The sequence below is a fragment of the Nitrosomonas sp. Is24 genome, assembly GCF_033063335.1.
Lineage (GTDB): Bacteria > Pseudomonadota > Gammaproteobacteria > Burkholderiales > Nitrosomonadaceae > Nitrosomonas.
On the sequence record NZ_JAWJZG010000001.1, the window covers coordinates 1,671,446 to 1,729,116 of the forward strand.

57 protein-coding genes and 1 other RNA gene (2 of these 58 running past the window's edge) are annotated in these 57,671 nt (G+C 49.7%); 25 read left to right on the forward strand and 33 right to left on the reverse strand.

The window, feature by feature from the left end; genetic code table 11:
• The 6 genes from R2103_RS07565 to R2103_RS07590 form a co-directional block, all read left to right on the forward strand.
• A protein-coding gene (locus tag R2103_RS07565; RefSeq protein WP_317530862.1) for a D-amino acid aminotransferase crosses the window boundary here: on the forward strand, positions 1 to 168 show its 3' portion. The gene continues 702 nt to the left of window position 1, outside the view; the window shows 168 of its 870 coding nt (coding positions 703–870); its start codon lies beyond the left edge, outside the window; it ends in the stop codon at positions 166 to 168.
• A gap of 20 nt (positions 169 to 188) precedes the next feature.
• Positions 189 to 455, forward strand: a complete 267-nt coding sequence (locus R2103_RS07570) for a DUF493 domain-containing protein (protein ID WP_317530863.1) — start codon at positions 189 to 191, stop codon at positions 453 to 455.
• Positions 456 to 464: 9 nt separating this feature from the next.
• Positions 465 to 1,133: a lipoyl(octanoyl) transferase LipB gene (lipB, locus tag R2103_RS07575; RefSeq protein ID WP_317530864.1), complete on the forward strand. Its 669-nt coding sequence runs from the start codon at positions 465 to 467 to the stop codon at positions 1,131 to 1,133.
• Positions 1,123 to 2,067: a lipoyl synthase gene (lipA, locus tag R2103_RS07580; RefSeq protein ID WP_317530865.1), complete on the forward strand. Its 945-nt coding sequence runs from the start codon at positions 1,123 to 1,125 to the stop codon at positions 2,065 to 2,067. The genes lipB and lipA overlap by 11 nt, the downstream gene beginning before the upstream one ends.
• A gap of 213 nt (positions 2,068 to 2,280) precedes the next feature.
• Entirely contained in the window at positions 2,281 to 2,454 is a 174-nt protein-coding gene (locus R2103_RS07585) for an HDOD domain-containing protein (protein ID WP_317530866.1), read from the forward strand.
• A gap of 23 nt (positions 2,455 to 2,477) precedes the next feature.
• Entirely contained in the window at positions 2,478 to 3,086 is a 609-nt protein-coding gene (locus R2103_RS07590; RefSeq protein ID WP_317530867.1) for an HDOD domain-containing protein, read from the forward strand.
• Between the two features lie 95 nt (positions 3,087 to 3,181).
• Here R2103_RS07590 and R2103_RS07595 read toward each other — a convergent pair whose 3' ends face one another.
• From R2103_RS07595 to ilvD, 3 genes are all read right to left on the reverse strand, one after another.
• A complete protein-coding gene (locus tag R2103_RS07595; protein WP_317530868.1) occupies positions 3,182 to 3,598 on the reverse strand; it encodes an OsmC family protein in 417 nt (138 codons plus the stop codon).
• Positions 3,599 to 3,693: 95 nt separating this feature from the next.
• Positions 3,694 to 4,005, reverse strand: coding sequence for a c-type cytochrome (locus R2103_RS07600; RefSeq protein ID WP_090315797.1), 312 nt, complete (start codon positions 4,003 to 4,005; stop codon positions 3,694 to 3,696).
• Positions 4,006 to 4,209: 204 nt separating this feature from the next.
• Positions 4,210 to 5,883 carry a dihydroxy-acid dehydratase gene (gene ilvD / locus R2103_RS07605; protein ID WP_317530869.1) on the reverse strand — a complete coding sequence of 558 codons (1,674 nt, stop codon included), beginning with the start codon at positions 5,881 to 5,883 and terminating at the stop codon, positions 4,210 to 4,212.
• A gap of 99 nt (positions 5,884 to 5,982) precedes the next feature.
• On the opposite strand from ilvD, the gene lgt reads away from it, so the two are divergent.
• Together lgt and R2103_RS07615 are read left to right on the forward strand one after the other, a co-directional pair.
• A complete protein-coding gene (lgt, locus tag R2103_RS07610) occupies positions 5,983 to 6,807 on the forward strand; it encodes a prolipoprotein diacylglyceryl transferase (protein WP_317530870.1) in 825 nt (274 codons plus the stop codon).
• Between the two features lie 155 nt (positions 6,808 to 6,962).
• On the forward strand, positions 6,963 to 7,235 hold the full coding sequence (locus tag R2103_RS07615) for a SemiSWEET family sugar transporter (protein WP_317530871.1): 273 nt from the start codon (positions 6,963 to 6,965) through the stop codon (positions 7,233 to 7,235).
• A gap of 63 nt (positions 7,236 to 7,298) precedes the next feature.
• Here R2103_RS07615 and R2103_RS07620 read toward each other — a convergent pair whose 3' ends face one another.
• The 5 genes from R2103_RS07620 to metG all read right to left on the reverse strand — a co-directional run bounded on the left by R2103_RS07620 (position 7,299) and on the right by metG (position 11,538).
• On the reverse strand, positions 7,299 to 7,928 hold the full coding sequence (locus R2103_RS07620; RefSeq protein WP_317530872.1) for a hypothetical protein: 630 nt from the start codon (positions 7,926 to 7,928) through the stop codon (positions 7,299 to 7,301).
• 109 nt (positions 7,929 to 8,037) lie between these two features.
• On the reverse strand, positions 8,038 to 8,271 hold the full coding sequence (locus R2103_RS07625; protein WP_317530873.1) for a DUF2442 domain-containing protein: 234 nt from the start codon (positions 8,269 to 8,271) through the stop codon (positions 8,038 to 8,040).
• The gene (locus R2103_RS07630) at positions 8,271 to 9,026 is read right to left on the reverse strand and encodes a YggS family pyridoxal phosphate-dependent enzyme (RefSeq protein ID WP_317530874.1); all 756 of its coding nucleotides are present in this window, start codon (positions 9,024 to 9,026) and stop codon (positions 8,271 to 8,273) included. The genes R2103_RS07625 and R2103_RS07630 overlap by 1 nt, the downstream gene beginning before the upstream one ends.
• A gap of 24 nt (positions 9,027 to 9,050) precedes the next feature.
• Positions 9,051 to 9,422: a DUF4440 domain-containing protein gene (locus R2103_RS07635; RefSeq protein ID WP_317530875.1), complete on the reverse strand. Its 372-nt coding sequence runs from the start codon at positions 9,420 to 9,422 to the stop codon at positions 9,051 to 9,053.
• 10 nt (positions 9,423 to 9,432) lie between these two features.
• The gene (gene metG, locus R2103_RS07640; protein ID WP_317530876.1) at positions 9,433 to 11,538 is read right to left on the reverse strand and encodes a methionine--tRNA ligase; all 2,106 of its coding nucleotides are present in this window, start codon (positions 11,536 to 11,538) and stop codon (positions 9,433 to 9,435) included.
• A gap of 126 nt (positions 11,539 to 11,664) precedes the next feature.
• Between metG and apbC the strand changes: the two genes are divergently transcribed.
• The 4 genes from apbC (at position 11,665) to R2103_RS07660 (ending at position 16,162) form a co-directional block, all read left to right on the forward strand.
• A complete protein-coding gene (apbC, locus tag R2103_RS07645) occupies positions 11,665 to 12,753 on the forward strand; it encodes an iron-sulfur cluster carrier protein ApbC (RefSeq protein WP_317530877.1) in 1,089 nt (362 codons plus the stop codon).
• A gap of 13 nt (positions 12,754 to 12,766) precedes the next feature.
• On the forward strand, positions 12,767 to 13,333 hold the full coding sequence (dcd, locus tag R2103_RS07650) for a dCTP deaminase (RefSeq protein ID WP_121164714.1): 567 nt from the start codon (positions 12,767 to 12,769) through the stop codon (positions 13,331 to 13,333).
• 34 nt (positions 13,334 to 13,367) lie between these two features.
• Positions 13,368 to 14,633, forward strand: a complete 1,266-nt coding sequence (locus R2103_RS07655) for a TIGR03790 family protein (protein WP_317530878.1) — start codon at positions 13,368 to 13,370, stop codon at positions 14,631 to 14,633.
• Between the two features lie 353 nt (positions 14,634 to 14,986).
• Positions 14,987 to 16,162 carry a type III PLP-dependent enzyme gene (locus R2103_RS07660; protein ID WP_317530879.1) on the forward strand — a complete coding sequence of 392 codons (1,176 nt, stop codon included), beginning with the start codon at positions 14,987 to 14,989 and terminating at the stop codon, positions 16,160 to 16,162.
• Positions 16,163 to 16,274: 112 nt separating this feature from the next.
• On the opposite strand, the gene R2103_RS07665 is transcribed toward R2103_RS07660, so the two are convergent.
• A complete protein-coding gene (locus tag R2103_RS07665; protein ID WP_317530880.1) occupies positions 16,275 to 16,784 on the reverse strand; it encodes a dihydrofolate reductase in 510 nt (169 codons plus the stop codon).
• Positions 16,781 to 17,575 carry a thymidylate synthase gene (locus R2103_RS07670; protein WP_317530881.1) on the reverse strand — a complete coding sequence of 265 codons (795 nt, stop codon included), beginning with the start codon at positions 17,573 to 17,575 and terminating at the stop codon, positions 16,781 to 16,783. Before R2103_RS07670 ends, R2103_RS07665 begins: the two co-directional genes overlap by 4 nt.
• A gap of 173 nt (positions 17,576 to 17,748) precedes the next feature.
• Here R2103_RS07670 and R2103_RS07675 point away from each other — a divergent pair, with 173 nt between their 5' ends.
• Positions 17,749 to 19,206 carry a M17 family metallopeptidase gene (locus tag R2103_RS07675; protein ID WP_317530882.1) on the forward strand — a complete coding sequence of 486 codons (1,458 nt, stop codon included), beginning with the start codon at positions 17,749 to 17,751 and terminating at the stop codon, positions 19,204 to 19,206.
• Positions 19,207 to 19,245: 39 nt separating this feature from the next.
• On the opposite strand, the gene R2103_RS07680 is transcribed toward R2103_RS07675, so the two are convergent.
• Both R2103_RS07680 and queF read right to left on the reverse strand, forming a co-directional pair.
• Positions 19,246 to 20,532 (reverse strand): LysM peptidoglycan-binding domain-containing protein, encoded by a 1,287-nt coding sequence (locus R2103_RS07680; RefSeq protein WP_317530883.1) that lies wholly within the window; start codon positions 20,530 to 20,532, stop codon positions 19,246 to 19,248.
• Positions 20,533 to 20,687: 155 nt separating this feature from the next.
• Positions 20,688 to 21,107 carry a preQ(1) synthase gene (gene queF, locus R2103_RS07685; protein ID WP_317530884.1) on the reverse strand — a complete coding sequence of 140 codons (420 nt, stop codon included), beginning with the start codon at positions 21,105 to 21,107 and terminating at the stop codon, positions 20,688 to 20,690.
• Between the two features lie 96 nt (positions 21,108 to 21,203).
• On the opposite strand from queF, the gene smc reads away from it, so the two are divergent.
• The 7 genes from smc (at position 21,204) to R2103_RS07720 (ending at position 28,050) form a co-directional block, all read left to right on the forward strand.
• Entirely contained in the window at positions 21,204 to 24,743 is a 3,540-nt protein-coding gene (gene smc / locus R2103_RS07690) for a chromosome segregation protein SMC (protein WP_317530885.1), read from the forward strand.
• A gap of 101 nt (positions 24,744 to 24,844) precedes the next feature.
• Positions 24,845 to 26,020, forward strand: a complete 1,176-nt coding sequence (locus R2103_RS07695) for a cell division protein ZipA C-terminal FtsZ-binding domain-containing protein (protein WP_317530886.1) — start codon at positions 24,845 to 24,847, stop codon at positions 26,018 to 26,020.
• Positions 26,021 to 26,254: 234 nt separating this feature from the next.
• Positions 26,255 to 26,500 carry a CDGSH iron-sulfur domain-containing protein gene (locus R2103_RS07700; RefSeq protein ID WP_317530887.1) on the forward strand — a complete coding sequence of 82 codons (246 nt, stop codon included), beginning with the start codon at positions 26,255 to 26,257 and terminating at the stop codon, positions 26,498 to 26,500.
• A gap of 134 nt (positions 26,501 to 26,634) precedes the next feature.
• Positions 26,635 to 26,832, forward strand: a complete 198-nt coding sequence (locus R2103_RS07705) for a hypothetical protein (protein WP_317530888.1) — start codon at positions 26,635 to 26,637, stop codon at positions 26,830 to 26,832.
• Positions 26,825 to 27,124 (forward strand): cell division protein ZapA, encoded by a 300-nt coding sequence (locus R2103_RS07710; RefSeq protein ID WP_317530889.1) that lies wholly within the window; start codon positions 26,825 to 26,827, stop codon positions 27,122 to 27,124. Before R2103_RS07705 ends, R2103_RS07710 begins: the two co-directional genes overlap by 8 nt.
• 31 nt (positions 27,125 to 27,155) lie before the next feature.
• Positions 27,156 to 27,332: non-coding RNA, 6S RNA (gene ssrS, locus R2103_RS07715), on the forward strand.
• A gap of 58 nt (positions 27,333 to 27,390) precedes the next feature.
• Entirely contained in the window at positions 27,391 to 28,050 is a 660-nt protein-coding gene (locus R2103_RS07720) for an HAD family phosphatase (RefSeq protein WP_317530890.1), read from the forward strand.
• A gap of 32 nt (positions 28,051 to 28,082) precedes the next feature.
• On the opposite strand, the gene R2103_RS07725 is transcribed toward R2103_RS07720, so the two are convergent.
• Positions 28,083 to 28,739, reverse strand: coding sequence for a TlpA family protein disulfide reductase (locus R2103_RS07725; protein WP_317530891.1), 657 nt, complete (start codon positions 28,737 to 28,739; stop codon positions 28,083 to 28,085).
• A 160-nt stretch (positions 28,740 to 28,899) separates the two neighbouring features.
• Between R2103_RS07725 and R2103_RS07730 the strand changes: the two genes are divergently transcribed.
• The 3 genes from R2103_RS07730 (at position 28,900) to R2103_RS07740 (ending at position 30,502) form a co-directional block, all read left to right on the forward strand.
• Positions 28,900 to 29,355, forward strand: coding sequence for an EVE domain-containing protein (locus R2103_RS07730; RefSeq protein ID WP_317530892.1), 456 nt, complete (start codon positions 28,900 to 28,902; stop codon positions 29,353 to 29,355).
• 32 nt (positions 29,356 to 29,387) lie between these two features.
• Positions 29,388 to 30,185 carry a sulfite exporter TauE/SafE family protein gene (locus R2103_RS07735; protein ID WP_317530893.1) on the forward strand — a complete coding sequence of 266 codons (798 nt, stop codon included), beginning with the start codon at positions 29,388 to 29,390 and terminating at the stop codon, positions 30,183 to 30,185.
• 161 nt (positions 30,186 to 30,346) lie between these two features.
• Entirely contained in the window at positions 30,347 to 30,502 is a 156-nt protein-coding gene (locus R2103_RS07740; RefSeq protein ID WP_317530894.1) for a hypothetical protein, read from the forward strand.
• Between the two features lie 121 nt (positions 30,503 to 30,623).
• On the opposite strand, the gene R2103_RS07745 is transcribed toward R2103_RS07740, so the two are convergent.
• The 5 genes from R2103_RS07745 to R2103_RS07765 form a co-directional block, all read right to left on the reverse strand.
• On the reverse strand, positions 30,624 to 31,925 hold the full coding sequence (locus R2103_RS07745) for an MFS transporter (RefSeq protein ID WP_317530895.1): 1,302 nt from the start codon (positions 31,923 to 31,925) through the stop codon (positions 30,624 to 30,626).
• 6 nt (positions 31,926 to 31,931) lie between these two features.
• Positions 31,932 to 33,317: a class II fumarate hydratase gene (gene fumC, locus R2103_RS07750; protein ID WP_317530896.1), complete on the reverse strand. Its 1,386-nt coding sequence runs from the start codon at positions 33,315 to 33,317 to the stop codon at positions 31,932 to 31,934.
• Between the two features lie 196 nt (positions 33,318 to 33,513).
• The gene (locus R2103_RS07755) at positions 33,514 to 35,034 is read right to left on the reverse strand and encodes a hypothetical protein (RefSeq protein ID WP_317530897.1); all 1,521 of its coding nucleotides are present in this window, start codon (positions 35,032 to 35,034) and stop codon (positions 33,514 to 33,516) included.
• 73 nt (positions 35,035 to 35,107) lie between these two features.
• A complete protein-coding gene (locus R2103_RS07760; protein ID WP_317530898.1) occupies positions 35,108 to 36,298 on the reverse strand; it encodes a ribonucleotide-diphosphate reductase subunit beta in 1,191 nt (396 codons plus the stop codon).
• A gap of 171 nt (positions 36,299 to 36,469) precedes the next feature.
• Positions 36,470 to 39,334: a ribonucleoside-diphosphate reductase subunit alpha gene (locus R2103_RS07765; RefSeq protein ID WP_317530899.1), complete on the reverse strand. Its 2,865-nt coding sequence runs from the start codon at positions 39,332 to 39,334 to the stop codon at positions 36,470 to 36,472.
• Positions 39,335 to 39,872: 538 nt separating this feature from the next.
• Between R2103_RS07765 and R2103_RS07770 the strand changes: the two genes are divergently transcribed.
• On the forward strand, positions 39,873 to 40,691 hold the full coding sequence (locus R2103_RS07770; protein WP_317532072.1) for a DNA adenine methylase: 819 nt from the start codon (positions 39,873 to 39,875) through the stop codon (positions 40,689 to 40,691).
• Between the two features lie 118 nt (positions 40,692 to 40,809).
• Here the strand turns inward: R2103_RS07770 and R2103_RS07775 are convergent, their stop codons facing one another.
• Positions 40,810 to 42,354 (reverse strand): esterase-like activity of phytase family protein, encoded by a 1,545-nt coding sequence (locus R2103_RS07775; protein ID WP_317530900.1) that lies wholly within the window; start codon positions 42,352 to 42,354, stop codon positions 40,810 to 40,812.
• Between the two features lie 121 nt (positions 42,355 to 42,475).
• Between R2103_RS07775 and R2103_RS07780 the strand changes: the two genes are divergently transcribed.
• The gene (locus R2103_RS07780) at positions 42,476 to 42,736 is read left to right on the forward strand and encodes a hypothetical protein (RefSeq protein WP_317530901.1); all 261 of its coding nucleotides are present in this window, start codon (positions 42,476 to 42,478) and stop codon (positions 42,734 to 42,736) included.
• A 174-nt stretch (positions 42,737 to 42,910) separates the two neighbouring features.
• Here the strand turns inward: R2103_RS07780 and R2103_RS07785 are convergent, their stop codons facing one another.
• From R2103_RS07785 to rlmN, 14 genes are all read right to left on the reverse strand, one after another.
• On the reverse strand, positions 42,911 to 43,351 hold the full coding sequence (locus R2103_RS07785; protein WP_317530902.1) for a YaiI/YqxD family protein: 441 nt from the start codon (positions 43,349 to 43,351) through the stop codon (positions 42,911 to 42,913).
• 32 nt (positions 43,352 to 43,383) lie between these two features.
• The gene (gene pgsA / locus R2103_RS07790; RefSeq protein WP_108698284.1) at positions 43,384 to 43,968 is read right to left on the reverse strand and encodes a CDP-diacylglycerol--glycerol-3-phosphate 3-phosphatidyltransferase; all 585 of its coding nucleotides are present in this window, start codon (positions 43,966 to 43,968) and stop codon (positions 43,384 to 43,386) included.
• Positions 43,969 to 44,025: 57 nt separating this feature from the next.
• On the reverse strand, positions 44,026 to 45,843 hold the full coding sequence (gene uvrC, locus R2103_RS07795) for an excinuclease ABC subunit UvrC (protein ID WP_317530903.1): 1,818 nt from the start codon (positions 45,841 to 45,843) through the stop codon (positions 44,026 to 44,028).
• A gap of 5 nt (positions 45,844 to 45,848) precedes the next feature.
• Positions 45,849 to 46,037 (reverse strand): tautomerase family protein, encoded by a 189-nt coding sequence (locus R2103_RS07800; RefSeq protein ID WP_090315907.1) that lies wholly within the window; start codon positions 46,035 to 46,037, stop codon positions 45,849 to 45,851.
• A 27-nt stretch (positions 46,038 to 46,064) separates the two neighbouring features.
• Positions 46,065 to 46,739, reverse strand: a complete 675-nt coding sequence (locus R2103_RS07805) for a uracil-DNA glycosylase (protein ID WP_317530904.1) — start codon at positions 46,737 to 46,739, stop codon at positions 46,065 to 46,067.
• A gap of 103 nt (positions 46,740 to 46,842) precedes the next feature.
• Positions 46,843 to 49,521, reverse strand: a complete 2,679-nt coding sequence (locus R2103_RS07810; protein ID WP_317530905.1) for a bifunctional acetate--CoA ligase family protein/GNAT family N-acetyltransferase — start codon at positions 49,519 to 49,521, stop codon at positions 46,843 to 46,845.
• A gap of 170 nt (positions 49,522 to 49,691) precedes the next feature.
• Entirely contained in the window at positions 49,692 to 51,092 is a 1,401-nt protein-coding gene (gene der, locus R2103_RS07815; protein ID WP_317530906.1) for a ribosome biogenesis GTPase Der, read from the reverse strand.
• Positions 51,093 to 51,148: 56 nt separating this feature from the next.
• Entirely contained in the window at positions 51,149 to 52,408 is a 1,260-nt protein-coding gene (gene bamB, locus R2103_RS07820) for an outer membrane protein assembly factor BamB (RefSeq protein WP_317530907.1), read from the reverse strand.
• Complete coding sequence (locus tag R2103_RS07825; protein ID WP_317530908.1) at positions 52,386 to 53,021, reverse strand: tetratricopeptide repeat protein; 636 nt, start codon at positions 53,019 to 53,021, stop codon at positions 52,386 to 52,388. The genes bamB and R2103_RS07825 overlap by 23 nt, the downstream gene beginning before the upstream one ends.
• 39 nt (positions 53,022 to 53,060) lie before the next feature.
• Entirely contained in the window at positions 53,061 to 54,320 is a 1,260-nt protein-coding gene (hisS, locus tag R2103_RS07830; protein ID WP_317530909.1) for a histidine--tRNA ligase, read from the reverse strand.
• Positions 54,320 to 55,558 carry a flavodoxin-dependent (E)-4-hydroxy-3-methylbut-2-enyl-diphosphate synthase gene (gene ispG / locus R2103_RS07835; protein ID WP_317530910.1) on the reverse strand — a complete coding sequence of 413 codons (1,239 nt, stop codon included), beginning with the start codon at positions 55,556 to 55,558 and terminating at the stop codon, positions 54,320 to 54,322. The genes hisS and ispG overlap by 1 nt, the downstream gene beginning before the upstream one ends.
• Positions 55,559 to 55,596: 38 nt before the next feature.
• On the reverse strand, positions 55,597 to 56,769 hold the full coding sequence (locus R2103_RS07840) for a RodZ domain-containing protein (protein WP_317530911.1): 1,173 nt from the start codon (positions 56,767 to 56,769) through the stop codon (positions 55,597 to 55,599).
• Complete coding sequence (pilW, locus tag R2103_RS07845) at positions 56,769 to 57,557, reverse strand: type IV pilus biogenesis/stability protein PilW (RefSeq protein ID WP_317530912.1); 789 nt, start codon at positions 57,555 to 57,557, stop codon at positions 56,769 to 56,771. The genes R2103_RS07840 and pilW overlap by 1 nt, the downstream gene beginning before the upstream one ends.
• Positions 57,554 to 57,671, reverse strand: partial view of a 23S rRNA (adenine(2503)-C(2))-methyltransferase RlmN gene (rlmN, locus tag R2103_RS07850; RefSeq protein WP_317530913.1) — the 3' portion only. 983 nt of this gene lie beyond the right edge of the window; the window shows 118 of its 1,101 coding nt (coding positions 984–1,101); its start codon lies beyond the right edge, outside the window; its stop codon occupies positions 57,554 to 57,556. The genes pilW and rlmN overlap by 4 nt, the downstream gene beginning before the upstream one ends.

Below are 57,671 nucleotides of genomic sequence, written 5' to 3' on the forward strand. Positions count from 1 at the left end.
ATTCTGTTGACATCCTCGACCAAAGAAATCATGCCAATCGCGTCGTTGGACAATCAACCGGTAGGACAGGGAAAACCGGGGCCGTTGTTTGCCCGTTTACACGCGCTGTACCAGGACTATAAAGCCACCAATATGCGCGGCCATTCCTGCGGTTGCTCGAATTCATAACCGGTGGCTTGAATTTTCCGATGTCAGAACAGCCGTCACTGATCGAATACCCTTGCGATTTTCCCATCAAAATCATGGGTAAAGCGCAACAGGATTTCACACAAATTGCGCTGGCAATCGTTAAATTTCATGCTCCCGATTTCGATACTGCGACGATAGCGGTGAAGGCCAGTAAAAATGGCACGTATTTAAGCCTGACGTGCACCATTCGCGCCACTTCCCGGGCACAATTGGATGCTCTGTACCAGGCGCTATCCAGCCATCCCTCAGTTGCCGTGGTATTGTGATCATTGCCGATGCAAAATCTTTCCACTTCTGTTTGCACACCGCAGCACTTCATCGTCAAAACCCTGGGATTATCCGATTATCAGGCGACCTGGCAGGCCATGAAGGATTTTACGGACAACCGGAACGAACAAACGCGCGATGAAATCTGGTTATTGCAGCACCCGCCGGTTTTTACCCAAGGCATTGCAGGCAAACCCGAGCATCTGCTGCACGATCATGGAATTGCGGTAGTCAAAACGGATCGCGGCGGTCAAATCACATACCACGGGCCGGGGCAAGTCATCGCTTACTTGCTGCTGGATATACGCCGCTTGAAACTCGGTGTACGTGAATTGGTCAGACTGATGGAAAGCGCCGTGATCGGCTTACTCGATGACTATCGCGTTAAAGCTGCCGGGCGCGTTGAAGCCCCAGGCGTTTATGTAGGAAATGCCAAAATCGCTTCGTTGGGACTCAAAATCAGGAAAAACTTCTGCTACCACGGCATTGCATTGAATGTGGATATGGACTTAACGCCGTTTTCCTACATCAATCCCTGCGGTTATCAAGGATTACAAGTGACGCAAACCAAAAACCTGGGCATTCCCGATGGCGTGGACATTTTAAGCACTAAACTGGCTGGCCAATTACAAGAAAAACTTCTCACAAAACGATTAACGGAACAACATGACCACTGATACCCGCCAAAAAGGCACTGATAAAACAGCACGTAACCCCGTCAAAATAGCACCGCAATCGCGCGACGAATTATTGCGAAAACCCTCGTGGATTCGCGTACGCTCATCCAACAGCGAAAATTATTACGAAGTTAAACGGCTGCTGCGCGAACATAAATTGCATACCGTATGCGAAGAAGCATCCTGCCCGAATATCGGCGAATGCTTCGGTAAAGGCACCGCCACGTTTATGATTCTGGGTGATTTATGCACGCGCCGCTGCCCTTTCTGCGATGTCGCGCATGGCCGCCCAAAACCACCGGATGCGGATGAACCGCTGCATCTGGCGCAATCGATCGGTGCCATGAAATTGCGCTATGTGGTCATCACCAGCGTGGATCGTGACGACTTACGCGACGGCGGCGCACAGCATTTTGCCGATTGCATCCGTGAAATCCGCACGCATTCGCCACATACCAAAATCGAAACCTTGGTACCGGATTTCCGCGGGCGCCTTGAAGTAGCGCTAGAAAAGCTCGCCGCCTGCCCGCCGGATGTCTTAAACCACAATCTCGAAACCGTGCCGCGCTTGTACAAACAATGCCGTCCCGGCGCTGATTATGCAAACTCGCTGAAACTGCTCAAGGATTTCAAAGCACAATTTCCGCACATCCCCACCAAGTCCGGCTTAATGCTCGGACTGGGCGAAACCGACGAAGAAATCATGCAAGTATTGCGCGACCTGCGCGAGCACAATGTGGAAATGCTCACTATCGGTCAATATCTGCAACCCAGCATCGGCCACCTGCCGGTCATGCGCTACGTCACACCCGAAGGTTTCAAAATTTTTGAGCAAGCCGCGCTGGAAATGGGTTTCAGCCACGCCGCCTGCGGCCCGATGGTGCGCTCCAGTTATCACGCCGATCAACAGGCGCACGAATCCGGCCTGCTTTAAACCGCGGAACGCACTGCTGCGCATGAACTGCACGTTTGCAGTACAGGTCAACAGCGTTGGAAATAGCTTCAATTCATTGCGCTTTTTATCAGATCATTATTCACAATCCTAGCGTAAGCTGAGAAGTATGGACGATAGACCATGCCTTGACTCACTCGTGAAAAGGGATTTGTATGGAAAAAAGCGCAATTTTAAGTGCGTTAGCTGCTGAAGTTGAACAACTTTCCCACCTCGACTCATGCGGCAATCAAAATCAATAAAGCGTTAAATGATCCCGATTGCAATCTTGAGATGGTGATCAAATTCATTCAATTGGAACCGCTCCTGTCGGCCAAAGTCGTGGCGATAGCCAATTCGGTAGTATTTAACCGGTCGGGAAAAAAATAACCGATGTACGTTCGGCGATTACCTTGATCGGCTTGCGTACCGTGCGCAACCTGGCAACAGCTGTCGTGGTGCAGCAGCTTACCGGGCCACAAGTACGAAACGAAATGGTGACGCAATTATGGCAGCATTCCGCCCATGTAGCAGCGCTGGCGCAGGTTATCGCCCGCCGGATTACAAAACAAGATCCGGATACGGCAATGTTCGCGGGAATCATTCACGAAATTAGCTGGTTCTATCTGTTAGCGCGAGAAAAATACTATCCTGGGTTGGCCGATGAAAGCATCGCCAGTTCCTGGAACAGTGACGAAGATCTGGAAGACGAGACGGAACTGGAGTGTGAAATTAAAATCGGCACCGCCATTCTCAAAGCCTTATGGGTTCCCGAGCCTGTGATCGACAGCATCGTCTATTTATGGCGCGGTTATTTGACATTTCCCCCTTCCACCCTCGGTGATACGCTGCTGTTCGCCGATCAACTGGCACCCGTCAAATCCCCGTTTATTCTGCCCTCAAACCAAATGGGTTACAGCGTTGCGAATATCGATTTATTAACCGACGAGGAAACATTGAGTGCGGTGCTGAAGGACTCGGAGGCGGAAGTGAGGTCGTTAACAGAAGCGCTGTGTGTATAGAAAACATAAACGGGCATCCATTGAATTGCCCGTTTAAAACGCCTGCGAGACTCCAGCCGTCACCGATCCAGCAATGCTGGCGCAGAAAATTATCATCAAGCATCAATAATTTCATAATCATGCGTGATTTTTACCGTTTGTTTCAGCATGATGGAAGCCGAGCAATACTTTTCCGCAGATAAGTCAATCGCACGTTCAATGGTCTGCGGATTCAGATTATGTCCGGTAATAATGAAATGCAAGTGGATATGGGTGAACACTTTCGGATCGACCGGAGCGCGTTCGGCTTCGATTTCAACCACGCAATCGGTGATGTCCTGACGGCTTTTTTTCAGAATCAATACCACATCGAACGTGGTACAACCGCCCAATCCCATTAACAGCATTTCCATCGGACGCGGCCCGAGGTTTTGTCCGCCAGCTTCCGGCGCACCATCCATCAATACCGCATGACCGCTGCCGGATTCAGCTTCAAAGCTGACATTCCCTTTCCATTTGATACGAGTTTTCATTGCTCCCTCCATTGATACCAAGCTTTCTTGCAAAATATCCGGGCAAATAAAAAGCCGACGTTGTTATGCGTCGGCTTTCCTGAATTCAGAACGACTTACTTCAGTGACAGAATAAAGTCAGCTAATACTTTAGCATTTTCTGGGCTAACGTTAGCATTTGGTGGCATTGGGATTGGGCCCCAAACACCGCTACTTCCTTTTAATATTTTATCTGCCAGGTATGCAGAAGCATCCGCTTGACCTGCATATTTAGCTGCAACATCTTTTAAGCCTGGGCCGACCAGTTTAGCGTCAACATTGTGGCAATTCAAACATCCACTGTTTTTTGCCAAATCAGCATTAGCTTGAGCAACACCAGCTAATAAAATCGCTGACGCAGCAACTGCTCCGATTAAAACTTTTTTCATATCTCTTCCTTATTAAAATTATAAAAGGGTTGATATTCTAACCCGAACTTTACAGACTTGCAGCAATTCCTGTAAGTTTGTGATTACCGGCGCTGCTGCAAACTCTGATGATACTGCGTTGCTAAGACTTAAGGTTAAATTATTTAGTTCCAGCAGAGCATGAAGAAACCAGATCAGATCGTTCTTCATGTCAGCGCTACCGATTTAATCCGTTATCGCTCCCGCGCTGGCGCTGGAAACCAGTTTCGCATATTTCGCCAATACCCCGCGCGAGTAACGCGGTTGCGGCGGTTGCCAGGCTGCACGGCGCTTTGCCAGCACATCATCGGACACATTCAATTGCAACAGCCGTTGCTCGGCGTCAATGGTGATCGAGTCGCCTTCCTGTACCAATGCAATCGTGCCGCCAACAAAAGCTTCCGGCGCAACGTGACCAACCACCATGCCATAGGTACCACCGGAAAAACGTCCATCGGTGATCAAACCGACGGAATCACCCAGCCCTTCACCGATCAACGCGGCCGTCGGCGACAACATTTCCCGCATGCCAGGGCCGCCTTTCGGGCCTTCGTAGCGGATCACCACGACATCGCCCGGTTGAATCTTACGTTCCAGAATCGCCGCCATGCAGGTTTCTTCCGATTCAAACACGCGTGCGGGTCCGGTAATTTTCGGATTTTTAATGCCGGAAATTTTCGCCACGCAGCCTTCGGTCGACAGATTGCCTTTCAGAATCGCCAGATGTCCTTGCGCATACATCGGATTATCCCATTGCCGGATCACATTTTGGTCTGCGCGTGGCGTATCGGGAATATCTTTCAATACTTCGGCGATCGTTTGCCCGCTGATGGTGATGCAATCGCCGTGCAACAAGCCATGATTCAACAGCATTTTCATCACTTGCGGCACACCGCCCGCTTGGTGCAAATCCGCCGTGACGAAGCGACCTGAAGGTTTCAAGTCGCACAATACCGGTACTTTGCCACGAATCCGTTCGAAATCGTCTATGCTCCATTCAACCTCGGCGGCATGCGCAATCGCCAGGAAATGCAGGATCGCATTGGTCGAACCACCCACCGCCATGATCACGGCAACGGCATTTTCTATGGATTTGCGCGTGATGATATCGCGCGGCAGAATCTGCTGTTTGATGGCATTCACCAGCACTTCGGCGGATTGCCCGGCGCTGATCATTTTTTCGCCGTCTTCGGCAGACATCGTGGAAGAATACGGCAAGCTCATGCCCATCGCTTCAAAAGCGGACGACATGGTGTTGGCGGTAAACATGCCACCGCACGAACCGGCGCCGGGACAAGCATGCCGTTCGATTTGCAATAGCTCTTCAGCGTCGATTTTATGCGCGCTGTGCTGCCCTACCGCTTCAAATACGCTGACCACCGTCAAATCCTGATTTTTATAGTGCCCCGGTTTGATCGTGCCGCCGTAGACAAAAATTGCCGGCACATTCATGCGCGCAATCGCGATCATCGCACCCGGCATGTTCTTGTCGCAACCGCCGATGGCAATCACGCCATCCATGCTCCCCCCCTGCACACAGGTTTCAATCGAGTCGGCAATCACTTCACGCGACACCAGCGAATACTTCATGCCTTCGGTGCCCATCGAAATCCCGTCCGATACCGTGATGGTGCCGAACATCTGCGGCATCGCCCCGGCTTTCCTCAGCGCCGATTCCGCTTGTAGCGACAGTTCGTTCAAGCCTTTATTGCACGGCGTAATCGTCGAATAACCGTTAGCCACGCCGACAATCGGCTTGTTAAAATCCCCGTCACTGAAACCGACCGCGCGCAACATGGCGCGGCTGGGTGCGTGTTGTGTTCCTTGGGTGATAATCTGGCTACGTTTATTGTCTGGCATGCTTGCTCCTGAATGAGATAAAAATACGATTTATGACAAGGCGCACACAAACGCACTTGGTATAATGGCCGCTATTTTACCGTAAATAAGGCCGAAACTATGCTAGTTCATCCGCAAATTGATCCCGTTGCCATCTCCGTGGGGCCACTTTCCATTCATTGGTATGGATTGATGTATTTGCTCGGTTTCACGCTCTTCATTCTGCTCGGCCGGTATCGCATCAAACACAATCCGCACTCGGCTTTCACCTATGAAATGCTCGACGACGCCTTGTTTTACGGCATGCTCGGTGTAATTCTAGGCGGACGCCTGGGGCATGTGCTGTTTTATCAATTCGGTTACTACCTGGACCACCCGCTGCACATTTTCGCCATTTGGGAAGGCGGCATGTCGTTTCATGGTGGATTTCTCGGTGTTTTCGTCGCCATGGTATTGCTGGCGCGCAAACACAAATTGTCCTGGCTGACTGTCACGGACTTCGTCATCCCGCTGATTCCGCTGGGATTAGCCGCGGGACGCATCGGCAATTTCATCAATGGCGAACTGTGGGGACGCCACACCGATGTGCCCTGGGGCATGGTTTTCCCCTATGTCGACGAATTCCCCCGCCACCCGTCCCAGCTGTATCAATTCGCGCTCGAAGGCGTGCTGTTGTTTATCTTCATCTGGATTTACTCATCGAAACCGCGCGCAACCGGCGCAGTCACCGGCATGTTCATGATCGGCTACGGTGTTTTGCGTTCATTTGCCGAATTCTTCCGCGAACCGGAAGATGGCTTCATGGGCATTCTGACACTCGGCGTTACCATGGGCCAATGGTTATCAATCCCGATGATTCTGGCAGGCATCGCGGCATTGATGTGGTCAAGACGGCAAACGCTCAACGTTCCGCAAAATAATCAGCGCAAAAATAAGAAACGCTAGAAATTCTTGCGAATTGGTTCCTTCATCAGTGTGACTGTCTTTACAGTAACACTGGAAGGGATATCACGAACGAGGGAAAGAATTGAGATTCGCGAGTTCAACCCACGGCGCTTTCGATTCACGGGATACAAACAAAAAATAACGGGGGGACCTGAATGGAAGGGCATGAAATCATCGGATTCATCGCTGGCTTCGGCACCACTTTCGCCGCCGTTCCGGATTTGTACGCAATGCTCAAACGGAAAAGCGCTCAAGGCATGAATCCAACCATGGCCGGGATCATGGGCGTGTTTCAGATTGCCTGGGTTTATTACGGCGTCTTGATCGATTCCATGCCGGTCATTGTCTGGAACATCATCGCCATCGCCATCAATTCCCTGACGGTCGGCGCATTTTTCCACTTTGCCCGCGCGGAGAATAATGGATGAATTGATTTATCATCCAACCAATCCCGATTGATCGCCGTTTAATGTTGGGCTTTCTTCGGCAGCTCAACCTACCGTGCTTAACGCTGTAAACTTAGGTTTGGTCTTATCTTCTTCTCGCAAAGCTAAATTATAGTGCTCAATAAAATAGGGAATATTACGGTCATCAGGCCAATATTTCTGCCGAATCGATGATACGAAGAAACCTGCATCTTCGTAACTTAAGTAACCACATATATTACGCACTGATGTTTTAATTTTTGAGATTTCTTTTTTAATTTCTTCCGGTGCCAGGTTTTTATTTGACTCAAGGCGTTCTATAGAAAGCAAAACTCTTCGTATTTTATCGGGATCACAGTGAACCCTCTCTTTCTCCATGATATTGCCTTCATTCATTCCATTTTTTACTATCTGACTTGTAACCAAACTCATCAATGACTTAGCATCATCGATCATGTAATCAATTCCTGAACGAAAAGATCCATATTGCCCGATTCCGATATATAGTGTACCTAAAACTAGCATCGTCGCTCTTAAGCTTCCTTCTTCGAGTTTTACCAGAATATCTGTTTTCTGGTTATAGATAATGTCGGAGTATCTTGATGTTATATCGTTGAGGTACGATTCAGCTCCTTGAAGATCAATTTCATGAAAGTTCAAATCAAACTGAAATCGTATTCCAGCAATTAGTGCCACTATCTCTCCTTGTTAAGTGACGGGTTGTTGCAGTCAGAATCTACATTTGGCACAACGGTGTCAGCTCTTGCATCTTACGATAACAAAAAAATAATTTATTGACTCCCAACTAACGATCTCTTCGCAACAAACCTCCCAAACTCAAATCCTCATCAATATCCGGCCAATGAATGCCTTCGCCGTCACCCAGTAGCTCATAATTGGCAAGTTGTTTTTGGCTGGCTGTCGCAAGGCGGGGGAACCAACTCAAAGGAATCGCGATTGTTCTTCCATCGACTAGCGCAACAATCATATCGCCACCGGAAAATTGCACGCTTTTTGCTAAAACGTGCATTTTATTCATCACCCCAGTCCCGGCCAATAATGACTGTCCGGCAGCGGCCGTTTACCGAAGATCGCTTGGCCGACGCGCACCACGGTAGCACCTTCTTCGATCGCCAGTTCGTAATCGCCCGACATGCCCATCGACAGTTCGTCGAACGATAATCCGGCAGGGGCTTCCTGGCGCAGCATGGCTTGGATGTTGCGCATTTTGACGAAGCATTCGCGCACGCGGTCGTGGTCGGCGGAGAAGATCGCCAGCGTCATCAGGCCTTTGATGCGCAGCGATGAGAATTGCGGCAAGTGTTGCACGAAATCGCGCACGGCTTCGGGTGGCAGGCCGAATTTGCTTTCTTCGCCGGAGCTGTTGACTTGCACGTAGACGTCGATCGCGCGGCCTTCGTTTTGCAGGCGTTTGTCGAGCTCTTCGGCGACTTTGAGGCTGTCGAGCGCTTGGAATTCGTTGGCGAAACGCGCCAGGTATTTGGCTTTGTTGGTTTGCAGGTGGCCGATGATCGCCCATTTGATGCCCAAGTCGGCCAGAACTTCGGATTTTTCACGCGCTTCCTGGATTTTGTTTTCACCCATTTCATCGACGCCGGCAGCAAAGGCGATGCGTAGCCGCTCGGGCGATACGGTTTTGGTCACGGGCAGCAGGCGCACGCTGGCAGGGTCGCGTCCGGCTCTGTTGCAGGCATCGATGATGCGCTGCTTGACGGTAGCGAGGTTATTCTTGATATCGTTAAATTGCTGTTGTTGCTCTTCGTTGAGTTCCACGGCCTGCTCCTGTTGTGCGAGAGATTAATTTTTCCTGGATGCTTGATGGAAAACCATTTTCCATTGATTGTTGCGGTACCGCCAAAGCGAGGTCCGGGTCGATCCTCCACTTCCGGCATCGGGTTGATCGGGCTTTTGCAGCGAATAAATCACCAGCACCACATCCCCGGACACTACCTTGATACGAAAATCCTTGAACGCCCAGTGCATGCCCGGATCTTTGCACATCAGCCAGTTGATTACGTCGTTTCGGGTACGGATTGTTCCTTGCTGGTCGATTTCCTCGAAATCTTCCGCCAGCAATTCGTCGATCAATCCGGGATGCGCGGTCAGATCGCTTTGCAGCAAGCTAAGTTCCAGCTGCTGAATCAGTTTGGCGAGTGCATTCAATTCCATTCGCAGCAAATTACTTGACGCGCATGCCCGGTTGCGCACCGGAATCCGGCGACAGAATGAACAATTCACCCGGATTGCCGCCACCGGCCGCTAGTACCATGCCTTCCGACAAGCCGAATTTCATTTGCCGCGGCGCGAGGTTGGCGACCATCACGGTCAAGCGCCCTTTCAGTTGCTCCGGATCGTACGCGGATTTAATCCCGGCAAATACCGTGCGCTGCTCGCTGCCGATATCGAGCGTCAGTTTCAATAATTTTTCCGCACCCGGCACATGCTCGGCGTTGACAATCTTGGCGATGCGCAAATCGATTTTGCTGAAATCGTCAATGGAAATCGTTTCGGCAACCGGCGCAATCGCATGCTGCTGCTTTTCGGCATGCCGCACCGGCGATTGCGGTGGCGCAGCGCTCAGGCTCTGCGTATTGGCGGCGATCAGTGCGTCGATTTGCTTGGTGTCGATGCGTGTCATCAAGTGCTGATAAGTGTTGATGGTATGTCCTGCGGGTAATAACAAATCCGAAACCGGTTGATCAGCGCGCAACTGCGGCCAAGTCAGCGGTTCGCCATTGAGAAATGCCTCGATTTGCTGCACGGTACCGGGCAGGATCGGCTTCAAGTAACGCGATAGCAAATAGAACAACTGGATACCGAGACTGCAAGCGCGGTGTAAATCGTCAGCGCGATCCGTATGCTTGGCAATTTCCCACGGCGCTAAATTGTGAATCATTTCGTTGGCCTCATCGGCGAATTTCATGATTTGGCGGATGGCTGCGGAAAATTCGCGTTCTTCAAAGGCTTGTTCGATGACTTCGGGGCGCCAGCTGGAAAAATGTTCGTTCACGATGGCTTGCAATGCTTGATATTGCTCGCCGGACACCAGCTTACCGTCAAAGCGTTTGGTGATAAAACCGGCGCAGCGGCTGGCAATATTGATGAATTTTCCGACCAGATCGGAATTGACGCGCGCGACGAAATCGTCCAGGTTCAGGTCGATGTCTTCCAAGGTGCTGTTCAGCTTGGCGGCGTAGTAATAGCGCAGCCATTCGGGATTCAAACCTTGTTTCAAGTAACTTTCCGCGGTGATAAACGTGCCGCGCGACTTGCTCATTTTTTCGCCGTTCACAGTCAGAAAACCATGCGCGAAAATCTTGGTCGGTGTACGGTAACCGGCGTTTTTCAGCATCGCGGGCCAGAACAGCGCGTGGAAATACAGAATATCCTTGCCGATGAAGTGATACAACTCGGTATCGGATTGCGGTTGCCAGAATTCGTCAAAATCGATTTGTTCACGCGCACATAAGTTTTGGAAACTGCCCATGTAACCGATCGGCGCATCGAGCCAGACGTAAAAATACTTGCCGGGCGCGCCGGGAATCTCGAAGCCGAAATACGGTGCATCACGCGAAATATCCCAATCGGAGAGTTTATTTTCTCCGGCTTCGCCGACCCATTCGCGCATTTTGTTGGCCGCTTCCGGTTGCAGATGGTCGCCATTGCAGGCCCATTGCCGCAGAAAATCGGCGCAGCGCGCATCGGATAAACTGAAAAAATAATGTTCGGAAGATTTGTTGACCGGTTTTGCGCCGGAAACCGCGGAATACGGATTTTTCAGCTCGGTCGGCGCATACGCCGCGCCGCACGCTTCGCAGGAATCACCGTATTGATCCTTGGCGCCGCATTTCGGGCATTCGCCTTTGACAAAACGGTCCGGCAAAAACATATTCTTGACCGGATCGTACAGTTGCTCGATACCGCGAATCGCGATCAATCCGGCGGTTTTCAATTTGCCGTAAATATCCTCGGAGAAATGCCGCGTTTCAGGCGAGTGGGTACTGTAATAATTATCAAACTGGATGTGAAAGCCGGTAAAATCGCCGGAATGTTCCGCATGAACACGCGCGATCAAAGCTTCCGGTGTGATACCTTCCTTCTCCGCACGCAGCATGATCGGCGTACCGTGCGTATCGTCGGCGCACACATAATAAACCGTATGTCCGCGCATTTTCTGAAAACGCACCCAGATATCCGTTTGAATATATTCCACCAAATGACCTAAATGGATACTGCCATTGGCATACGGCAGCGCGGAAGTCACCAGAATTTTTCGCTTGTTCATTAATTATTAAACGAATCAGATTAAATAAGTGTCAATTGTAACAAACTGTGTGTGCATTCCCGATATTTGTTACCATTTCCCGATTAAATTGTGAGCCGCTCAGCGGTAGTAAAAAGGAGTTTTGTAGTGACCATTTCCGAACAACAAATACAAGCTGTATTGCAACAAACCATCGATCCAACCACGAATAAAGATTATGTGACTGCAAAATCCGTTAGCGCGATTCAAATTGCAGGAAACAACGTAACCATCGGCATTGAGCTCGGTTATCCCGCCAATAGCGTCAAGAATCAAGTACAACAGCAAATTACCGGAGCATTGCAGGCGGTGCCGGGTATCGGCGCTATCCAGGTGAGCGTGAGCAGCAAAATCATTCCTCACGGCGTGCAACGCGGCGTTAAGCTGATTCCCGGCGTTAAAAACATTATTGCCGTGGCATCCGGCAAAGGCGGTGTCGGCAAATCGGCAACGGCAGTCAATCTGGCGCTGGCATTGTCGGCAGAAGGCGCATCCGTGGGTATTCTGGACGCGGATATTTATGGTCCGTCGCAGCCGCAAATGCTCGGCATTACCGGCCATCCGGAATCACATGACGGCAAGACCATGGAACCGATGCTAGCGCATGGTATTCAGGCCATGTCGATCGGTTTGTTGATCGACGCCGAGACGCCGATGGTGTGGCGCGGACCGATGGTGACTCAGGCTTTGCAGCAATTGCTCAACGATACCAATTGGAAGGATTTGGATTATCTCGTCGTTGATTTACCGCCTGGTACCGGCGATATCCAGCTCACACTGGCGCAAAAAATCCCGGTGACCGGCGCCGTTATTGTCACCACACCACAGGACATTGCTTTGCTCGATGCGCGCAAAGGTCTGAAGATGTTTGAAAAAGTCGGCATCCCGATTCTGGGTATCGTGGAAAACATGAGCACGCACACTTGCTCGCAATGCGGACATACCGAACCCATCTTCGGTACCGGCGGCGGCGAAAAAATGTGCCAGGACTACAACGTCGAATTCCTGGGCGCATTGCCGCTCGATATCAAGATCCGCGAGCACACCGATACGGGCAAACCCAGCGTGGTTGCAGAACCGGACGGCAAAATTGCCGGCATTTACCGTTTAATTGCGCGGCGAATTGCCGTTAAGGTGGCGGAGTCTGCCGAAGATCACTCGGAACTGTTCGCTAAGATCGTAATGGAAAATGACTAGGAAGAATTGAAGAATGACGATTAAATCAGACAAATGGATACGCCGCATGGCGCTCGAACACGGCATGATCGAGCCGTTCGAGCCCGACCAGATCCGCCATAAAGACGATCAACGTATCGTTTCCTATGGAACTTCAAGTTACGGCTACGATATCCGCTGTTCGGACGAATTCAAGTTATTCACCAACATCAATTCCACGATTGTCGATCCGAAAAATTTTGACTCTAATTCGTTTATCGATGTTAAAAGCGATGTTTGCATCATCCCGCCTAATTCTTTTGCACTGGCGCGCACCGTCGAGTATTTCCGCATTCCGCGTAACGTGCTGACCATCTGCTTGGGTAAATCGACCTATGCGCGCTGCGGCATTATCGTCAACGTCACGCCATTCGAACCGGAATGGGAAGGTTATGTCACGCTGGAGTTTTCCAACACCACCCCCCTGCCCGCCAAAATCTATGCGAATGAAGGCGTGGCGCAAGTGATTTTCTTTGAATCGGATGAAGTGTGTGAAACATCGTACAAAGACCGGGGCGGAAAATATCAGGGTCAACAAGGCGTAACATTGCCGAAAATTTGAAGTCAAAGGAATAAAACCATGTGGAGACTCATTGATGTTGACTCAAATATGCGCAAAACGAATCAAAAGGTTTCCAGTTATTCTCGCGTTGATTTTATTCTCTGCATTTCCCGTGACGCTTGCGGCAGAGGCTTTGCAGCATATTTCTCTGACACGTACCGGCTTAATGCCGGAAGATATCGCTATTATCATCAATGACAGCGACCCGCTCTCCCAGCAAGTAGGCAGCTACTATCAGCGTGCACGGCAGATACCGGAAGTCAATGTCATTCATCTGCGTTTCCCACCCGGCCGCACCACCCTGACTGCAACGGAATTCAAGCAGCTGAAAGCTAAAATTGACCGGCTTACACCTGAGCATGTGCAAGCATTCGCCGTCGCCTGGACAGCTCCGTACCGGGTGGAATGCATGTCGCTGACTTCCGCCTTGGCATTTGGCTTCGACAAAAAATACTGCGCCGATAAGTGCGAACCGACAGCACCGAGTCCTTATTTCAATGCGCTCGGCTCTTACCCATTCGATGACTATAAGATACGTCCGGCTATGATGCTGGCCGGCACTTCGTTTACGCAGATTAAGGATTTGATTGACCGGGGCATTGCATCCGATCATACATTTCCCAAAGGTCAAGCATATTTGTTGAACACCTCGGATAAAGCGCGCAGTACACGCGCAATAACTTTCGCTGAGACGGCAAAAGAATTTACCGGCATTTTTCCAGTGCAGGTATTGGAAGCCGATTTCATTTCAGACCGCAAGGATGTGCTGTTTTATTTTACCGGGCTTACCCACGTATCCTCGTTGGACACGCTCGAGTTTATCCCCGGTGCACTGGCCGATCACCTGACATCGGTGGGCGGCATGCTGACCGATTCTTCCCAGATGAGCAGCTTGCGCTGGCTGAAAGCAGGCGCCACGGCAAGCTATGGCACGGTCATTGAGCCTTGCAGTTTCCCGCAAAAATTCCCGTCCCCGGTAGTCGCCATGTTTCATTATGCATTGGGCGCCAGTGCGCTTGAGGCTTATTGGAAAAGCGTCGCGTGGCCGGGACAAGGCGTGTTCATTGGCGAACCTTTAGCGAAACCATTTGCGCCACTATTACGTGAAATGAGTACAGACCGGTTTGAATTGAAAATTTTCTCACCCCGAGTTGGACGATTAAAAATAGAAAAATCACATTCTGCTGCCGGACCGTTCAAGTTAGCTTCGCGACCCCAGACCATTCGCCGCGGAGAGAATCGATTTCTTTTAAAGTTCAATGAAAAAACGGATGGTTATTTGAAGTTACACTGGAATTAACCAACTCCAAATTTATGGATATCCAAGAAATCGTGCGTTCAATATTTCCATGTGTATTAAAACTAGACAGTCACGCAAAACAAACTTCAAAAACACGCTAAACTTTTTTGCTAAATACCCGTCTAATAGGGCATAAATTATAACTACATAAGCTATTGTTTTATATTGAATATAATTACAGATAAAAAAAGCTTGATTTGCCCCGAATGCAGACTATAATGCGTGCAAATTTAAATCCAGGAAATTCACCGATAAGGAGGTCATCATGAGAAGCACCAAGAACTTTTTTGCTCCCGCGGATTTAGTAAATATTCACATTCCTGAAACGTAGCGTTTTATAAAGGAGCATATGCATGGCTATACTCTCGTCCACACTTCAAAAATCCGACCAATCTGAAGTTCTGTTTGATACGCACCCTGAAGTCAGTCTGAATTTTGAGCATGTCCGAAATGCTTTAAATGAAGGTTATCGACGACCTTTTTTACTGGTTGACAGCAATATAATCCGGCAAAAAACCCGGCGCTTCAAGACTGCAATGCCTCGAGTGCATCCGCATTATGCAGTCAAAGCTAACCCCGATGAGCGTGTACTGAAAACACTGATCGAAGAAGGCGCTGGTTTTGAAATTGCCTCAATCGCTGAGTTAGACGTATTACTCAAATTGGGTGTACCGGCTGCTGAAATTTTTTACAGCAATCCGATGAAATCCAGAGCTTATCTCGAATACGCCACAGCAAAAGGCGTTGAGTGGTACGTACTCGATAGCATTGAAGAAATGCGTAAAATCTTCAGCGTTAAACCCGATGCAAAAATGTATTTGCGCATCGATACCCCCAATATCGGCAGCGATTGGCCATTAGCCGGAAAATTCGGCACACACTTAGCCGATATCAATGAAATCATTCAAGAAGCCGCAAAACTCAAAGCAGATCTAGCGGGTGTCACATTTCATGTCGGCTCGCAATGCCGTAATCCGCAAAATTGGCGTGTCGGTATCGAACGGGCTAAAAAAGTATTTGCTGAAATGCAACTAGCTGGCTTGAATCCCCGCTTGCTCAATATCGGCGGTGGCTACCCGGTTCGCCACATCAAACCGATTCCTTCCATCGAAGTTATTGCTGAAGTCATTAATACCGCTATTGCCGATTTACCGGATAATTTCCGCATCATGGCAGAGCCAGGCCGCTATTTGGTATCGGATTCGGCTTATTTTGTCTGCCGCGTGGTTGGAACAGCAACGCGCAATGGAAAACGTTGGATGTACTGGGATGCAGGCATGTTTGGCGGTGTCATTGAAATGACCGAGGGTTTACGCTATGAGATTCTCACCGATCGGAAAGGCAGCAATATTCCATGGTCAGTTGCCGGACCAACCTGTGACTCCGTGGATATCCTGATGCACGACTTGATGTTGCCCAACGACATACAAGAAGGCGATTTCATCTATATTCCTAATGCAGGCGCCTATACGACGGCATACGCCAGCAATTTTAATGGCTTTCCATTACCTGATGTAAAAGTGATTTAAGTTTCCAGAATTGGGTAAGCCTGATTAAGAATCGTCAATAGAAATGGTGAAGTGGCTGCATTACTTCACCATTTCTGCTTCAAATAGCTTGAAAAATCACGGGAATTATAGCTTATGTCGTGCTTGATTTACGATCAAGCACGACAAAGTGATATTCTAAATTTTCCTCGACGTGTTTGTCGCGCTGCGTTTCTTCCCAGTCGCCGGGATTAAATTCTGGGAAAAACACATCACCATCAAAATTGCTTTGAATTTCGGTGATATACATGCGCTGGCAAATTTTAATCGTTTGCTGGTAAAGCTTCTCACCCCCGATGATGAAATTTTCAGTGTCAATCGTGTTGGTCTCTTCACAAACAAGCAGTGCATCTTCCAGAGAATTGACGACGACAGCCCCGGGTATTTCATAATCCATTTGGCGGGTAATCACGATATTAGCTCTGCCAGATAAAGGCTTGCCAATCGATTCATAGGTTTTACGTCCCATCACAATGGTTTGCCCCATCGTTAGAAACTTAAAATGTTTCAAATCAGCCGGTAAATGCCAAGGCAATCGATTATCCCGGCCAATAACCCGATTTTTCGCCATTGCTACCAGGATGGATAGACGTAATGCCGTCATACCGCTACCGGCGCCTTGATAGCAGGATGGGAATCATAATTCTCCAAGCTGAAATCTTCATAGTGAAAACCCAGAATATCCCTGATACCGGGATTTAATTTCATAGTTGGCAAAGGTTTGGGTTCGCGCGACAGTTGTTCACGGGCCTGTTCCAAATGATTGAGATAAAGATGCGCATCGCCCAAGGTATGCACAAAATCACCGGCTTTGAGTCGGCACACCTGCGCAATCATCAGCGTCAGCAAGGCATACGATGCGATGTTAAACGGCACGCCGAGAAAAATATCCGCGCTGCGTTGATAAAGCTGGCACGATAACCGGTCATCCGCCACATAGAACTGAAAAAAAGCATGGCATGGCGGCAAGCGCATTTTATGCAAATCCCCCACGTTCCATGACGACACAATCATGCGGCGCGAATCGGGCGTATCTTTTATCTGCTGAATTACCTGCTGCAACTGGTCAATATGTCCGCCTTCCGCTGTCGTCCAGGAACGCCATTGATGGCCGTATATCGGGCCGAGATCGCCATTCGCATCAGCCCATTCATTCCATATCGATACACCATGTTGCTGCAAATAGCCGATGTTGGTATTGCCTTGCAGAAACCACAGCAGCTCATGAATGATCGACTTCAAATGACATTTCTTCGTTGTCACCAAAGGAAAGCCATGCGCCAGATTAAAACGCATTTGATAGCCAAAAACCGATAGTGTCCCCGTTCCCGTCCGATCCGATTTACGATGACCGTGGTCAATGACATGCTGCATTAATTCGAGATATTGATGCATCCCTATTTGAAACTCCCCGGTAGAATCAGAATAAATCCATGCGTTGTAAGTCTATCCCAGCCACAATGGGTATAAGACGTATATAATATCAATATTAATTACAGCTATCATTCTTAATGCAATGACGCACAATTTTGTCATTCAAAAAAAACTATACAACAGGAAAGCTTTCAATGCTGGCATCCCTTTTCCAAAATACATCATCGATCGATCCATCTACTAAAGCATCGCATATTCTCGTAATCCTCCCGAAGTTAGAAAAGCTCCCTAAGAAACATGATATTCCCGGTGAAGAATCACTGAATAAATTACTTCTGCGCCGCGAGATCAAATTAACGGATCTGATCGCAACGCCAGTCAGCGCAAATCTTCCCGATGGCGAGCTATGCGCTTGGGCAATGGTCGACACGAACCAAACCGTATTCGAGCAACAAACCACCGTGCGAAAAGCGGTCAAATTGCTGCTTGGGGAAAATCCTGTTGAATTGCATATTACCGTGCATGGCACAACGCAACAAAGAAAAATCTTTTCCGAACTGGCTGTTTTTACCAGCTGGGTGAATGGCGCCGTACTCCCGGTGCGCAAAAATAAACCCGTCAGAAAGCCGCTGGAGAAAATTTTTTTATATGGCTACAAAGATGCTGGAAACTTTACGCTGCAACGCGCCCGGGCAGAAGGGAACTTGCTTGCGCGCGGTTTGACGGCATTACCGGCCAATGAATTAACACCCACCACTTATCGCCAGCAAATTAAGAAATTGGCTGAGAATGAGGGCTGGAAATATCAGGAATACGATCTCAATAAATTGAAAGAAATCGGCGCCGGCGCTTTTGTGGCGGTAGCACAAGGCAGTGATACCGAAGACGCCGCCATCGTTCATCTGCAATATCAAGGCAAACAAAATCCGGACAATAAGACCATCGCGATTGTCGGAAAAGGCATTTGCTTTGATACCGGCGGCCATAATCTGAAACCGGCCCGGCATATGCAAGGAATGCATGAGGATATGAACGGATCGGCCGTCGCATTGGGCATTCTGCTTGCCGCAACGCGCGCTGAAATCCCAATTAAAATAGATTGCTGGCTAGCCATTGCGCAAAACCACATCAGTCCTCGGGCGTATAAACAAAATGACATCATCACGGCACTCAGCGGGCTATCCATTGAAATCGTGCATACCGACGCCGAAGGACGAATGGTATTGGCGGACACTTTGACATTAGCCAACCAATTAAAACCCGATTTGATCATCGATTTCGCTACGTTGACCGGCAGTATGATAACTGCCCTAGGAACCCGCTACAGCGGAATTTTCAGCAATCGCGATGAGTTGTTACAAGTCGCCGTTGCCGCGGGCAAAGAAAGCGGTGAGCGTGTGTGTGTTTTCCCGATGGATTCCGATTACGAAGAAAGTCTTGAAAGCGCCATTGCGGATATCAAGCAATGCGAACTAGGCGGAGAATTCGATCATATTCTCGCCGCTTGTTTTTTGCAGCGCTTTGTCAGCGATACACCTTGGTTACATATGGATTTATCGGCTAGCAGCCATAAGGGCGGCTTGGGCGCGGTGGATAGCGATATTACCGGATTTGGGGTCAGTTGGGCGATCGAGCTGCTAAAAAGTGTTTGAAATCGATATTTGCAATCAGAAATAAATCAGGGATAGCGCCTAACTTCTTACAATCATGAGCTTCTGACCAATGGACAAGTTCTCATCACTGTTATTCCAAAGCTTGATCTGATTGACGGTCGTACCGTAACGCTTGGCGATTTCATATAAGGTATCGCCTTTTTTCACCACATAAACATTCGATTGATAATTCTGCAGCTGTTTCTTCTTCAGTGAGGCAGCATCGCTATAATTCTCTGACACAATCTGTGGTACCAATATTTTTTGTCCGAGGGTAAGATTTTTGCTGCGCGCAATACCGTTAATTGCCTGCAATTGCTTCACTGTAGTCTGATGGCGCGCTGCGATTTCATTGATACTTTCCCCTTTCTTCACATGATAAATTTGCCAAGATACTCTAGGATCTTGATATGTCTCAAGATTCTTCAAAAAAATATCTTTATTCCTTTTAGGCAATAACAACGTGCGAGGTTCATCCATCACCTTGATAACATAACGATTGTAGGCAGGATTTAATGCATTGAATTCAGCTTCGGAAATATTGGCAAGGCGGGTAACGAGAGGGATGTCGATGTGTTCATGTATTTTGATTTCATCAAAATACGGTCGATTCTCTATCGGCCGGATTTGTATACCATATTTCTTACTACTGACTATGATATCTTTAACCGCCAATAGCTTATAAACATAGTGCTTGGCATCGCTGGGCAGATTCAAATCATAAAAATTGCTCGACCTGCCCTTATGAAGACTTCTGGATAATACCTTGCTAACTACACCTTCGCCCAAATTGTAAGCCGCGATGGCCAGTTTCCAGTTATCAAATTTCGCATGGAGATACTGCAAATAATCCAGTGCAGCTCGGGTAGAAGCTATAATGTCACGACGGTCATCGTGCCATACATTTTGGGCTAACCCTAGGATTTTCCCCGTTTCGGGCTGAAATTGCCACAAACCCGCCGTTTGACTATTGGATTTTATCAGTGGATTGTAAGCGCTTTCGATGACCGGCATCAGTGCGATTTCCATCGGCATGCCACGGCGCTCAACCTCCTCCACAATATAAAAGAGATACCGCTCACTATTGGCAATAATGCGGTTAAATAACTCTGGATTCTGTGTATAGGAGGCGCCTATTTTACGAATTGCTTTACTATCGGGCGGCGGTGCCAACGCAAAACCGTTTTGTATACGACTCCAGAGATTTGCATGATACTGAATCTTATCTTGTACTAATGTGTCCGCAAATGCATTCAGTGTTATAAATGAACAAAATCCAAGTACTAACGATATCAGTAAAACAAGGCTATTTCTTTTTAAAATCATTTACATATATTATTTTCTATATCCATATCGACTAACAGGATATATAAATTTTTCGCATTTGCAAACTATTTTTTACAAAAAAGAGAGTGCAAATTTAACAAATAAATTTAAAAATCATAATATTATACAACTATCTTCAAGATAATTATTAAGAATCATTCGCGAATATTCGACTGACTATTGAATTCTTGCAGTAAAACTACCGGTTTTGGTTGCCATCCTTTTTTCCGGTGATCGACGATAACATTGGTAAAAATACCGCCGCGCACATAGAAACGTGCAGTTAGCCGGATATAGCGAGGCTTTAAAACAGCGACGAGATCGTCGAGAATTTTATTCGTTACGGCTTCATGAAACACCCCTTCATTCCGGTACGACCAGATATAGAGTTTCAAGCTTTTAAGCTCGACGCATTTTTTGTCTGGAATATAATCCAAAATTAAAGTGGCGAAATCGGGTTGTCCCGTTTTCGGGCACAAACAGGTGAATTCAGGAATCTCCATATGAATATGGTAATCCCTGCTGGTAAACGGATTCGCGAAGGTCTCAAGTGTTTTTTCAGGTTTGCTGGTCATTCTTCTTCATGCTCGTAGTTAAATTAATTCGGTTACAGTGATAAAATGTGTCATGCGCTTTATTTATTATAACTGCCTTACCCAATAAACAAAAAATTGCGCCTAGCTCATATCAAGCTCGCCGGCTTCAAATCATTCATCGATCCCACTGTAGTTCCCGTTTCGCAAGATCTGGTTGGTATCGTCGGCCCTAATGGTTGCGGTAAGTCGAACATCATCGACGCCGTAAGATGGGTGCTGGGAGAATCGAAAGCGTCCGCTTTGCGGGGCGATTCGATGCAGGATGTCATTTTTTCTGGGTCGGATAACCGCAAAGCGGTTGGCCGCGCCAGTGTGGAAATCGTCTTTGACAACCACCTCAATAAAATTACCGGACAATGGTCCAGCTACGCCGAGATCGCCATCAAACGTGTCATTCAACGCGATGGCAATTCAAGTTATTACATCAATAATCTGCCCGTGCGGCGCCGGGATATTGCCGATCTCTTTCTGGGAACGGGTGTCGGAGGCCGGGGTTATGCCATTATCGAACAGGGCATGATTTCCCGCATTATTGAAGCCAAGCCACAGGAATTAAGAAACTTCCTCGAAGAGGCCGCAGGAATTTCCCAGTATCGTGAAAGAAGGCACGAAACGTCCACCCGGCTTGCTGAATCGAGAAAAAATCTTACCCGCTTGGAAGATATTTGCCAGGAATTAGGTGCACAGCTGCAGCATCTGGAAGTACAAGCAAAAATCGCGCAACAATACAAACAATTGCAGGAAAATCTGCACCACTCACAATCCCTGCTATGGCTGTTGCGTAGAACCGAGGCGCAAAAACAGCAGCAGCGTGCGGAACAAGACATTCAGAAGCTGGCAGCCGAATTGGAAACTGTACTTGCAAGTCAGCAGCAAGCGGAAAAAGACTATGAAACAGCACGCGCCCAAGAACATGCTGTTAACGACCAATTGCTCCAGGCACAGGGGCAATTGTATACGGCTGATGCCGAAATTGGACGTTTGACGCAAGAAATCAATCATCTAAACAGCACGCATGATCGCCTGCTGCAACAAACGCAACAAGTTGAAAATCAACTGCAAAAAAATAATCAGTTGAAATCTAGCAAACTGGAAAATCTGGCGCATTGGCAGCAGGAAAAAATAAAAATTGAATCAGCGCAACAAGATAGCATTCAAAAATGTCATGAAGAAAACGGCAAACTCCCGGCCATTGAGGCAAATTTTCATGCCTGTCAGGAAAAATTAAACCAGCTCCGGCAGGATTTACTGCTCGTCGAACAAACCAGCCGCCTGGAAGACAATCAACTCGTTCATGCGGCAAAAAATATTCAGCAGCTTGAAGCGCGCCATACCCGCCTATTGCAAGAGCAAAGCGAATTTGTGCTCATTGATCCTAACCAATTGACGCAATTGCAGCATCAGATCGATGACACTGAAAATAGACTAAAAGAAGAACAACTGAAGCATCAGAAAATCGAAACACAATTTTCGGCAATAACCCAATCTAAACAGCATATTGTCAGAACAATTCAAGAACTGCAGCAGACATTGTCGCAAGCATCGGCCCGTTATACGGCATTGCAAAATCTGCAGCAGAAACTGGAAAACAACCAAAGCTTAATCGCTTGGCTTCATCAACGGCAGCTGGATACGCTGCCGCGTTTATGGCAGAAAATCAGCATAGCGCCGGAGTGGGAAAACGCATTGGAAGCGATTCTGCGCGAACGGCTTAACAGTATTGAGATTGAGCAGCTGGATAGTATCCTCGATTGGATCGACGGCGTGCCGCAGGGGAAATGGTCGCTGCATGAAAAATCCGCCATCGCCGGTGATTTATCGTCCAATGACACTCACAACCACACAGGTCAAAAATTACTCTCCTGCATCACGGTCAATCAGCCTGAAATCCAATCTGTACTGGACCATTGGTTAAAAAATGTATATATCGCCGGCGATATTCAAGAAGGTCTCAGCAACAGGAATTCTCTGAGCTCCGGCGATCTGCTCGTTACCCGCCAGGGGCACATCCTGACCCGCACCAGTATCACTTTTTATGCACCCGATTCGCAATTGCATGGGGTTTTATCAAGACAGCAAGAGCTCATTCAAATACAAAAAGAAATCGATCAGCTCGAACCCGCCCTGCGCATGCAACGCGATCTGCTGGCCAAAACCGAGCAGCAGTCCGCCGAACTGAACAATGCCATTCAAACGATTGATAAAAACAGTAAGCAATTGCAGCAGCAGCGGCATGCATTACAGCTGGATGCGGTCAAATTGTCACAAGCCAGCGAACGCGCAACGCACCGTCATAACCAGATCAATGCTGAGTTGATGGAAATCGGGCAAGCCTTGGAACACGAGTACGCGCTGCAAAAATCCGCAACCATCAATTTGCAGGAAAATCAGCAAAAAATTGCCGCGCTCAAGGAGCAAACGCAACAAGCACAGCTCGCCTGGGAAACGGCCAATCAGCAACTTGCATGGCAGCGGCAAAACATCCAGCAATCGACCCGCGCGATGCAAGAAGCAGCGTTTCAGGCGCAAACTTGCCAGAACAAAATCATGGAAATCGAGTCGAGCATCCAGTTGCTGGATGAAGAACTGCAACATTTAACGCAAAACCAAGCTAACTTGCTCAGCGAAATGGATGCGCTGAATGTTGCTCCACTCACCGGCCGCTTAGACGCCGCCCGCACACAGCGCAAATCGATTGAACAAACCGCATTGCAAGCACGGCAAGCCGTTGAGGATACCATCAACCATTTACGGCGCATCGAAGAAGCCCGGATGGCATCGGAGCAAAAATCGCATGCGCTGCGCGAAGCCATGAATCAAGCCCGGCTCAAGGAACAAGCGGCGAGTATCGCCATGGGCCAATTTGATGAATTGATCCAAGACGCTCATGTTGATACCGGATTGTTATTACCTTTAATTGCCAAAAAAAGTGTTACCGGGCTGCATTCTGAGATCGAAAAACTAAATGCGGAAATTGCTGCGCTGGGAGCCGTGAATCTTGCCGCATTGGAGGAGCTCGAGAATGGCCGGAGCAGAGAATCCAGTTTGCTGATGCAATTACAGGATTTGAATGCAGCCATTGCAACTTTGGAAAGCGCTATCCAGCAAATTGACCGCGAAACCGAATTACGTTTGCAAGACACATTCACTCAAGTAAATACCTATTTAAGCGAGATTTTTCCGGTTATATTCGCCGGTGGGCAAGCCCGGCTCGAATTCTGTGATGATAAAAATTTAGATGCCGGCTTATTGCTGACCGCGCAACCACCGGGGAAAAAAAATAGCTCGATCCAATTATTATCCGGCGGAGAAAAAGCATTGACGGCTTTGGCATTGATTTTCTCCCTATTCCGGCTCAATCCGGCGCCTTTCTGCTTGTTGGATGAGGTGGATGCTCCGCTGGACGACAGCAACACCAGCCGTTTCTGCGAACTGGTGAAAACCATGGCAAAACAAACGCAATTTCTATTCATTAGCCATAATAAAATCACGATGGAAATGGCGCAGCGATTAATTGGAGTTACAATGCAAGAACAAGGGGTATCAAGGATAGTAGCTGTCGACCTTGCTGCGGCGGTACAAATGGGCAAACGCGAAAAACAGCCTGCTATCTAATGACTGTGATTAATCCCATAAAGCTGACATAATTTAATTTTAATACTACACGTAACGGCAATTGTGCGAAATAGCAGGGAAATAATATGGAGATATTGAGTATGAGTGACTTGCAGATAAGCTTGATCATCATCGGCATCATCGTTATTGCCGGTGTCGTTGTCTTCAACTGGTGGCAACAACTGCGTTACCGGCGGAAAATTCAAGCTGCGTTCGATCATAACCACGATGACATTCTGCTCGATGAACAGAATTCCGATGAGCCGTTTCAGCGTATTGAGCCAAAATTCAATAAAGTCCCGGCGGATATTCCGTTTGATACTTTTGCGCCAATCGATGCGCCCGCGAGTGAACCGAAAAGACCGCAGGTAGCACCGCCTGCTCCAGCTGCAATCAATATCCCTATCAGCACTGCCACAGCCACACCTTCGTCGGCCGCTTCGCCGCTATTGGATTACGACGGCAATTCAAATTACATCGTCAATATCCGCTCCGAGTCCGTTATCCCCAATACCCATATCGCGAAGTTACTGCAACGGAAATTCGATTTCGGCAAAACGGTATACTGGCTCGGCCAACAAGATAAAAATGAACCATGGGAGGAGATTACCAATGAATCCAATGTCGATAGCGACGGTTACAGCCATTTAAAAGGCTGCTTGCAGCTTGCCGATAGAGCGGGGCCGATCAGCGAAGTCAATTTATCCAAATTCCGCGATCTGGTGCAAGATTTCGCAGCGCAAGTTCATGCCACAGCAGAATGCCCGGATATCGTCAGTGCACACGAAAAAGCTGTTCAACTGGACAAATTCTGCGCCGATGTGGATGTCATGATCGGCATTAACATCATCAGCAAGGACAACGGCGCGTTTGTCGGCACCAAGATTCGCGCGTTGGCCGAAGCTTCCGGATTTAAACTGGAATCGGAGGGATTATTCAAGTATCGCGATGAGAGTAATAACGTATTGTTCATATTGAGCAATTATGAATCTCCTCCGTTCTTGCCAGAAAACATGAAATCGTTAACAACGCATGGCGTTACTTTCTTATTGGATGTACCCAGAGTCGCGCAAGGAGAAAGAGTATTCGATCAGATGACGCATCTAGCGAAGATTTTCTCTAATACACTGGGCGGAATCATGGTTGACGATAACCGTGTCCCGCTGAGTGACAGTGGGATTCAAAGAAGCAAGCAACAGCTCATCGAAATACAAACCGCAATGAAAAAGAATCATATCAACGCTGGCAGTCCGAGCGCTTTGCGGTTATTTGTATAAATATTTTTAATAAAAAATTAAAGTTAAATCTGTGAGCATCCGTAATCGCTAGGACAACTGTCAATTGTTTCAATAAATAGCATTAACAATAGATAGTTAGCCGATATAGTTCAGCGATAATTGTAGAATGATAGCTATAATAATGATAAATATTATAATTTAGTGATAAGACCTACTGAATACCTAGAATCACTACCAGACAATTATTAAATAACTTATTGATAAAAAGATAAAATGGATAATACCTCGAACACAAACCAACCTTTTTCACCAATCGAAGTCAAACTGGAATCCGGAAAAGATTATTATTGGTGTACGTGCGGCCGCAGCAAATCCCAGCCTTTTTGCGACGGTTCGCATAAAAATACAGAATTTACACCCCAAAAATTTAGTGTGAGCGAAGATAAAACTGCATGGTTATGTACCTGCAAAAAAACCGGTAATGCTCCTTTTTGTGATGGCACACATCGCAAACTATAAGTACCGGTAAATAAAGTCTCTATAAAAAAACAACAACAAAAATAATAATATTTCAGTGAATACCCGGGCACAGCATAAGAATTGTAGATTTGGTTACCCATTAACCCTTTTAATAGTTCATAAATTAGTGCCCCATGGAAACAGAACTGAAATCCTTAGAAAATAAAGTTTTTCTACTTTTACGCTTGTATCAAGATACCAGCACTGAAAATAAAAAACTGCGCGAAGAACTTGCGGACTCACATGCGCATTGCGAGAAATTAAATGAGAAAATACATGTCACGGCGGATCGGCTTGAAACACTTTTGTTAAACATACCCGATAATGAATAATGAACCGCTAAACCTCAACATCATGGGACGGGATTTTTGTATTGCCTGCCCCGATGAAGAGCGTGAGGAAATTCTGCTTGCCGCAGCTTATCTTGATAAAAAAATTCAAGAAATCAGAGCAGAAGGAAAGATTGTTGACTCTGATCGCATCGCACTTATCGCAGCGTTGCAGATTGCGCATGAACTGCTGATGTTGCGTAATGGAACTGGTTTTGACATCGATGAATTTCGGCGTAGAATTGTTTCATTAAGAAAGAAAGTAGATGAAGTTCTGACCGATAAAGAAAGTTAGCATAGTGAAGAGTTACAGTTGTAAATAAGGTTAATCCCTGCGGTGTTCGTTTAGACTTATATTCTTTGAACCATTTTTAGAAAATGGTTGTGGATTACAGTGATACTGTTGTGCGCGTCCTTTCGGGATGTTCCTGATGTATCCATGAAGCAACCACCTTGGACCCTATGGTTCAAGATGACGGTCTGACGGCATATGTGGGGAGCTATTGCAGGACAAGAGATATTTCAAACATCTCTTGTCCTTTTTAGTTTTTTCTTCCCGCGATGACTACACACGCAATTCCATTGATGCAGCAAAGCAGCAGAAATCCTCCCTTCCGCACGAAAACATTCTTATTCGATATCGGCCGCGTATTGCTGGATTTTGATTTTGAATCGTCGCTGGCGCGGCTGATTCCATCAGGAACCGATGACGCGCACGAACGGATTCACTCGGTGCTGCACCGCAAAGACGCATTGGAAAGCGGACAAATCGATCCTGCCGGTTTTGCAGATTGGGCGTTGAGCGTCTTGGGGAGTGATGCAACCCGGGAGCAGTTTTACCAGGCCTGGCAACAAATCTTCACTCCCAATGCATCCATGTGGCATTGTGTCCGTCAACTGGCCGCTGATAACCACAATTTGATTCTGATTTCAAATATCAATGCGATTCATTGTCCGTGGATATTTACCGCCTACCCTGAGTTCGCTCTCTTTGAACACAGAATATTGTCATTTGAAGCCGGTATTCTGAAACCGGAATTGGCCATTTATCACTATGCGATCAACACATACCGGCTGGATCCAGCCGAGACAATTTATATTGACGATCAGCCGCAAAATATCGCGGCCGGCCAGCAAATGGGATTCCTCTGCTGGCAATATGATCTGAATCATCATAAGGCATTCGAGGCTTGGCTTCAAAAAACGCTAGCTGCCGGTTAAACAAGAACATCGTGGCAAAACCTTTCATGAAACTAAATTTTCTCTGCCAGAAAATGCTCGACCATCGCCTGTTTATAGTCTATTTGCCCGAACGACACATCCTTTAATTCACCTTTACGGTCGAACAAAATGCACGATGGCGTTCCTTGCAACGCAAAGCGCTCGAAAGTTTCCGCGCGCATCGATTTCTGCGTCATATAATGGTTGACTTGCTGCAACACGGTTTTCTTCTGCTCATCGCTGAACTTGTCGAAATCGGGTAAAAAATTTTGTGCATAATGCAGCACGCGTTCATCGGTCACCGGTTCGGTTTCCGCCACAACCCGATCCATACCCACCGCAAACGGTATTTTCCACGTCAACTTACCGTCCGATAATAAACCGTATTGATTGAGCGCCTTATAGGTTTCACCGATCACTTCACCGGTCGCAATTAACTTTTGTAAATTCTCTAGCGTATTCTTATCGTAATCTTCAAATGCAGTGGCCAAGCCGATCACAGTCAAACCCTGCGCGTGATACCGCTCATGCAAATCAACCGCTCGGGGTAGCGAGTAAATAAAACAACCCGGGCAATTGACCTGAAAAACTTCGATTAAGACCACCGAACCGGTCAGTTCGTTAAGCAAAAGTGGACCGCCTTGTACCCAGGTATCCACCGCAATATCAGAAAGTGTGTGATTATTCATAGTGTAAGTCGTCAGAACGCAGAAAAGTTTTGGAATATACTACAGAAGCTGGCCGCTAGCGTGCAGAATTTTCATCAAAAATAAAACTGGCGGAAAGTCATCCATTATAATGAGCCGCTGATGACAAAGCTGTCTGTAAAAATCGCCCCTCATATAAAAAATGCGCTTCTGGTTAATGAAATCTGAACCGGATGAATTCAGTATCGATGATTTTGCCGCACGGCCGGATCAAACGATAGCCTGGGAAGGCGTGCGTAATTATCAGTCGCGCAATTTCATGCGCAACCAGATGGCGGTGGGCGATCAAGTGTTTTTCTATCACTCCTGCTGCAAAGACCCCGGTATCATGGGCATAGCGGTTGTCAGCAAACCGGCGTATCCGGATGCCACGCAATTTAATCCGGCCAGCAAGTATTTCGATCCTAAAGCAACGCAAGACAATCCGCGCTGGTTTAATGTCGACATCATGCTATTGCACAGAACGCGTCTGATCCCGATCAGGGAATTAAGGCAATATCCGCAACTAAGCAGAATGCGCGTGTTGCAAACGGGTAACCGTTTATCGATCACACCGGTCGATCCATCCGAGTGGCAATTTATCTTGCAGTATCTGTAGCACAATCCAATTATTTTTATCAGGCTTACATTATGGAATGGTGGTTGATTTATCTGTTAACCGGAGCATTTGTGGGATTCTTTGCCGGGCTACTCGGCATTGGCGGCGGCCTGATTATCGTTCCCGTGCTCATCTCACTGTTCACTGCGCAGGACTTTCCCGCCGACCGCATCATCCATTTTGCGCTGGGCACCACGATGGCCACCATCATTTTCACCTCCGCCGTTAGCTTACGCACACACCACCAGCATGGCGCCGTAAACTGGCCCATCGTAAAGCATATTACCCCGGGTATTTTTCTCGGTACTTTTGGCGGCGCGACCCTGGCCGGGTCAATGACAGGTCAACTGCTGAGCGTTATTTTTGTCGTTTTCATTTTTTACGCCGCCACGCAAATGCTGCTGCAATTCCGCCCCAGCCCCCTATTTCAACTCCCGGGGAGATTCGGCCTGTTTCTCGCCGGTAATGTCATCGGCGCCCTATCCAGCTTGGTTGCAATCGGCGGCGGATTGTTGTCCGTGCCATTCCTGACGCTATGCAACGTCAAACTGCAACACGCTATCGGCACCGCCGCTGCCATCGGTTTTCCTATTGCCTTGGCCGGCACGGCCGGTTATATCGTGAATGGTTTCTTACAATCGGAAACGCTGCCCGATTTCAGCTTAGGCTATGTTTATTTACCCGCATTAGCCTGGCTGGTGTCGGCCAGCATGCTGACAGCGCCGCTCGGAGCAAAACTCACGCATTCCACCAAAACCGCCACGCTCAGAACAATCTTTGTTATTTTGCTCTATGGCTTGGGTATCAGAATGTTAATTACTATCCTATAAATCCGGCTGGCAACAAGCCAATTTCAAACTCAAAACGATCCAGCGGGTATTTAAGTGCGCCAAATCGCAATTTATCAGTGACTATTCTTCGTAACGTGGTATAGTTTTGTTGTGACAAAAAAGTAAGAGTTGTATTTATTAACTTTAGGGAAAAGCTACAAATGAAATTTTCAGCACTTTTTGTTGTAACACTTTTAGCATTATCGTTAGTGGCATGTGGAAAACCTACAGCGCCAGAAAGCGCAAGTTCAGATAACTATGGCACCACTCATGAAGGTAAACCAGCGGAAGGCCGTAACGAACTTCCAGGTAAATAATAGTTAATTTTTAACTATTCATCCGTTTCACTGTTTATTGTTGTTGAGTAATACCCTGTAGGATCGACATTGCTCCTACAGGAGCCTTCAAAAAATCCCCCGAACTACCCCATAAATTCCTTTAGTACTCGATATTGGCCGCTTCACGCCCTCTTTGCTCATCGACGGTTGCGAGCATCGCAAGGCCGAGAACAAAAAACGCCAACGTGCTGAGTAACGCAATGCGGTGATCTCCGGCAAACAAATAAACCATTGCACCATACGTCAGCGGACCGATAATCGCGGACAGTTTGGTCGCAAGCCCCCATAAACCAAAGAATTCGCCTTGCCGCCCGGGCGGTGTAAATTGCCCAACCAGCGCCCTGCCCGCCGATTGCGCGCCGCCCAAAGCCGTACCGATCAAATTGGCGGCGACCCAGAATAGAAACTCATCAACTGCAAAATACGCACAGCCAATCGCCGCAATCCAAATCACCAGCGTAATCGCGATACAGCGCAGTGAGCCGATACGATCCTGCAAATGGCCAAACAGAAAGGCACCGATCGCCGCAGTCACATTCACCACCATAATCAGGATGATCGTATCCTGCGTCTTAAACCCCATAACTTCCTGCGCATAGATCGCTGCCAATACGATGACGATATAAATCCCGGCGTAATAAGTCGTCAACGACGCCAGAAAACGAAACAGATCGATGTGCAAACGCGCTTCGCGCAGTGTGGCGCGCAAACGGCTAAACCCTTGCCGCACGATATGGCTGCTGTCGAACGATTCCGTGACCGTGGCGCGCTCGCGCAGCCACAGCAGCGTCGGCAGCGCGGCCAGTGCAAACAACGCCGCCACGATCAGATTGGTCACCGGCACATACTGCACGGCTTCGATGCCCTGCTTTTCGGCGTACGTGACATAAGCCAGACACAACGCCAACGTCAACAAACCGCCAAAATATCCCAGCGCCCAGCCATAACCGGAAAGCCGCCCGATCGTCTCCGGTGTGCTGATTTCCGGCAAAAAAGCCGCGATCAGATTCTCGCCGCTGGCAAACATAAACGTCGCCAGAATAACCAGCACAACCGCCAGTGCAATATCGCCCGGCCCGGCGAAATACAACAGCGCGGTAAACACCACGCAACCGATGGTAGTCGCGGTCAGAAAGCGTTTTTTCGCGCCGGAATAATCGGCAATCGCACCCACTACCGGCGCGCTGATTAAAACCAGCGCATTCGCCACCGCCATCGCCAGTGTCCACAACAGCGTGGCATCGCCGCTACCCTGCCCGGCGGCAATCACGCCGACAAAGTAGGCATTGAAAATGGCGGTCAGGATGACCGTGGTAAAACCGGAATTGGCGAAATCGTACATGCACCACGCAAAACGTTCGCGCCGCGTGACCGGTTCGGAGGTATTGGAAGAAGAAGCCATCAGGCGCTATTTGCCGGTCATCTTTTCCGGCACCACCCAGGCATCGAACTGCTCTGCTGTGACGTAACCGGTCGCAATCGCGGCGGCTTTCAATGTCGTGCCTTCGCGGTGCGCTTTCTTCGCAATCTCGGCGGCTTTGTCGTAGCCGATATGGGGATTCAATGCAGTCACCAGCATCAGCGAATTGTGCATCAGCGCGTCGATACGCTCGCGATTGGCTTCGATGCCGGTGGCGCAATGGTCGTTGAAGCTGACCATCGCATCGGCCAGCAAGCGCACGCTTTGCAGGAAATTATGAATGATCAGCGGTTTCATCACGTTCAGCTCGAAATTCCCCAGCGCGCCGCCCATGTTGACTGCGACATCGTTGCCCATGACCTGGCAGCACACCATCGTCATCGCTTCCGATTGCGTCGGGTTGACCTTGCCCGGCATGATCGAGCTGCCCGGCTCGTTCTCGGGAATGCGCAATTCGCCGATGCCGCAGCGCGGCCCGGACGCCAGCCAGCGGATATCGTTGGCGATTTTCATCAGCGATGCAGCCAGCGTTTTCAGCGCACCGTGCGCGTGCACCAGCGCATCGTTACTCGCCAGCGCCTCGAATTTATTCGGCGCGGTAACGAACGGCAAGCTGGTCAGGCGCGACAACTCCGCCGCCACGCGCACCGCAAATTCCGGATGCGCATTCAACCCGGTGCCGACGGCTGTGCCGCCCAGCGCCAGTTCGCACACATGCGGCAACGCGGCTTGCACATGCTTCAGCCCGTGATCCAGTTGCGCCACATACCCGGAAAATTCCTGCCCCAGCGTCAACGGCGTGGCATCCTGCAAATGCGTGCGGCCGATTTTGACGATGGATTCGAACGCTTGCGCCTTGGCCGCCAAGGTTTCACGCAATAATTGAAGCGCCGGAATCAAGCGATGCTGCAATTCCTGCACGGCAGCGACGTGCATCGCGGTGGGAAACACATCGTTGGACGATTGCCCTTTGTTGACGTCGTCGTTGGGGTGCACTTTGCGATCCGCGCCGCGCCCGCCGCCGAGAATTTCCGAAGCGCGGTTCGCCAGCACCTCGTTGACATTCATGTTGGTTTGGGTGCCGGAACCGGTTTGCCACACCACCAGCGGAAACTGATCGTCGAAATGACCGGCGGTCACTTCGTCGGCCGCCTCGATGATCGCCGCCGCGCTGGCCGCATTGAGCAACCCCAAATCGTGATTGACCTTGGCGGCAGCGCGCTTGACCCTAGCCAGCGCATGAATCAGCGCCACCGGCATACGCTCGCCGGAAATCTTGAAATTCTGCAACGAGCGCTGCGTTTGCGCGCCCCATAATGCGGCGGCGGGCACCTCGACCACGCCCATGGTGTCGCGTTCTTCACGGGTTTGCATGGATAGTTACCTCACTAGGTACTGGTTTACAAGAAATTTATTGCACATATTATAACGCTGCCCGGTTGACTAAAATGCGATCCTGCCGCCGAGCACCGCATCATCTTCAACGGCAACAACACGTAGGTTGGGTTGAATGAAATGAAGCCCAACGATTGGCGACTTTGTTGTGTTGGGGTTCGTACTTCACCCCAACCTACGAGCTGAGATGCATAACGTCTGAGGTAACCGGCGCACCGTCATCTGGTGGTGCGTCCGTGTTGACCTGAATGTTAGGTTTGCCTTCTTCAGAATGTGACTGTACCTCCAACACACTAGTGTCCGAGACCTGAGGCGCGGGGAATGCGACGATATCTCCATTCGCTTCGAATATAGCGTCACGGCACTGCTTTGCATATCCACCGTCACCCGGATTCTCTTGCAAGTATTTTGCAGGTTCGAAAAGATCAGGTGTCCTTACTAATGCCGCTGCTACACGTTTGGCAGCTGAGAGACACTTTTCAGTGAAGAAATCACCACGCTCATTAGGGAGAGAAAGCCTAAATGCGTTGCCAAACAATGCGCCCTTCGCGTACTCGGCAATGTTATCGCGAGAGAAATCCTCCTGAAGGTTTCGCTCCAATTGACTGAACTTGTCGATATTAATTGCCTTATTATCTTTTCCCTCCGCCTCACCAAGACATCGCCCTTCGGGGCTTATAAACACACAGTCGAATTCTGACTCACCGTCGGCAAACGGCTGTGCATCAAAACCCAGAAGGCGAAGAGCTTCCAGAATTGCTGCCTCAAGAGGTTTTCCTTGTTCGAAAAGCAAGCGACGCAGGCTTCCGGCATGTAGAAGTTCTTCCTCAAGAATCTTTTTCTTCGCTTGTAGTGCAGCGATACTCGCTGAGCAATCTGATATTTCAGTTTCCAATCTACCTTCAGATGCCAAGCGAAACTTTGATTCTTCTGTCCAACTCGGCGGCGGCGTGGCTTGCCCAGTTTGTCTGAGATTCCCGGCTAACGCCCCAAGCGATGCAACTAGCCGCTTTCCAAATTGAAGTGCTTCGGTTGTCCAGTAGGACTTCTCAGATTTCTTATCATGGCGGACGAATGTTTTCTGATCGTAACGAATGGGCGGTAAGAAAAGGAGAGTGCCCATCGCGTTGCGCACAGTTGCTCCCAAGGTTCTATTGCCTGACCGAGACCGCAAAAGTATGTGCTTAAACTCTCCATCGATTTCAACTTCGTAGGGAGAGAAGCTGGAAAACTCGGTCCAATAAGGGGTAAGGTACTTAGCGTCCCGATCGATCTGAATTTCGGTTCCGCTCTTTGGCGTTACGTTCTTGAGATTTGGTATTGCTTCATACGAGGACACTTCAGTGACGATGTTTGTGGTCACGCGGCTACGCCCCGTTCCAGAGTGCTGCTTCTGACCTGTATACCGATAGCACTCTCTTGGTTTCGCAAGATAAACAATTACAAGTTTCCCGGCTTCGACGGCTGCGATAATCTCAGATCTCCAATGATCAAGTCTTTGCTTGACACTGAAAGATGAATGATCGCTGAGCAGGTTTTTCCCGTTATAGCTCTCGTAGCTAATTACATTCCCTAGAGTCGGTTCGAAAAGAATGATGTCGGCATCCAGCAAAGTGGTGTCCGAATCGAATTCAACGTACTCGAATTCATCACCCGGAAGATCAAAACCGACAGTGAATATGCGATTTTTGGCCATCAGAGTCGAAGAAACCTAACGTAATATACGACAAAAAATCCCATAAACCGGATTGCATCAGCTACCGCATCCCTCAATCCCAACTCAACGCCCCCCCCGTTTGATACTCGGTTACCCGTGTCTCAAAGAAATTCTTCTCTTTCTTCAAATCGATCATTTCCGACATCCACGGGAACGGATTGTTGGCGTTCGGGTACAGCGCGTCGAGGCCGATTTGCTGGCAGCGGCGGTTGGCGATGTAGCGCAGGTATTCCTTAAACATCGGTGCGTTCATGCCGAGCACGCCGCGCGGCATGGTGTCTTCGGCGTAACGGTATTCCAGCGCCACGGCTTTTTGCATCAGCGCGCCGATTTCATCGCGGAACGCTTTGGTCCACAACTGCGGGTTTTCCATTTTGATCTGGTTGATCACGTCGATACCGAAATTACAATGCATCGATTCGTCGCGCAGGATGTATTGGTATTGCTCGGCCGCGCCGGTCATTTTGTTTTGCCGCCCCAACGCCAGAATTTGCGTGAAACCGACGTAGAAAAACAGCCCTTCCATGATGCAGGCGAACACGATCAGGCTTTTGAGCAGTTGCTGATCGGTTTCCAATGTGCCGGTCTTGAAGTGCGGATTGGTCAGCGTGTCGATGAACGGAATCAGAAATTCGTCCTTGTCGCGAATCGACGGCACTTCGTGGTACGCGTTGAAAATCTCGCCTTCGTCCAGCCCCAGTGATTCGACGATGTACTGATACGCATGGGTGTGAATCGCTTCCTCGAACGCCTGGCGCAGCAGATACTGGCGGCATTCCGGGTTGGTGATATGGCGATAGGTGCCGAGCACGATGTTATTCGCCGCCAGCGAATCGGCGGTGACAAAGAAACCCAGATTGCGCTTGACCAGACGGCGTTCGTCCTCGGTCAGGCCGTTCGGATCTTTCCACAGCGCGATATCGCGGCTCATGCTGATTTCCTGCGGCATCCAGTGGTTGGCGCATGCACCGAGGTATTTATCCCACGCCCATTTATACTTGAACGGCACCAATTGATTGACGTCCGCTTTGCAGTTGATGATTGATTTGTCCTCGACTGAGATGCGGCGGTTGGCGCTGCCGGCCACGTAATCCACATCCACCTGATGGCTGGCAGTGCTGTGATCCCGGTCATCCCGCGCCGGTGTTGCCAGCGGCAATTCAAAATCGTGCAAGGCGGTGCGCGGCATGGCGCCGACTGGTGGTGTTTGCGGTTGTTGCGGTTCGTCTTCAAATGTCAGCATGGTGAACTCCTTCTTTTATATTGTTGAAGAAACACTGAGTAATTCGCCGAGCAAGATGAGTTGCAAGGCGGATGGAGCGCAGGAAACGAGACATATCGCAAGATAGGCAAGTTTCCGAGCACCACCCAACGCAGCAAATCGCTTGTGCAGGCAATTAATCGGTGTTTCGAATTATTGGCAAGACTCGCAGCTCTCGTCATCGATCGCGCAGTACTTGATTTCCACCGTGGACACTTCCACCGCAGCTTTCACAATACCGCCATCGGAAGGCACGGCATTCAGCGATCCGGCGCGCACCGTGGATTTTTCCGCCGCCGTCGCGCCCATCGAACGCAAGTAATACGTGGTTTTGAGACCACGCAGCCACGCCAGTTTGTAGGTTTCGTCCAGTTTCTTGCCGGAAACGCCGCCCATGTAAATATTCAGCGATTGCGATTGGTCGATCCATTTCTGCCGCCGCGCGCCCGCTTCGATCAGCCAGCGCGGATCCATCTCGAACGCGGTGGCGTACAGCGTGCGGATATTGTCCGGAATGCGGTCGATTTTGCTGATCGCGCCGTCAAAATATTTCAAATCCGAAATCATCACTTCGTCCCACAGATTCAGTTTTTTCAGATCGTTGACCAGCGATTTATTCGCAATGGTGAATTCGCCCGACAAGTTCGATTTGACGTACAGATTTTGGTAGGTTGGTTCGATGCTGGCGGAAACGCCGACGATATTGGAAATCGTCGCGGTCGGGGCAATCGCCAGGCAGTTGGAATTGCGCATACCGTACTGCTTGATGCGCGCACGCAACGCGTCCCAATCCAGCGTGGCGGATAAATCCGTTTCGACGAAGCCGCCGCGCTCCTGGCGCAGCACTTCCAGCGTGTCGTGCGGCAGAATGCCGCGATCCCACAGACTGCCTTTATAACTGCTGTAGCAGCCGCGCTCTTGCGCCAGTTCGGTCGATGCCCAATAAGCCTGATACGCTACCGCTTCCATCGAGCGGTCGGCGAATTCCACCGCTTCTTGCGAGCTGTACGGAATGCCCAGTTGATGCAGGCAATCCTGGAATCCCATGATGCCGAGTCCGACCGGGCGGTGTTTGAGGTTGGCGTTGCGCGCTTTGGCCACGGCATAGAAATTGATGTCGATGACGTTATCCAGCATGCGCATCGCCACCTGGATCGTGCGCTTCAGTTTGTCCAGATCGAGCGCGCCGTCTTTCAGATGCGCAACCAGATTGACCGAACCGAGATTGCACACGGCAATTTCCTTGTCGTTGGTGTTCAACGTGATTTCCGTGCACAAGTTGGAGCTGTGCACCACGCCGATATGATTCTGCGGCGAGCGCACGTTGCACGGATCTTTGAAGGTGATCCACGGATGCCCGGTTTCGAACAGCATACTCAGCATCTTGCGCCACAATTGCACGGCGGGAATCTTTTTGTACAGCTCCAGCTCGCCGCGTTCGATTTTGGCTTCGTAACCGAGATACGCTTGCTCGAATTGCTGGCCGAATTTTTCGTGCAAATCGGGCACATCCGACGGCGAGAACAAGGTCCAGTCACCGCCTTCCATCACGCGTTTCATGAACAGATCGGGAATCCACGTGGCGGTATTCATGTCGTGCGTACGACGGCGGTCGTCGCCGGTGTTTTTACGCAGTTCCAGAAACTCCTCGATATCCAGATGCCAGCATTCCAGGTACGCGCACACCGCGCCTTTGCGCTTGCCGCCCTGATTGACCGCCACGGCGGTATCGGACACCACTTTCAGGAACGGCACCACGCCTTGCGATTTGCCGTTGGTTCCTTTGATGCGCGCACCCATCGCTCGCACCGGCGTCCAATCGTTACCCAATCCGCCGGCGTATTTGGCCAGCAAGGCGTTTTCCTTGATCGCTTCGTAAATGCCGTCGAGATCGTCCGGTACCGTGGTCAGATAGCACGACGACAATTGCGAGCGGCAGGTGCCGGAGTTGAACAGCGTCGGCGTCGAACTCATGAAATCGAAACTCGACAACACGTGATAAAACTCGATGGCGCGCGCTTCGCGGTCGATCTCGTTCAACGCCAATCCCATCGCCACGCGCATGAAAAACGCTTGCGGCAGCTCGATGCGGCGTTCTTTGATATGCAGGAAATAGCGGTCGTACAACGTTTGCAGTCCGAGATAGTCGAATTGCAAATCGCGCTCGGCGTCCAGCGCGTCGGCCAGACGGCTCAAATCGAATTGCGCCAGGCGTTGATCGAGCAGCTCGGCTTCGATACCGCGTTTGATGAATACCGGGAAATAATCTTTATAGTGCGCCTGCATCGCCTGTTGCGTCACTTCCTCGCCCAGCACTTCGTGACGCACGTTGTTCAGTAACAAGCGCGCGGTGACATAACTGTACGCCGGGTCTTTTTCGATCAGCACGCGCGCCGACAGCACCAGCGATTTGTTGACTTCATCGAGCGACACGCCGTCGTACAAATCCTTGACGGTGGCTTTCAGAATCAGCGCGGGATCGACGGTATTGCCCAAACCGGCGCAGGACGATTCGATCAATGCGGATAGTTTGGCCACATCCAGCGGCACGCGTTGCCCGTTGTCGACCACATACAGCGTTTCCGCAGCCGTCTCGGCAGCCGATTTCTGTTTCAGCTTGGCCCGTTCGCGTGCGCGTTCCTCGCGGTACAACACATAAGCGCGCGCCACATCGTGCTGGCCCGAGCGCATCAACGCCAGCTCGACCTGATCCTGAATATCCTCGATATGAAACGTGCCACTGTCCGGCTGGCGGCGCAGCAAGGCATTGACGACTTCTTCGGTCAAGCTGGCCACGACTTCGCGCACCCGCACCGATGCCGCGCCCTGCCCGCCATCGACGGCAATAAACGCTTTGGTCAGCGCCACCGAAATCTTGCCCGGCTCAAACGCCACCACCGCACCGTTGCGGCGGATGATTTTATGCTGGGAAAAACGGGAATTTTGTACTGGTGTATCCATAAAACTTTGACTTCCGGAAACAGGTTTGAGGTGAGTTTGTTCTGTCGCGAGCTGCATCGGTGATTCCTCCTGACTGATGATTCATCAAAGAAAAATACAAATTTCTGTTGATTCAATGGAATAGCATTATTTGAACAGAACCACAATATCTAGTGGTTGATGGAGAATGCTATGGCACCAATGGTACAACACAAATTATTTTTTGTGCAGGAAAATTTTGCGGATTTTTTATCCGTGGCAGCAAAAAACCGCTAATTTTTTGCTTAAGATTAATTGCTATCAGGAAGTTAAGATTGCATTGACGCGTGATGTAAATTTGCAACGGTTGTTGAAAAATCAGGGACCCGCCGGATTGATGATTGATTCAGCAATCGCAATTTCCGGCTATTCAACAATGCGCTGTCACGAATACCAAAAAAGTTTTATTACAGAAATATTACAAATCACTGATTGCACATTATTTTTCACCGCGAATGTATAATAAAAATAATTTCAATTTTGCCTGTGAGCTTATGATGAACATCACATCAAATTCGCGATGGAGCGCTCTATGAAGTTGAATACCTCGCTGCGTTACCCCAAAGGAAGAAGCAACATGCTCAGCTTTTTTAAAATAATTTTTGCGCAAAACGATTTACTGGGTGGACATTATGTTGAGCCCTATGCCGGAAGCGCAGGGATCGCACTGAATTTACTCACTCAAGGTTACGTGTCTCATATTCATTTGAACGATGCAAATCCTGCGATATACGCTTTTTGGCACAGCGTCATCAATCAACCGGAAGCGCTTTGTAAAGCTATTCACGATATTAAAATAACAACAGAAGAATGGCAGCGGCAACAAGATATCTTGCGTTCCCCTGAAAATCATAGCGCGCTCGAAGTAGGCTTCTCAATCTTCTTTCTAAATCGGATTAACCGGTTAGGAATTCTATACGGCGATGTTACCGATGGAAAAAGCCAAGGCAAGCGCTGGAAGTTTGATGCCCGCTTTAATAAGCGAGATTTGATTCGCGGCATTGAATGGATTGCGCTGCATCGCTCATGCATTCATTTATATAACCAAGATGCTACCGGCTTAATTAAAACAGTATTACCGTCACTACCGGATAAAACACTCGTTTACTTTGATACTCCCTGTCATACCGAAGAGCGAAGTCTTCATAAAGATCACGATTCTCATCATAATCGAGTGAGTATGGCAAAACTGATCAAGGAAAATGTCATGCAACACTGGATAGTTTCATATCCGAATCACCCCGGAATTGTGGAGATGTACAAAGGTTATCCGGCTATTGTCTATGATATTCCCAGCAATGGACGAAATCGCCTTGAAGATTCTGAAATCATGATTTTCAGTAATCGATTGATCATTCCTGACTGGAAAAATCCATCCAATTTAAAAACCGCTTAAAACTCAACGCACGGTCTTTGCAACAATCCGAGGAAAAAAATCTCGTACCTTTGTCCAAGATAACAAATGGGGGCTTGAACCCCATTTGTTATAGTTAAAACCTAAATTATAGCGATGATTACTTTCTACGGCGCACCATAAATCCCAATAAACCCAGTCCCGCTAACAACATTGCATAGGTCTCCGGTTCTGGGATTGCTGCTACTGCTTGAGGAAGAAAAACAGATCCGCCGAGATCTGCGTCCTTGAAACCAATGACGAAGAACTGATTATCCCCCGCAATGGCTGAAAAATCATTGTCATTGGCTAATATGAGCGTGTGGTAAGTTTCTGCGCCAACGATGACGTCATCGCCAAAAGCTGCGCCTTCCAGCTTGGCCGGGATATTTGCATCCGTAATGCCATTCGCATTGAGTAGCGCTCTAATATCGAGAAACAAACTCTTATCCGGGTGTCCCTGATTGGTCAATAAATTGGCTTCACCGCTCATTTCTCTGATGTCGGTAGCACCATTCAAATCAACCTTCCATAATTGTTTGATCGCTGCTTTTGAACCGTCACCCAGTCCCTTGCCATCCCGTTCAAGAACTAAGAATTCATGATTATTAAGGGCCAGTATTTCACTGCTATTGTAATTCTTAGTACCAATCCGGTTGTCGTAGGCAAATTCGTGCGTTGCGCCAGTAACAATATCAATCGAAACGATGCGGTTGGCTCGTCCGCCGTCACCACCATCCTGCAGCAATGGGCTTTGCATAAAACCGAATAGCGTTGTGCCATCCGGAGAAATAGCGAGCCCTTCCATACCTTTGTTGGCAACCCGGCCAGTGACGTTGCCACTGATCTCTGAAGCACCACTTGAACTTAGGTTAGCAGCAGCCAAATTGTCCGGCAAGGTGAACGATTTGATCCGCTCGCCGGTTTGACGGTCGAATTGATAAACGTAAGGACCATATTCATCGGAGATAAACACACTTTTACCATCGTTTGAGACGCGAATGCCTTCCGGATCGAGTCTTCCATTATTGGAATTGAGTGAGTTGCCCGCTCCAAAATTATCCGAACGGCCGCTGAAATAATTAATTGTTGCTGTGTTTAACGAAGGCGCAGCGCCAGCTGCATAAGTCAAAGGCGTGGTGCTTGAAAGCAGAGTGGTGCTGTTTAAAGTAGTTGTAACGGTGAGAGGAAGCGTGGTGCCCGCCGAATAACTTAAGCTAATTGTATGAAAACGAGAAATATAGGATGTCGTGTTATCCACGGCACTTCCTCCCGCATAGGCAAGCGCATTCGGCAATGCCAAGAATGTATTGTTGCCGGCATATGCAAAACCAGAACCCATTCCGCCAAGTAGGTTAGCAGAAACTCCACTTTCAAGCGTATCTGTTAAACCTGACAAATCACTTCCGGTGCCTGGGAGATTACCGATACCAAGCAATACGGGTGTTGCATGTGCAATCGGTACTACCAATGAGATTGCCAAAAGCATTGGCAGAATTATTTTTGATTTTTGTTTGAAAATTATCATATTCATTTCCTGCGAAGTTCGATGAAATTCAGTCATTTGATGAGTAATTTTGATACTGTAAAGCCGTGCAATTTTTACACGCCGGGATGACAGCAGCATGACAAGAATATGAGCCGGATCCGATCTTCTCAATGGCATAGGCAGTTATCAGTAATTCCGCATAGCGGTTTCTGAAAATTGTCATTCAGGCGTAACAGTCGACTGAATAAAATTCATTTTTTATAAAAACAAATGAAGTTGCTGACCAAGGAAATAAAAAATGTTAACCACCAAACAAGTATCAGAAATATTGGGTTGTTGCGCTATTACAGCCAAGCGAAAACTGGAAAACGCTGGCATCAAAGCGAAAATGCAAACATCGATAAATGGCAAGAGAAAGAAACATTTTTTTGACATAACCGAGCAGAAATTGCATGAATTAATTTTAAAGCAGAGAAAAAACGCAGGGAAAAGGGTCTTGCAGCAAGCCGTATCGCTACGTGCATTGGAATCTATGTTTAACAAGCAATTGCGAATGTAATCAATACCCAGCCTAATGGGAAGCAAATGATTACGGGATTCCAGAACGGCTTACAGCGTAATGATGATCTTTATACGATAGCGGCAGGCTTTCGCGATCTTTCCGGCCTGAAAAGGCAAGCAAGTCACGACCAGATGGGTGATGCCAGTCTTGACAGAATAAGACCCAGTCCGGTTATTGTGCCAATAACTTATCCAATTGATTGGCAAACATTTTGCGGTCATTTTGATTCAAGGCGGACTGGCCGCCGGTATCCACGCCGCTGTTGCGCAGGTTTTCCATGAAATCCCGCATGCTTAAACGCGCGCCGATGTTTTCCTTGGTGTACAGTTCGCCGCGCGGACTCAGGACCAGACCTTGTTTCCGGATCACTTCCGCCGCCAGAGGAATATCGCTGGTAATCACCAGATCGCCACTTTCGACTCGTTTGACGATTTCATTGTCGGCCACGTCAAACCCGGATTCGACTTGCTGCATGCGGATAAAGGGCGATGGCGGGATGTAGAGGGGATGATTGGCGATCAGGATCAACTGCCGTTTCGTTCGTTCGGCCGCTCGAAAGAGAATTTCTTTAATCACCACCGGACAGGCATCGGCATCAATCCAGATTTTCATTGCTGATCGTCCCAGTCATGTGTGTGAAACCATCAGGAACGTTTTTTTTCATCTTCCAGTACCTTCGGTACGGCGGCTTTCAGGTAATAAAACATCGACCACAGCGTTAACACCGCGGCAATGTAAATAAACCAAGTGCCGACTTGCTGCGGATCGAAATGCTCGCCGATTTTTTCATGGTACAGCAGCAGCGGAATGGCGATCATTTGTGACGTGGTTTTGATTTTGCCGAGGAAAGATACCGCGACGCTTTTCGATTGGCCGATTTGCGCCATCCATTCGCGCAATGCCGATACGGTAATCTCCCGTCCGATGATCACAAAGGCGATGGGCGCATCCAGCCGCTCCAGGTAAACCAGCACGATCAAAGCCGCGCAGACCATCAGTTTGTCGGCGACCGGATCGAGAAATGCGCCGAATGCCGAGGTTTGATTGAGGACGCGCGCCAGATAACCATCCAGCCAATCGGTAATCGCGGCACCGGCAAAAATCACGGTCGCCACTAAATTCTGCTGCACCGGCGACAGCCAGGTGTGCGGCAGATAGAAAATACCGACAAATAGCGGAATGGCCAGAATGCGCAGCCAGGTCAGAATATTGGGGAGGTTGAAAGGCATGATGATATGAAATGGATTGTTTAAAGGGAAGCCGTTGGATAACTATCCAGCGCGAAATTAATGTAATTCCTTATAGATTTTTTCCGCCAATTTCCGGCTGATTCCCTCAGTTTGTTGTAATTCTTCGATGCTCGCGGTCAACACGCCTTTCAATCCGCCAAACCGGCCCAACAATTGCTGCCTGCGCTTGGCGCCAACGCCTTCGATATTCTCCAGCGTGGAACTGGTGCGGGCTTTGGCGCGCCGGCCGCGGTGGCCTTGTATCGCAAAACGGTGCGCTTCGTCGCGGATTTGCTGAATCAGGTGGAGTGCCGCATGCTCGCTGGGCAATTGTAACGGCTTTTCGAACAACGGAGAAATCAATTGTTCCAGGCCGGGCTTGCGTTCTTCGCCTTTCGCCACGCCCAGCAAGTTGGCGTCGGATATACCGAGCTCCTGCAAGGCTTCCTGCGCTGCCGTGACTTGTCCTTTGCCGCCGTCGATCAAAATCAGATCGGGCAATTGCCCTTCGCCGCTGACCACTTTCTGATAGCGCCGCGACAAAGCTTCGCGCATCGCGGCATAATCGTCGCCGGGCGTGATGCCATCGATGTTGTAGCGGCGGTACTCATTATTGCGCATGGCAAAATTATCGTACACCACGCACGACGCCACGGTTGCTTCGCCGAGCGTATGGCTGATGTCGAAACATTCGATGCGCTGGATTCCCGGCATCTGCAATTCCTGCTGCAACGCTTGCAAGCGCTTTTCCTGACTGGCATGGCGGCTCATCATCTGTTTTAACGCCAGCTGCGCATTCTCGATGGCCATGTTGAGCCACACGCGCTTCTCGCCGATCGGATTCAGTTGGATGGTGATTTTGTGTCCGCATTGCTCGGTCAGCAATTGCTGCAATGCTTCGCGTTCGATTTTCTCGCCCAGAATAATCAGCGGCGGTGCGCTGCGGTTCAAGTAATGCTGCGCCAAGAATGCTTCGACCACATTCGCTGCGCTGTAATCGTCGGCGTTTTGCGGGAAAAAGCTTTTGTCGCCCAAATGCCGTCCGCCGCGAATCATCGCCAAGTTGACGCATGCTTTGCCGGAGCCATCCGGCGATAGCACGCAAGCGACCACATCGGCATCGAGCGCTTTGCCACTATCGACAAACTGTTTCTCGCGGATGCGGCGCAACGCCTGAATCTGATCGCGAAATAGCGCGGCCTGTTCAAATTCCAGCCGCTCGGAAGCTTGCAACATCTTGGTGTTGATCACTTCCATCACTTCGGTTTGCTTGCCTTGCAAAAACAATTCCGCATTGTTGACGTCCGCTTGGTATTCCTGCGGGCTGATCCGATGGATGCAGGGGCCGCTGCAACGCTTGATCTGATACAACAGACAGGGCCGGGTGCGATTGCTGAACACACTGTCTTCGCAAGTGCGCAAGCGGAATATTTTTTGCAGCAACTGGATGCTTTCGCGCACGATACCGGCGTTTGGATACGGCCCGAAGTACTGATGCGTCTTATCCAGCGCACCGCGGTAAAACCCCAGGCGGGGAAATTCGTGCCCGCTCAGGATCACGTACGGATACGATTTATCGTCGCGGAACAGAATGTTGTAGCGCGGTTTCAGGCTTTTGATCAGATTGTTTTCCAGCAGTAACGCTTCGGCTTCCGAACGCGTCACCGTGGTTTCGATCCCGCTCACTTGCGACACCATCAATTGCGTTCTGGGCGCCAGATTGCTTTTCTGAAAATACGAAGAAACCCGCTTTCTCAGGCTCACCGCCTTGCCGACGTAGATCACTTCGCCTTTGGCGTTGAGCATGCGGTAAACGCCCGGTTGCAGCGGCAAGTCCCGGCAAAACGCCTTGGCGTTAAAGACGGTGTCGGTCAAACCGCTTAATCCTCGCTGCCGAGCAGTTTTCCGGCAACCGCCCAGTTTTCATCGGGCAGTTCGTCAAAGCAAATGTATGTGTACGATTTCGGTTTCTTGGCGATGCGCTCCAGCGTATCGGTGAGTTCCTCGGCGATCTGCCGTTTTTGCTCGCGCGTTAAGGTTCCCGCCACGCGGATATTGACGTAAGGCATGTAAAATCCCTCCTTCCTAATAGGTTGTTATGGTTGTATATCAGCAACAATATTAGCAAACACCTGCTCGAACATTTCTGCCGTCAGGCGCTTGGTTTGCGTATTGTAGCGGCTGCAATGATAACTGTCATAAAGCCGTACGCCATTGCCCGGCGATAACTGATGCACCCGGCCGTGACCGAACGGATAATCCTTCGCCTTGAGCCGCAGTGCCAGCAGCACCGCCTGATGCGCCACTGTACCCAGCGCAAGCACGGCGGCACCGCCTTGTTGCACAAACTGATTCAGTTCAACCGACAGATATTGATTGCATTGCTTGATTTCTTGCGGAACCGGCTTATTTTCCGGCGGCAGGCATTTCACTGCATTGGTAATGCGGCAGCCGATCAGTTGCAAGCTGTCATCGGCCGATACCGATTCATGATGGGTGGCAAAACCGTATTTATGCAAGGTTTGGTACAGCAGAATCCCGGCATAATCGCCGGTAAATGGCCGCCCGGTGCGGTTCGCGCCGTGCATGCCGGGCGCCAGACCGACGATCAGCAGTTTGGGGTTCGCGTCACCGAACGCGCTGATGGGGCGCGCATGATAATCCGGGTGCTGCGTTCTGACCGTTTGCAAAAAACCGGCCAGGCGCGGGCATTGCGTGCAATCCAGGATATTTAAACTGACGCAGGCGGGCGTTAAAGAATCATTTGTCATGAAAAAAACCGGGAAAATGGGTTAGCCTAAGCGGCTCGATCAATTCGCAAATAGATGGCATTATCGCCTGCGCGCGTTATAAATCAAACAACGCGATGGAAGATCATAGCTGCTTCACAATCCGCCGGATGGTGCTGTCTTCCTGGCTGATGCTCGCTTCGAAGCCAAGCCGGTGCACCAGTTCCAGCATCGATCGGTTGGTTGCCAGTACCTCACCTTCCATGACCTTGATACCCTTGGCGCGGGCGGCATCGAACAGGCAATTCATCAATTTTTTGCCGATGCCCTTGTTTTGCCATTCATCCGCCACAACCAGAGCGAACTCGCAGGACTGACCGTCGGCGCTTGCCACATAGCGGCATACGCCCAATTCCTTCTCTCGGTTATCCTGTTTCAGTACGGCAATCAGCGCCATTTCACGGTCATAATCAATTTGCGTGAAACGCACCAGCATGCTTTGCGAAAGCTCTTGCAGCGTATCCATGAAGCGGAAATATTTTGCTTCGGCGGATAATCCGCGCACAAATTCCTGCTCTATTTCCGCATCTTCCGGACGTATCGGCCGGATCGTCAGGTCCGTGCCATCCGGCAATTGCCAGCGCGTAATCAGGTGGGCGGGATACGGGTGAATCGCCATGTGCGCATAGCGATCGGCGGAAGGCAGCAGATAATCCACGACAATGCGCGCATCGACGGCACACGCGCCGTTTTCATCGACGATCAGCGGATTGATGTCCATTTCCTTAATCCACGGTAATGCGCACAGCATTTCCGACACGCGCAACAGAATATTTTCCAGCGCCGCCATGTCGATCGCCGGCATGTGACGGAAAGCGCCCAGCAGTTTGGCGATCCGTGTGCGCTGAATCATGTCTTTCACCAAGAAGCCATTTAACGGCGGCAAAGCCACGGTGCGGTCGCCCAGCACTTCGACCAGCACACCGCCCGCGCCGAACGTAATGACCGGACCGAATACCGCATCCGTGGTCACACCGGCCATCAACTCCCGGCCATTGGGCTTGATAACCATCGGTTCAACGACGATGCCATCTATTCTTGCGCCGGGATTTTTCTTTTGCACCGATTGGATGATGTCGTGATACGCCGCACGGACGGCTTGTGCATTGCCGAGATTGAGGCGGATTCCACCCACATCGGACTTATGCGTGATATCCGGCGAATTGATTTTCATCACCACCGGAAAACCGAATTCTTCCGCAATCAACAGCGCTTCATTCGGAGAACGCACCACCACGGCTTTGGCGATCGGAATGCGAAACGCCGCCAGAATTGCTTTCGACTCGATCTCGCTCAGTACCTTGCGATGCTCCGCCAACGCGCCCTCAATCAACAAGCGCGCGCCTTCTTCGTCCGGCACGCTGTGATCGGCTATCGGGCCGGGGGTTTGCAGCAGCAGCTTTTGATTTTGATAATAAGCGGAGATAAAGGAAAACACTTCGACAGCGGGTTCCGGTGTGCGGAAATTGGGGATTCCTGCCCGGTTGAACGCTTGTCTGCCGGCGTCGACCTGCACTTCTCCCATCCAGCAAGCAATCAGCGGTTTATCGAATTTTGCCGAGAGCTCAATGATCGCATCGGCCACTTCCAGCGGCCGGGTCATCGCTTGCGGCGTCAGAATCACCAGCACGCCGTCCACGCCGTCATCCTGCAAACAGTGCGCAACCGCATGGCGGTAGCGTTCCGCAGTCGCATCACCGATGATATCCAGCGGATTGCCGTGCGACCACGTATCCGGCAAAACCGCGTTCAGTTGCGCTAACGTGCCATCGGACAATGTAGCCATCGCCACCCCCAAGTCAGCCGCCCGATCCGCCACCATGACGCCGGGACCGCCGCCGTTGGTGACAATGGCCAGCCGGTTGCCGCCGGGACGGAAATGGGTTGAGAGCGCTTTGGCCGCGGAAAATAATTGCACGATGGTGTCTACCCGGACCACTCCGGAACGCTGCAAGGCCGCATCGAATACATCGTCCGAGCCGACCAGCGCGCCGGTATGGGAAAGCGCCGCTTTGGAACCCGCCGCGTGACGGCCCGCTTTGACGATGAAGATGGGTTTGATCCGCGCCACCGCGCGCAACGCACTCATAAAGCTGCGGGCATGCTGCACGCCTTCGATATACAGCAAAATACTGTCGGTGTGCGGATCGGATGCAAGGTAGTCGAGTATCTCACCAAAATCCATACCGGCAGCGGAGCCCATCGAAATGATGCTAGAAAAACCGACATCGTTGGGCCGCGCCCAGTCCATGATGGCCGTACAGAATGCGCCGGATTGCGAAATCAGCGCCAACCCGCCCGCTTTCGCGCCGCCGTTGCTGAACGTGGCATTCAATCCCGACGCCGGGCACAAAATACCCAGACAATTCGGTCCGATCAGCCGCATGCCGTAACGCCGGGCGTTTTCAACCACGGCCCGCTCCAGCGCGACGCCCTGCGCTCCGGTCTCTCTGAAACCCGCCGACAATACCAGAGCAAACCGCACGCCGCGCTTGCCGCATGACTCGATGATATCCGGCACCGTTGCCGCCCGGGTGATAATAACCGCCAGATCGACTGGTTCAGCAATCGACTCCATGCTGGCATAAGCAGAGAGACCCTGGATCTCGGTGTGATTCGGATTCACCGCATACAGTTTTCCCTGATAACCGTTATCCAGCATATTCTTGAACACGACGCCGCCAACCGAATCCAATCGGTTGCTGGCGCCGATCACAGCTACGGAACGCGGGGAGAAAAGCAGGCTGAGGTAATGTTTACTCATCGATTGGCCCATTTCAATTCAGGAAGGTACGGAAGGATGCCGGGAGAAATTCGTTTCCCCTGCAGCGGTCAATCTAATCCGATCGAATGAGTCAGTCAATCCGCAGCCGTGTATGGGAATTTAAGCGTTGCATCCGGATGGCTGGAAGATGAGCAACCGCGTTTTCCGGTTTAGCCGTATTTTTTGCGGTTACGTCTGCGCCGGTTGTGCGCGCGCCGTTGTTCATCCTCGGTTGGCGGCGCAGGTTTTTTGTCGGCGTAGGGATTATTGCGCCCAACTTTGAATTCCACGCGTAAAGGCGTGCCTTTAAGTTCGAAAGTCTCGCGAAACGTGTTTTCGAGATAGCGCCGGTAGGTTTCCGCTACATGTTCGAGCATGCTGCCATGCACGATGATCAACGGCGGGTTGGAGCCGCCTTGGTGCGCATAACGCATTTTCGGACGGGACATGCCGCCGCGCGGCGGCGGGTGCTTTTCGACCGCAGCGATCAACGCGCGCGTCAGTTTCGGTGTCGGCAAATGCGCCATGGCGGCGGCATAAGCCTGATCGATCGAAGGCAGCAGACTCTTCATGCCGGTGCCGTGCAGCGCGGAAATGTAGTGCAATTGCGCGAAGCTCAGAAATGCCAGTTTGCGGTTTAATTCGCGTTTAATCGTATCGCGCTCATAATCATCCAGACCATCCCATTTATTCACCACGATCACCAGCGCGCGGCCGGTTTCCAGAATAAACCCGGCGATGTGCGCGTCCTGATCGGAAATTTCATTGCGCGCGTCCAGCACCAGCACGACGACATTGGCGTCTTCAATCGTTTGCAGCGTCTTGATGACGGAGAATTTTTCAACAGTTTCATGCACCTGACCGCGGCGGCGCAATCCGGCCGTATCAATCAACGTATATTGTTTGTCTTTATGCGTAAAGTCGATGTAGATGCTATCGCGCGTCGTGCCTGGCTGGTCGAAGGCGATCACCCGTTCTTCGCCAAGCAGCGTATTGACCAGCGTGGATTTTCCGACATTCGGACGGCCCACGATGGCAATTTTAGGATGTTTGCTTTCAGGCGTTTCGTCTTCGGCATCCGGAAAATCCGCCAAGGCCAGGTCGGCAAGTTCCTGGATGTTATCGCCATGCATGGCAGAAATTGCACAGGGATCGCCCAGACCCAATTCATAAAATTCCGCTGTGACGACGGCGGTGGCCATGCCTTCGGTTTTATTCACCACCAGCAGAATCTTTTGCCCGGATTTGCGCAATTGCTCGGCGATGATTTTGTCGTGCGCGGTCACGCCTTGACGGCCGTCGACAATGAACATAACTTTGTCTGCCTCGTCAATGGCTTGCAGCGTTTGCTTGGCCATGGCGTGCAGAATGCCTTCCTTGATGACCGGCTCCAGACCGCCGGTATCCATGACCAGATAGGGTTTATCCCCTACCCGGCCTTGGCCGTAATGCCGGTCCCGCGTCAAACCGGGAATATCGGCGACGATGGCATCGCGCGTGCGCGTCAAGCGGTTGAATAAGGTCGATTTGCCGACATTCGGACGGCCAACCAGAACAAGAGTGGGTTTCATGATATTTGCTGCTACCGTAACACGTTATGTGTCGTCAAATGGAAAGAATGAAGCGGCTAGAATTGCGTGCTAAAAGCGTAAACACCGCCCTTTGCTGTTTGCACCACAAAACCATCCGGCAAAACGCTGGCTGCATTATGAATCACACTGCCATCGGTAGCGGCGCGGGCCACCAATGCGCCATCATAATTACGCAATACATTAACAAAACCCTGATCGTCCGCGACGACAATATATTGCCCGATGATCACAGGCCGGGTTAATTTCTTGCTCCCGAGCCGGCTCTGTTTCCACATACCGGCACCGCTCAGCAGATCGTAGGCTGCAACCACGCCGTTATCCTCGGTTACATACACATAATCGTTGTCCATCACCAAGCCTGCGCTGCTGGACGATTCGCGTGACCATATGTACGCGCCATCGTTAATCGCAAAGCAGGCAACACGCCCTTGGTACGCAACTGCGCAAACGAGACGATTGTTCATCACGGGTGCGCTGGTGATATCCGTCATGCGCTCCAATTCGGTCACGCCGCGCGGCTGCGAAACGGCGACTTCCCAACCAATGTTGCCGTTAAATAAGCTCATCGCAACCATTTTTCCACCGGGAAAACCGGCAAATATGGCGCCATGCGCCAGTGTTATTCCGGCTGTGCTGCGCACCGTCAATGATGGCGTAGCGCCTTGGTAAATCCACTTCCGTTTTCCATCGATGGCATCCAGTGCAAATATACGGCCATCGACCGTGCGCACGGCGACGACATTATTCTGCACTTGCGGCGGACTGAGAATTTCGCTGGTGACCGATGCTTGCCATAACATATGGCCGGATTCATTATAAGCAAGCACTTCGCCTTTGAATGTTCCGATGAGGATCAATCCTTCACCAATACCCACACCGGCGGAAAATTTGTTTTTCGATTTGACCTGCCATTCTTGCTTACCGGTTGCGGCGTTATACTTGGTCAGTTTACCGGCTTCATCGGCCACATAAACTGCGCCATTGTCGAACGCGGTATAGAAGGAAGCAATTTCGTTCTCACCGGCTTTATCCTTCCATTTCAGTGGAATGCGGTCGGCTTTCTTTAAAGCATCCAACTCTTCCTTCTCATAGACGATCGGCTCATCGGTGATCAGCAGATCGGATATCCCCGTGCTCATGGATTCGATGATACGCATATCGAACGGGTTAAACGTGCTGCACCCTGACAACAACAGCGCAACAATCAACCCAGAAGGAAATAATCGCCCGGATCGGGCAAAATTCAATAAAACAGTCACTTTAGCGACACATCTAATCGGAATCGCCCAGCGCATCCAGTTTCATCTGGACAATATTGAAGTAATTGTTACTTTTACTCATTTTATCAATCGCTTCTTGATAGCTCAGTTTTGCTTCGGCAATCTTGCCAGCCGCCACTTGAATATCTCCTTTGCGATCCAAATACAATCCGGCGAAAGTTTTACCGTGACCGGTACTTAACAGCCGTAATGCTTCATCGTATTTTCCTTCGTCCAGTAGGATGCTGGATATTCTTAATCGCGCCAGATCGTGCATTTCCGTTTCCTTGGCATGATCGATAATCCATTGCAGGGTTTGTATGGCGCGTTTATTATTGCCCGCCTGCACATCGGCTTGCGCGGCGATCAGTGCCGCCCGGGGTGCATAACCGCTGGATGGGTATCCTGTTGTTAGCAGTTGCGCTGCATCGTTGATTTTTGCGGCGTCCTCACTGGTTTGCACCTGTTGCAACAAAGCGTACAAATCGGCCGCTTGCAGTGCCTGCTTCTGCTGATAATACTGCCAGGCTTTCGTACCGCCTGCCGTGACAAGAACCGCGATCAAAACAATGGTGATCGAATTGCCGTACCGATTCCACCACGCAGCGAATCCTTCAATTCTTTCCTGATCTTCGTGAGAATATGCCATGGTTTTTCCCTGATTAACGCTAATTTATTGATGACAAAATTACTTATTAATTAATTCGGTAACGATGTTTAATTTTACCCTTGCTTGTTCGACCGGTTCACGCAATGGTTTGAGCGTCACTTCTTGCGCCTGACATTCATCATCGCCGATGATCATGGCATAGCGAGCGCCAGAATTATCAGCCTTTTTCATTTGCGATTTGAAACTGCCGCCACCGCAATGCAAAATGACATCAAACCCTTGGTCGCGAAGAAATTCCGCGCATGTCCAGGCATAGGCCATCGCCTGATCGCCTTGATGGATAATATAAATATCCGGCGCCGGTTGCGCAATTTCCTTGCCGCATTCTTGCATCAGTGCCAGCAGACGTTCGATACCCATGGCAAAACCGCACGCAGGCGAAGGTTTCCCACCCACCTGTTCAATCAAGCCATCGTAGCGCCCTCCCGCACAAACAGTCCCTTGCGCACCGAGCTTATCGGTGACCCATTCAAATACGGTGCGATTGTAATAATCAAGCCCTCTGACCAAGCGCGGGTTAATTTCAAAATTAATACCCCGTTCCCGCAAAACATGCTGCAAAGATTCAAAATGCTGCAATGATTCGTCATCCAGATCGTCCAGCAGCTTCGGCGCGTTGCCGATGATACCTTGCATGCCTGGATTTTTGCTGTCGAGTATACGCAACGGATTGGTATGCAAGCGCCGTAATGAATCTTCGTCTAGCACATCGCGATGTTGCTCAAAGTATTTGATCAACCGGGTGCGATGCAACGCACGCGACTCGGTGTTGCCTAATGTACTGATTTCCAGCCGTAAACCGGAAATTCCCAGTAAATCCCACAGACGCGCGCACATCACGATCAGCTCCGCATCAATGTCCGGCCCGGCGAAACCCAATGCTTCCACACCGACTTGGTGAAATTGCCGGTAGCGGCCTTTTTGCGGGCGCTCATGGCGGAACATCGGACCAGCATAATACAAGCGTTGCGGACCGGAATATAGCAAACTATGTTCGATCACAGCGCGCACGCATGATGCCGTGCCTTCAGGCCGCAGCGTTAAGCTGTCATTGTTGAGATGATCCACGAAGGTATACATCTCTTTCTCAACAATATCAGTAACTTCTCCAATGGAACGGATAAACAAATCGGTTTGTTCGACGATCGGGGTACGGATATTGCGGTAACCATACGCGGCGAGCCATTGCTGCACCGTTTGTTCAAAATACGCCCAGAGATACGATTCATCCGGCAGGATGTCGTTCATCCCGCGGATTGCTTTTACACCATTAGCCATCAGACAGCTTTTCTCGGATACTTTTCGCTGACATATCGATCGACAATCGCGCGGAATTCGTTGGCGATATTGTCGCCTTTCAAGGTAACGGTTTTTTGTCCGTCCACGAATACCGGCGCTACCGGATTTTCACCGGAACCCGGCAAGCTAATGCCAATATTGGCGTGCTTGCTTTCACCCGGGCCGTTCACCACGCATCCCATCACAGCCAGTGACATATTTTCAACACCATCGTATTGCTCGCGCCACACCACCATCTCGTCACGCACATACGCTTGGATACTTTCCGCCAGTTCTTGGAAATACGTGCTGGTGGTACGGCCGCATCCCGGGCATGCCGCCACCAGCGGAACAAACGCGCGCAATCCCATCGTTTGCAGAATCTCCTGTGCCACAATCACTTCGCGCGAACGGCTGCCGCCCGGTTCCGGTGTCAACGAGATACGGATCGTATCGCCGATACCTTCCTGCAACAGCACGGCCAGTGCCGCCGTGGATGCCACGATCCCTTTGGAACCCATGCCGGCTTCAGTCAATCCCAGATGCAACGCATAATCACAACGCGCAGCCAATTCGCGATAGACCATGATTAAATCCTGCACGCCGCTGACTTTGCACGATAAAACAATCTTATTGCGGTTCAAACCGATTTCTTCCGCCTTTGCCGCGCTTTCCAGCGCAGAAGTAATCAGCGCTTCGCGCATGACATATTTCGCATCTTGCGGATCACTGGAAGCGGCGTTCTCATCCATGATACGCGCCAGCATTTCCGGATCGAGGCTTCCCCAATTGACACCGATACGTACCGGCTTGTCATATTTACAGGCGGTTTCAATCAAGGTCGCAAATTGTTCATCGCGCTTCTTGCCGTGACCGACATTTCCCGGATTGATACGAAATTTCGCCAGAGCCTTGGCGCAATCGGGATAACTGGTCAGCAGTTTGTGGCCGTTGAAGTGAAAATCACCGACCAGCGGCACATGGCATCCCATATCATCCAAACGCGCGCGGATTCCGGCCACCGCTTTCGCCGCTTCCATGGAGTTGACGGTGATACGCACCAGTTCGGATCCAGCGCGCGCCAACTGCGCGACTTGCTCGGTTGTGGCAACTTCGTCAACCGTATCCGTATTTGTCATGGACTGCACTACGACCGGCGCACCGCCACCCAGCATGATAGAACCAATCCGGACACCCACACTGGATCGGCGATTTATTGCAGAATTATTCTCAGGCATAATTTAATTGTATTGAGATCAAAAGATTACAGGCACTTTTATTCGAGCGTGAAACGCGCAGTTCCACCTTGTTTCTTGTAGGATGAAATATCGATTTCCTTGTCATTATAGGTGAGATTGACACCTGATGCATTGCCAATGACCAGGGATAGCGGCCGCTTACCTGTGACAATCTGCTCGCTGCCGCTCTTTCTGAGCTGCTCGAACACGGTCACACCTTTGCCATCCACCACTTTGATCCATGAATCCGCAGTGAGTTTAAAATATAAATGACCGGTGTTTTTATCGAAAGCAGCGGTTTTTTCAGTTTTCTCAGTTTTTTCAACAGCGGGCTTATTTTCTGGCGCGCTTTCAGTTTTTGCATCCGCCTGAGCCGCTGTATTTTCCGTGGTAGGAGCCGGATTATTGACTTCCAATGGCTTATTGGTTGTTGAGTCGGGTGTATTGGATGTATTTTTAACCACTCCCGGCAAAGGCAGCTGAATTTCTACTGAGGCTGTGGCGGATTCCGTTTTCTTTTCTTCACTTTCGGCGCTGATATCAGAATTTTTATTCCAGCCACCGTTTTCAAAAAGGAAATACGCGCCCAAGATGATGACAAACAAAATGATCGCGATGATCCATGAATGATTGCCGGGTTTCTCGCGATTCGAGGAAAACGATATTTGTTTGTTTTTAAACGGCGTACGCTCGTAAGTCGATATCACTCGGGTCGATTCGGGAAGCATTTGCAGCAGCGGAACGGGATCCAGCTGAACCAGATTGGCATAATTGCGGATAAAGCCACGCAAGAAAGTCCGTCCGGGTAATTTCTCGAAATCTTCTTTTTCAATCGCTTCAATTTGTTGCGCCGACAATCGCAATTGCCGCGATATATCATCAATACTCAAACCTTTGGCCGTTCGCGCATTACGCAGCAAGTGCCCGACGCTTTGTACCACACTCGCCGAATCCATAGCGTTGAATTCATTTCTGGACGGCTTGTTGTCAAATGAGGTATTCATGCTGTTGTAATTATTATTCGTTTGCAGTTGCTTGTGATGACTATCCAAACCGGAAGCCAGCGGACTGAAATCATGCACGGGTTTATCTGATGACGGCTCGATTGTTTCCGTCGCGGTCATCTGCACATTTCCATGCGTCACTGGATCCGGTGAAGCATTCTCAGGAAACGAACGATTATTGCTGCTCTTTTCATCAGTCATCGTCATTATCTCATCCTTCCTTCTCGAACCATGGCCGTTTCTTTAGATTCCGGAAAATGTTTCTGCAACTGAAAAATGTAGCTTTCAGCGGCTAATTGATTACCCATCGCTTGTTCAATCTTTATCGCCATCAGCAGACTCTCGGCTGTTTGCGTGTTATTTTGCAAAAACAGTGCAAGCTTGGATTTTGCTTCGGCTAAATTGCCGCGTTGAAAATCGATATCAATCAATCCGATCGCCGCAGGTGCATAATTGGATTTAAGGGATAATGCTTTTTGTAAAAAAACTTTTGCTTCAGTGTAATTCTGGCGCTTAGCCTCGCAAATCCCAGCATTGGTATAAGACATCTCCGGTGTTGCGTAGAGTGGATCTTTAGCAGCCGTCATAAAATGATCAATAGCTTGATCCATGCGTTGCGAAAAACGCTGGCACAAGAACCATCCGTAGTTATTGCGAATTTCCGAATTCCTCGGCGCCAAACGCATAGCACGCTCAAAATTATCCAGTGCTTTACTATCTTCGCTCAACGTCATATTAATCAGCCCCAGCACATTGTAGGCAAGCGCATAATTGGATTGCGCTTTTAATGCTTCGTTAACTTCTTCGATCGCCACATCGAGCTGGCCACGATAGAAATATTCCGCCGCCAGTTCCGTATGAATCTTCGCACTTTGGAAAGCCCGGTCCGAGTTTGCTTGAACCGGCATGCCGTTATTGGTTGACTGCTGTACGCAGCCACTGAACCCTATCAGAAATTGCAGCAGTGTAAAAAAAAATAACAGCTTTTTTTTCACTGCATCGCCTCTGTCTTTAAATTAGCCGTACGGCGTGTTTTGTCTTTTACCTGCCCAGCAAGCTGGCCGCAGGCCGCCGCAATATCGTCACCACGGGTTTTCCGCACCGTAGTC

Coding starts and splice junctions, on each gene's coding strand:
- R2103_RS07805 (WP_317530904.1), bottom strand. CDS start 46,739: ATGACAAATGATTCTTTAACGCCCGCCTGCGTCAGTTTAAATATCCTG.
- R2103_RS07720 (WP_317530890.1), top strand. CDS start 27,391: ATGACTACACACGCAATTCCATTGATGCAGCAAAGCAGCAGAAATCCT.
- R2103_RS07800 (WP_090315907.1), bottom strand. CDS start 46,037: ATGCCTTACGTCAATATCCGCGTGGCGGGAACCTTAACGCGCGAGCAA.
- R2103_RS07635 (WP_317530875.1), bottom strand. CDS start 9,422: ATGGAATTGAATGCACTCGCCAAACTGATTCAGCAGCTGGAACTTAGC.
- R2103_RS07770 (WP_317532072.1), top strand. CDS start 39,873: ATGCTCAGCTTTTTTAAAATAATTTTTGCGCAAAACGATTTACTGGGT.
- R2103_RS07665 (WP_317530880.1), bottom strand. CDS start 16,784: ATGACGGCATTACGTCTATCCATCCTGGTAGCAATGGCGAAAAATCGG.
- R2103_RS07675 (WP_317530882.1), top strand. CDS start 17,749: ATGCTGGCATCCCTTTTCCAAAATACATCATCGATCGATCCATCTACT.
- der (WP_317530906.1), bottom strand. CDS start 51,092: ATGAAACCCACTCTTGTTCTGGTTGGCCGTCCGAATGTCGGCAAATCG.
- R2103_RS07660 (WP_317530879.1), top strand. CDS start 14,987: ATGGCTATACTCTCGTCCACACTTCAAAAATCCGACCAATCTGAAGTT.
- R2103_RS07755 (WP_317530897.1), bottom strand. CDS start 35,034: ATGGCCAAAAATCGCATATTCACTGTCGGTTTTGATCTTCCGGGTGAT.
- R2103_RS07655 (WP_317530878.1), top strand. CDS start 13,368: ATGTTGACTCAAATATGCGCAAAACGAATCAAAAGGTTTCCAGTTATT.
- R2103_RS07615 (WP_317530871.1), top strand. CDS start 6,963: ATGGAAGGGCATGAAATCATCGGATTCATCGCTGGCTTCGGCACCACT.
- R2103_RS07680 (WP_317530883.1), bottom strand. CDS start 20,532: ATGATTTTAAAAAGAAATAGCCTTGTTTTACTGATATCGTTAGTACTT.
- R2103_RS07745 (WP_317530895.1), bottom strand. CDS start 31,925: ATGGCTTCTTCTTCCAATACCTCCGAACCGGTCACGCGGCGCGAACGT.
- R2103_RS07780 (WP_317530901.1), top strand. CDS start 42,476: ATGTTAACCACCAAACAAGTATCAGAAATATTGGGTTGTTGCGCTATT.
- R2103_RS07705 (WP_317530888.1), top strand. CDS start 26,635: ATGGAAACAGAACTGAAATCCTTAGAAAATAAAGTTTTTCTACTTTTA.
- R2103_RS07730 (WP_317530892.1), top strand. CDS start 28,900: ATGCGCTTCTGGTTAATGAAATCTGAACCGGATGAATTCAGTATCGAT.
- R2103_RS07710 (WP_317530889.1), top strand. CDS start 26,825: ATGAATAATGAACCGCTAAACCTCAACATCATGGGACGGGATTTTTGT.
- lgt (WP_317530870.1), top strand. CDS start 5,983: ATGCTAGTTCATCCGCAAATTGATCCCGTTGCCATCTCCGTGGGGCCA.
- R2103_RS07810 (WP_317530905.1), bottom strand. CDS start 49,521: ATGAGTAAACATTACCTCAGCCTGCTTTTCTCCCCGCGTTCCGTAGCT.
- R2103_RS07625 (WP_317530873.1), bottom strand. CDS start 8,271: ATGAATAAAATGCACGTTTTAGCAAAAAGCGTGCAATTTTCCGGTGGC.
- lipA (WP_317530865.1), top strand. CDS start 1,123: ATGACCACTGATACCCGCCAAAAAGGCACTGATAAAACAGCACGTAAC.
- R2103_RS07695 (WP_317530886.1), top strand. CDS start 24,845: ATGAGTGACTTGCAGATAAGCTTGATCATCATCGGCATCATCGTTATT.
- hisS (WP_317530909.1), bottom strand. CDS start 54,320: ATGGCTAATGGTGTAAAAGCAATCCGCGGGATGAACGACATCCTGCCG.
- R2103_RS07670 (WP_317530881.1), bottom strand. CDS start 17,575: ATGCATCAATATCTCGAATTAATGCAGCATGTCATTGACCACGGTCAT.
- R2103_RS07740 (WP_317530894.1), top strand. CDS start 30,347: ATGAAATTTTCAGCACTTTTTGTTGTAACACTTTTAGCATTATCGTTA.
- R2103_RS07765 (WP_317530899.1), bottom strand. CDS start 39,334: ATGCAGCTCGCGACAGAACAAACTCACCTCAAACCTGTTTCCGGAAGT.
- R2103_RS07760 (WP_317530898.1), bottom strand. CDS start 36,298: ATGCTGACATTTGAAGACGAACCGCAACAACCGCAAACACCACCAGTC.
- R2103_RS07735 (WP_317530893.1), top strand. CDS start 29,388: ATGGAATGGTGGTTGATTTATCTGTTAACCGGAGCATTTGTGGGATTC.
- R2103_RS07775 (WP_317530900.1), bottom strand. CDS start 42,354: ATGCCATTGAGAAGATCGGATCCGGCTCATATTCTTGTCATGCTGCTG.
- queF (WP_317530884.1), bottom strand. CDS start 21,107: ATGACCAGCAAACCTGAAAAAACACTTGAGACCTTCGCGAATCCGTTT.
- R2103_RS07595 (WP_317530868.1), bottom strand. CDS start 3,598: ATGAAAACTCGTATCAAATGGAAAGGGAATGTCAGCTTTGAAGCTGAA.
- R2103_RS07700 (WP_317530887.1), top strand. CDS start 26,255: ATGGATAATACCTCGAACACAAACCAACCTTTTTCACCAATCGAAGTC.
- bamB (WP_317530907.1), bottom strand. CDS start 52,408: ATGCGCTGGGCGATTCCGATTAGATGTGTCGCTAAAGTGACTGTTTTA.
- metG (WP_317530876.1), bottom strand. CDS start 11,538: ATGAACAAGCGAAAAATTCTGGTGACTTCCGCGCTGCCGTATGCCAAT.
- R2103_RS07825 (WP_317530908.1), bottom strand. CDS start 53,021: ATGGCATATTCTCACGAAGATCAGGAAAGAATTGAAGGATTCGCTGCG.
- dcd (WP_121164714.1), top strand. CDS start 12,767: ATGACGATTAAATCAGACAAATGGATACGCCGCATGGCGCTCGAACAC.
- ilvD (WP_317530869.1), bottom strand. CDS start 5,883: ATGCCAGACAATAAACGTAGCCAGATTATCACCCAAGGAACACAACAC.
- R2103_RS07570 (WP_317530863.1), top strand. CDS start 189: ATGTCAGAACAGCCGTCACTGATCGAATACCCTTGCGATTTTCCCATC.
- R2103_RS07600 (WP_090315797.1), bottom strand. CDS start 4,005: ATGAAAAAAGTTTTAATCGGAGCAGTTGCTGCGTCAGCGATTTTATTA.
- fumC (WP_317530896.1), bottom strand. CDS start 33,317: ATGCAAACCCGTGAAGAACGCGACACCATGGGCGTGGTCGAGGTGCCC.
- R2103_RS07785 (WP_317530902.1), bottom strand. CDS start 43,351: ATGAAAATCTGGATTGATGCCGATGCCTGTCCGGTGGTGATTAAAGAA.
- ispG (WP_317530910.1), bottom strand. CDS start 55,558: ATGCCTGAGAATAATTCTGCAATAAATCGCCGATCCAGTGTGGGTGTC.
- R2103_RS07725 (WP_317530891.1), bottom strand. CDS start 28,739: ATGAATAATCACACACTTTCTGATATTGCGGTGGATACCTGGGTACAA.
- lipB (WP_317530864.1), top strand. CDS start 465: ATGCAAAATCTTTCCACTTCTGTTTGCACACCGCAGCACTTCATCGTC.
- R2103_RS07840 (WP_317530911.1), bottom strand. CDS start 56,769: ATGACGATGACTGATGAAAAGAGCAGCAATAATCGTTCGTTTCCTGAG.
- pgsA (WP_108698284.1), bottom strand. CDS start 43,968: ATGCCTTTCAACCTCCCCAATATTCTGACCTGGCTGCGCATTCTGGCC.